At 43.6% G+C, this 57,671-nt stretch carries 42 protein-coding genes (1 of these 42 running past the window's edge); 35 read left to right on the top strand and 7 right to left on the bottom strand.

Annotation, left to right across the window (positions count from 1 at the left end; genetic code table 11):
• The first annotated feature begins 377 nt into the window (after positions 1–377).
• The 8 genes from dapB (at position 378) to CWC03_RS09055 (ending at position 11,500) form a co-directional block, all read left to right on the top strand.
• Positions 378–1,181, top strand: a complete 804-nt coding sequence (gene dapB, locus CWC03_RS09020) for a 4-hydroxy-tetrahydrodipicolinate reductase (protein ID WP_138581569.1) — start codon at positions 378–380, stop codon at positions 1,179–1,181.
• A 206-nt stretch (positions 1,182–1,387) separates the two neighbouring features.
• Entirely contained in the window at positions 1,388–2,524 is a 1,137-nt protein-coding gene (gene carA, locus CWC03_RS09025; protein ID WP_010377970.1) for a glutamine-hydrolyzing carbamoyl-phosphate synthase small subunit, read from the top strand.
• A gap of 16 nt (positions 2,525–2,540) precedes the next feature.
• Positions 2,541–5,759: a carbamoyl-phosphate synthase large subunit gene (carB, locus tag CWC03_RS09030; protein ID WP_138581571.1), complete on the top strand. Its 3,219-nt coding sequence runs from the start codon at positions 2,541–2,543 to the stop codon at positions 5,757–5,759.
• A gap of 46 nt (positions 5,760–5,805) precedes the next feature.
• The gene (greA, locus tag CWC03_RS09035; protein WP_010377973.1) at positions 5,806–6,282 is read left to right on the top strand and encodes a transcription elongation factor GreA; all 477 of its coding nucleotides are present in this window, start codon (positions 5,806–5,808) and stop codon (positions 6,280–6,282) included.
• A gap of 156 nt (positions 6,283–6,438) precedes the next feature.
• Positions 6,439–7,044: a hypothetical protein gene (locus tag CWC03_RS09040; RefSeq protein ID WP_138581573.1), complete on the top strand. Its 606-nt coding sequence runs from the start codon at positions 6,439–6,441 to the stop codon at positions 7,042–7,044.
• A gap of 150 nt (positions 7,045–7,194) precedes the next feature.
• Positions 7,195–7,470, top strand: coding sequence for a hypothetical protein (locus tag CWC03_RS09045; protein ID WP_138581575.1), 276 nt, complete (start codon positions 7,195–7,197; stop codon positions 7,468–7,470).
• Positions 7,471–7,723: 253 nt separating this feature from the next.
• Positions 7,724–10,522, top strand: coding sequence for a collagenase (locus CWC03_RS09050; RefSeq protein ID WP_138581577.1), 2,799 nt, complete (start codon positions 7,724–7,726; stop codon positions 10,520–10,522).
• A 225-nt stretch (positions 10,523–10,747) separates the two neighbouring features.
• Entirely contained in the window at positions 10,748–11,500 is a 753-nt protein-coding gene (locus CWC03_RS09055; RefSeq protein WP_138581579.1) for a transporter substrate-binding domain-containing protein, read from the top strand.
• Positions 11,501–11,569: 69 nt separating this feature from the next.
• Here the strand turns inward: CWC03_RS09055 and CWC03_RS09060 are convergent, their stop codons facing one another.
• The gene (locus CWC03_RS09060) at positions 11,570–12,010 is read right to left on the bottom strand and encodes a VOC family protein (RefSeq protein ID WP_138581581.1); all 441 of its coding nucleotides are present in this window, start codon (positions 12,008–12,010) and stop codon (positions 11,570–11,572) included.
• A 275-nt stretch (positions 12,011–12,285) separates the two neighbouring features.
• On the opposite strand from CWC03_RS09060, the gene CWC03_RS09065 reads away from it, so the two are divergent.
• The 6 genes from CWC03_RS09065 to CWC03_RS09090 all read left to right on the top strand — a co-directional run bounded on the left by CWC03_RS09065 (position 12,286) and on the right by CWC03_RS09090 (position 19,541).
• Entirely contained in the window at positions 12,286–13,347 is a 1,062-nt protein-coding gene (locus tag CWC03_RS09065; protein WP_138581583.1) for a DUF2066 domain-containing protein, read from the top strand.
• A 1-nt stretch (position 13,348) separates the two neighbouring features.
• Positions 13,349–14,053, top strand: coding sequence for a DnaA inactivator Hda (gene hda / locus CWC03_RS09070; protein WP_026001083.1), 705 nt, complete (start codon positions 13,349–13,351; stop codon positions 14,051–14,053).
• 83 nt (positions 14,054–14,136) lie between these two features.
• Complete coding sequence (pheS, locus tag CWC03_RS09075) at positions 14,137–15,117, top strand: phenylalanine--tRNA ligase subunit alpha (RefSeq protein ID WP_010604038.1); 981 nt, start codon at positions 14,137–14,139, stop codon at positions 15,115–15,117.
• Positions 15,118–15,130: 13 nt separating this feature from the next.
• Positions 15,131–17,518 (top strand): phenylalanine--tRNA ligase subunit beta, encoded by a 2,388-nt coding sequence (pheT, locus tag CWC03_RS09080; RefSeq protein ID WP_138581585.1) that lies wholly within the window; start codon positions 15,131–15,133, stop codon positions 17,516–17,518.
• A 2-nt stretch (positions 17,519–17,520) separates the two neighbouring features.
• Positions 17,521–17,820 (top strand): integration host factor subunit alpha, encoded by a 300-nt coding sequence (gene ihfA / locus CWC03_RS09085; RefSeq protein WP_010377997.1) that lies wholly within the window; start codon positions 17,521–17,523, stop codon positions 17,818–17,820.
• 110 nt (positions 17,821–17,930) lie between these two features.
• Complete coding sequence (locus CWC03_RS09090; protein ID WP_138581586.1) at positions 17,931–19,541, top strand: EAL domain-containing protein; 1,611 nt, start codon at positions 17,931–17,933, stop codon at positions 19,539–19,541.
• A gap of 30 nt (positions 19,542–19,571) precedes the next feature.
• Here the strand turns inward: CWC03_RS09090 and CWC03_RS09095 are convergent, their stop codons facing one another.
• A complete protein-coding gene (locus CWC03_RS09095) occupies positions 19,572–21,191 on the bottom strand; it encodes an alpha-glucosidase family protein (protein WP_138581588.1) in 1,620 nt (539 codons plus the stop codon).
• A 635-nt stretch (positions 21,192–21,826) separates the two neighbouring features.
• On the opposite strand from CWC03_RS09095, the gene CWC03_RS09100 reads away from it, so the two are divergent.
• The 5 genes from CWC03_RS09100 (at position 21,827) to CWC03_RS09120 (ending at position 32,262) form a co-directional block, all read left to right on the top strand.
• Complete coding sequence (locus CWC03_RS09100; protein WP_138581590.1) at positions 21,827–24,685, top strand: TonB-dependent receptor; 2,859 nt, start codon at positions 21,827–21,829, stop codon at positions 24,683–24,685.
• 158 nt (positions 24,686–24,843) lie between these two features.
• Positions 24,844–26,358: a tryptophan halogenase family protein gene (locus CWC03_RS09105; RefSeq protein ID WP_138581592.1), complete on the top strand. Its 1,515-nt coding sequence runs from the start codon at positions 24,844–24,846 to the stop codon at positions 26,356–26,358.
• 119 nt (positions 26,359–26,477) lie between these two features.
• Positions 26,478–28,352, top strand: a complete 1,875-nt coding sequence (locus tag CWC03_RS09110) for an alpha-amylase family glycosyl hydrolase (protein WP_138581594.1) — start codon at positions 26,478–26,480, stop codon at positions 28,350–28,352.
• Positions 28,353–28,355: 3 nt separating this feature from the next.
• On the top strand, positions 28,356–29,855 hold the full coding sequence (locus tag CWC03_RS09115; protein ID WP_138581596.1) for an MFS transporter: 1,500 nt from the start codon (positions 28,356–28,358) through the stop codon (positions 29,853–29,855).
• Positions 29,856–29,865: 10 nt separating this feature from the next.
• On the top strand, positions 29,866–32,262 hold the full coding sequence (locus CWC03_RS09120; RefSeq protein WP_138581598.1) for a glycoside hydrolase family 15 protein: 2,397 nt from the start codon (positions 29,866–29,868) through the stop codon (positions 32,260–32,262).
• 62 nt (positions 32,263–32,324) lie between these two features.
• Here CWC03_RS09120 and CWC03_RS09125 read toward each other — a convergent pair whose 3' ends face one another.
• A complete protein-coding gene (locus tag CWC03_RS09125; protein WP_138581717.1) occupies positions 32,325–33,344 on the bottom strand; it encodes a LacI family DNA-binding transcriptional regulator in 1,020 nt (339 codons plus the stop codon).
• Positions 33,345–33,662: 318 nt separating this feature from the next.
• Here CWC03_RS09125 and glk point away from each other — a divergent pair, with 318 nt between their 5' ends.
• The 6 genes from glk (at position 33,663) to adk (ending at position 40,581) form a co-directional block, all read left to right on the top strand.
• Positions 33,663–34,664: a glucokinase gene (glk, locus tag CWC03_RS09130; RefSeq protein ID WP_128728334.1), complete on the top strand. Its 1,002-nt coding sequence runs from the start codon at positions 33,663–33,665 to the stop codon at positions 34,662–34,664.
• A 10-nt stretch (positions 34,665–34,674) separates the two neighbouring features.
• Positions 34,675–35,694 (top strand): LacI family DNA-binding transcriptional regulator, encoded by a 1,020-nt coding sequence (locus CWC03_RS09135; protein WP_138581599.1) that lies wholly within the window; start codon positions 34,675–34,677, stop codon positions 35,692–35,694.
• A gap of 554 nt (positions 35,695–36,248) precedes the next feature.
• Positions 36,249–38,102 carry a phosphogluconate dehydratase gene (edd, locus tag CWC03_RS09140; protein WP_138581601.1) on the top strand — a complete coding sequence of 618 codons (1,854 nt, stop codon included), beginning with the start codon at positions 36,249–36,251 and terminating at the stop codon, positions 38,100–38,102.
• Between the two features lie 23 nt (positions 38,103–38,125).
• Positions 38,126–38,746, top strand: coding sequence for a bifunctional 4-hydroxy-2-oxoglutarate aldolase/2-dehydro-3-deoxy-phosphogluconate aldolase (locus tag CWC03_RS09145; RefSeq protein ID WP_010378022.1), 621 nt, complete (start codon positions 38,126–38,128; stop codon positions 38,744–38,746).
• Between the two features lie 17 nt (positions 38,747–38,763).
• Positions 38,764–39,768, top strand: coding sequence for a type I glyceraldehyde-3-phosphate dehydrogenase (gene gap, locus CWC03_RS09150; protein WP_138581603.1), 1,005 nt, complete (start codon positions 38,764–38,766; stop codon positions 39,766–39,768).
• A gap of 168 nt (positions 39,769–39,936) precedes the next feature.
• On the top strand, positions 39,937–40,581 hold the full coding sequence (gene adk / locus CWC03_RS09155; RefSeq protein ID WP_010378026.1) for an adenylate kinase: 645 nt from the start codon (positions 39,937–39,939) through the stop codon (positions 40,579–40,581).
• 149 nt (positions 40,582–40,730) lie between these two features.
• On the opposite strand, the gene CWC03_RS09160 is transcribed toward adk, so the two are convergent.
• The 3 genes from CWC03_RS09160 to cmoA all read right to left on the bottom strand — a co-directional run bounded on the left by CWC03_RS09160 (position 40,731) and on the right by cmoA (position 43,212).
• Positions 40,731–41,144, bottom strand: coding sequence for a hypothetical protein (locus CWC03_RS09160; RefSeq protein ID WP_138581605.1), 414 nt, complete (start codon positions 41,142–41,144; stop codon positions 40,731–40,733).
• Positions 41,145–41,509: 365 nt separating this feature from the next.
• The gene (gene cmoB / locus CWC03_RS09165) at positions 41,510–42,478 is read right to left on the bottom strand and encodes a tRNA 5-methoxyuridine(34)/uridine 5-oxyacetic acid(34) synthase CmoB (RefSeq protein ID WP_138581607.1); all 969 of its coding nucleotides are present in this window, start codon (positions 42,476–42,478) and stop codon (positions 41,510–41,512) included.
• Positions 42,479–42,486: 8 nt separating this feature from the next.
• On the bottom strand, positions 42,487–43,212 hold the full coding sequence (gene cmoA, locus CWC03_RS09170) for a carboxy-S-adenosyl-L-methionine synthase CmoA (protein WP_138581609.1): 726 nt from the start codon (positions 43,210–43,212) through the stop codon (positions 42,487–42,489).
• Positions 43,213–43,327: 115 nt separating this feature from the next.
• On the opposite strand from cmoA, the gene CWC03_RS09175 reads away from it, so the two are divergent.
• Positions 43,328–44,002, top strand: a complete 675-nt coding sequence (locus CWC03_RS09175; RefSeq protein WP_010378035.1) for a DUF3334 family protein — start codon at positions 43,328–43,330, stop codon at positions 44,000–44,002.
• A 112-nt stretch (positions 44,003–44,114) separates the two neighbouring features.
• Here CWC03_RS09175 and CWC03_RS09180 read toward each other — a convergent pair whose 3' ends face one another.
• Positions 44,115–47,846: a PAS domain-containing hybrid sensor histidine kinase/response regulator gene (locus tag CWC03_RS09180; RefSeq protein WP_138581611.1), complete on the bottom strand. Its 3,732-nt coding sequence runs from the start codon at positions 47,844–47,846 to the stop codon at positions 44,115–44,117.
• A 109-nt stretch (positions 47,847–47,955) separates the two neighbouring features.
• On the opposite strand from CWC03_RS09180, the gene CWC03_RS09185 reads away from it, so the two are divergent.
• From CWC03_RS09185 to CWC03_RS09225, 9 genes are all read left to right on the top strand, one after another.
• On the top strand, positions 47,956–49,077 hold the full coding sequence (locus CWC03_RS09185; RefSeq protein ID WP_138581612.1) for an ATP-binding response regulator: 1,122 nt from the start codon (positions 47,956–47,958) through the stop codon (positions 49,075–49,077).
• 385 nt (positions 49,078–49,462) lie between these two features.
• Complete coding sequence (locus CWC03_RS09190) at positions 49,463–50,305, top strand: isopenicillin N synthase family dioxygenase (protein WP_138581614.1); 843 nt, start codon at positions 49,463–49,465, stop codon at positions 50,303–50,305.
• Positions 50,306–50,615: 310 nt separating this feature from the next.
• Positions 50,616–51,527, top strand: coding sequence for an N-acetylglucosamine kinase (gene nagK, locus CWC03_RS09195; protein ID WP_138581616.1), 912 nt, complete (start codon positions 50,616–50,618; stop codon positions 51,525–51,527).
• Positions 51,527–52,651, top strand: coding sequence for an N-acetylglucosamine-6-phosphate deacetylase (gene nagA, locus CWC03_RS09200; RefSeq protein ID WP_138581618.1), 1,125 nt, complete (start codon positions 51,527–51,529; stop codon positions 52,649–52,651). Before nagK ends, nagA begins: the two co-directional genes overlap by 1 nt.
• 258 nt (positions 52,652–52,909) lie before the next feature.
• Positions 52,910–54,043: a transmembrane glucosamine N-acetyltransferase NagX gene (gene nagX, locus CWC03_RS09205; RefSeq protein ID WP_138581620.1), complete on the top strand. Its 1,134-nt coding sequence runs from the start codon at positions 52,910–52,912 to the stop codon at positions 54,041–54,043.
• Positions 54,044–54,305: 262 nt separating this feature from the next.
• The gene (gene nagB, locus CWC03_RS09210; RefSeq protein WP_045988699.1) at positions 54,306–55,100 is read left to right on the top strand and encodes a glucosamine-6-phosphate deaminase; all 795 of its coding nucleotides are present in this window, start codon (positions 54,306–54,308) and stop codon (positions 55,098–55,100) included.
• Between the two features lie 147 nt (positions 55,101–55,247).
• Complete coding sequence (gene nudC, locus CWC03_RS09215) at positions 55,248–56,150, top strand: NAD(+) diphosphatase (RefSeq protein ID WP_138581719.1); 903 nt, start codon at positions 55,248–55,250, stop codon at positions 56,148–56,150.
• A gap of 2 nt (positions 56,151–56,152) precedes the next feature.
• Complete coding sequence (locus tag CWC03_RS09220; RefSeq protein ID WP_138581622.1) at positions 56,153–57,331, top strand: cystathionine beta-lyase; 1,179 nt, start codon at positions 56,153–56,155, stop codon at positions 57,329–57,331.
• 236 nt (positions 57,332–57,567) lie between these two features.
• Positions 57,568–57,671 carry the beginning of a hypothetical protein gene (locus tag CWC03_RS09225; RefSeq protein WP_010378049.1) on the top strand. The gene runs 124 nt beyond the window's last position, so the window shows 104 of its 228 coding nt (coding positions 1–104); it begins with the start codon at positions 57,568–57,570; its stop codon lies beyond the right edge, outside the window.

Below are 57,671 nucleotides of genomic sequence, written 5' to 3' on the forward strand. Positions count from 1 at the left end.
TTATACCAATTGTATTAATTCTCCAATCAATTTGAAGGGGGAAGTAGCATATTAGCGTCGTTAAAAATTTTTCATTTAGAACAACTAAATAGCAAAATTTTTGCCTAGCTACTAAAGCTATTTCTCCGCTTCAAAATAGCCCATTTACTTAATGCAATTGGTATAAGATGAAAATCTCTCAACTTCAATAGGTGAGCGAGCGCGGCAGTTTATATGTTTAGACGTCTAAAGTCTAATGTTTTATTATTTTCAACTTAACTGACTATGACACACAGATACGGTAAACTCTACTCCCGCAAAAACACATTTCTATTATCCGGTTAGCCATCGTTGCTGCCTTTTGGATAATCAACATCGCAAATAAAAAAGGGTAACGTATGACAAGAATAGGTATTTACGGTGCGAATGGCAGAATGGGGTTAGCATTGATAGAAGCCTGCTATTTGTCGCAACAAGTAGAGCTGGCCAATGCTTTTGTACGTGATAGTTCACAATATCTTGATAAAGCAGTTAATCAATTGCAGCCTCAAGCAGACGCAAATATCTGTTTTAGTTCCGAGCAAAGTAAGCTTGAAAATGTTGATGTATTAATAGACTTTACTTTGCCAGAGGGTATGAAGCAGCATTTATCAGCTGCAATTGCCGCTAAAAAACCAATGGTGATCGGTACTACTGGACTGACAGCAAGTGAAATGGCGCAGTTGGCGGAGGCCGCAAAAGATATCCCAATTGTGTTTTCTCGAAACTATAGCGTTGGCATCAACCTGCTGCTTAACTTAGTACAAACAGCCGCACAAAAGCTGGCTGACGACATGGATATTGAAATTTTCGAAGCGCACCATCGCAACAAAATCGACGCGCCCTCAGGAACTGCGCTCGCTATCGGAGAGGCGATTGCAGAAGCAAAAGGCTGGCAACATGATGAGGTCGCGGTTTACGACCGAAGTCAGAGCCATGAAGCGAAATCCCAACAAGAAATCGGTTATTCGGTCCTCAGAGCCGGAGATATAGTAGGTGAACATACGGCTTACTTCTCGACAATGGGGGAAAGGCTTGAATTAACACATAAAGCAGCGTCGAGATTGACCTTTGCATCAGGTGCTGTAAGGGCTGCACAGTGGCTAAAAGATAAACCAGCAGGCCTTTATGATATGCAAGATGTGCTAGATTTAAAGAAGTAAGTATAACATTTTGAGGCTTTAAAGCAAAAAAAGAGTTTAATGGCTTATTTTTATAATTTTTGTGATTTGTATTAGACGAAAAGGCATTCATACTGTAGACTATAACGAATTTGCCAAAATTTTAATAACTGCGTGTTACCAAGCGCTTTGTAGACGGGATGTTGAGCGTTTTGCTTTCGCCCGTTTTTTACTATTAGGAGGTTAACTTGACTAAATCCGCTCTGTTAGTCCTTGAAGACGGCACGGTGTTTCGCGGTACTGCTATCGGTGCTGACGGTATGTCAGTCGGTGAGGTGGTATTCAATACGTCAATGACGGGGTATCAAGAGATCTTAACTGATCCATCATACGCGGAACAAATCGTTACGCTTACTTACCCACATATCGGCAACACCGGTACTAACAGCGAAGATGAGGAAGCGGACAAGATCTGGGCAAAAGGCCTAGTGATCCGTGACTTACCACTGCTTGCGAGTAATTTCCGTAACGAACAATCATTGAGTGATTACTTGAAAGAACGCAATATCTTAGGGATTGCAGATATTGATACTCGTAAACTAACTCGCATTTTACGTGATAAAGGCGCTCAAAACGGCTGTATTATCGCAGGTGACGAAGTAGACGAGCAAAAAGCGCTAGAAGCGGCGCAAGCATTCCCTGGCTTGAAAGGGATGGATTTAGCAAAAGTAGTAACAACAGAATCTCAGTTTGAATGGCGTGAATCAAGCTGGACTCTAGGCGAGGGCTTTAAAACGCTTTCTGCTGAAGAAGAAAAATTCCATGTTGTTGCGTACGATTTTGGTGTGAAAAAGAACATTCTTAGAATGTTAGTTGATAGAGGCTGTAAGTTAACCGTTGTTCCAGCAGAAACCTCCGCTGCTGACGTACTTGCATTAAACCCTGATGGTATCTTCCTATCAAATGGCCCTGGCGACCCTGAGCCGTGTACTTATGCCATTGAAGCAATCAAAGCATTTTTAGAGACAGATACACCTATTTTTGGTATTTGTTTAGGCCATCAGTTATTAGCACTCGCTTCTGGTGCGAAAACAGTAAAAATGAAGTTTGGTCACCATGGTGGTAACCACCCGGTTAAAGACTTAGACCGTGATGTCGTGATGATCACAGCACAAAACCACGGTTTTGCTGCTGACGAAGCAACGCTTCCTGATACGCTACGTGCAACGCACAAGTCACTGTTCGATGGCACACTGCAAGGTATTCACCGTACTGATAAGCCAGCGTTTAGCTTCCAAGGTCACCCTGAAGCAAGTCCTGGTCCACATGATGCGGCACCGCTATTCGACCATTTCATTGAATTAATGCAATCTCGCAACGCTTAATTAGACCGGAGTAATAATGCCAAAACGTACCGACATAAAAAGCATTCTGATTTTGGGCGCAGGCCCAATCGTTATCGGCCAAGCATGTGAATTCGATTACTCTGGTGCTCAGGCCTGTAAAGCGCTTAGAGAAGAAGGCTATAGAGTTATTCTTGTTAACTCTAACCCTGCGACTATTATGACTGACCCTGAAATGGCGGATGCAACTTACATCGAGCCTATTCACTGGGAAGTGGTAGAAAAGATCATCGAAAAAGAAAAGCCTGATGCGGTGCTGCCTACTATGGGTGGCCAAACAGCTCTTAACTGTGCGCTAGACCTAGATAAGCACGGTGTGCTTGCTAAACATGGCGTTGAGCTAATTGGTGCGACTGCAGATGCAATAGATAAAGCGGAAAACCGTGAGCGTTTTGACGCGGCGATGAAAAATATTGGCTTAGAATGTCCTCGCGCTGAAATTGCACACTCAATGGATGAAGCACACGATACCTTAACTCGCATCGGGTTCCCATGTATCATTCGTCCTTCATTCACAATGGGCGGCACCGGTGGTGGTGTTGCGTATAACATGGAAGAGTTTGACGAGATCTGTACTCGTGGTCTTGACCTGTCACCAACCAATGAGCTGCTTATCGATGAAAGCCTATTAGGCTGGAAAGAATATGAGATGGAAGTGGTTCGTGACAAAAACGACAACTGCATCATCGTATGTTCAATCGAAAACTTCGACCCAATGGGTGTACATACTGGTGATTCAATCACAGTTGCGCCAGCACAAACGCTAACTGATAAAGAATATCAAATCATGCGTAACGCCTCGATGGCGGTACTTCGTGAAATTGGTGTTGAAACGGGTGGTTCAAACGTTCAGTTTGGTGTAAACCCAGTTGATGGCCGTATGGTTATCATCGAGATGAACCCACGTGTATCACGCTCTTCTGCACTTGCGTCGAAGGCTACGGGCTTCCCGATCGCTAAAATCGCAGCCAAGCTTGCCGTAGGTTACACGCTTGATGAGCTTCAAAACGACATCACAGGTGGTGCAACTCCAGCATCATTTGAGCCGTCAATCGACTACGTAGTGACTAAGATCCCTCGTTTTAACTTCGAAAAATTCGCAGGTTCAAACGACCGTCTAACTACGCAAATGAAGTCGGTTGGTGAGGTAATGGCAATTGGTCGCAATCAACAAGAGTCATTACAAAAAGCACTACGAGGTCTAGAAGTGGGTGCAACGGGTCTGAACCCGATCGTCGCATTAGACGCGCCAAACGCAAAAGAAACGATCATTCGCGAATTGCGCGAGCCAGGTGCCGAGCGTATTTGGTATATTGCCGATGCGATGCGTCATGGCATGTCTGTCGAAGAAGTATTTGAATTAACTAAGATTGACCCTTGGTACCTAGTTCAAATCGAAGACATTTTAAAAGATGAGGCGACAATCGCTGAAGTGGGCATGGCAGGTCTAAACAAAGACTTCCTGCGCCGCTTGAAGCGTAAAGGTTTCTCAGATGCTCGCATTGCCGAAATCGCGGGTGTATCAGAAAAAGAAATTCGCAAGAAGCGTCACCAGCTTGAAATCCTACCGGTTTACAAGCGTGTAGACACATGTGCTGCAGAATTTAGCTCAGACACCGCTTACATGTATTCAACGTATGATGAAGAATGTGAAGCGAACCCTTCTGACAAAGACAAAATTATGGTTATCGGTGGTGGTCCTAACCGCATCGGTCAAGGCATCGAATTCGATTACTGCTGTGTACACGCAGCCCTTGCAATGCGTGAAGATGGCTATGAAACTATCATGGTTAACTGTAACCCAGAGACGGTTTCAACAGACTACGATACGTCTGACCGCCTATTCTTCGAGCCAATTACACTTGAAGACGTGCTAGAAATTGTCCGTGTTGAAAAGCCAAAAGGCGTGATCGTTCAGTACGGTGGTCAAACGCCACTGAAATTGGCACGAGATCTTGAAGCGAATGGTGTGCCAGTGATTGGTACTTCTCCTGACGCTATCGACCGCGCAGAAGACCGTGAGCGCTTCCAACAGCTTGTAGAGCGTCTAAACCTACTACAACCAGAAAATGCAACGGTAACCTCACTAGAAGAAGCGGTTGCTAAATCACAAGAAATTGGCTTCCCACTGGTTGTTCGTCCATCATACGTACTTGGTGGTCGTGCAATGGAAATCGTGTACGATGAAGACGACTTACGTCGTTACATGACAGAAGCTGTGTCTGTTTCTAATGAAGCACCAGTGCTACTTGACCGTTTCTTGGATGATGCAATTGAAGTAGACGTAGATGCTATCTGTGACGGTGAGAACGTTATCATCGGCGGTATTATGGAGCACATCGAGCAAGCAGGTGTTCACTCGGGTGACTCGGCCTGTTCATTGCCTGCACACACGCTGCCGCAAGATATTCAAGACGTGATGCGTAAGCAAGTCCGTGACATGGCGCTGGAGCTAGGTGTTGTTGGCCTGATGAATACCCAGTTCGCGGTGAAAGACGGTCAAGTTTACCTGATCGAAGTTAACCCGCGTGCTGCTCGTACAGTACCATTTGTTTCAAAAGCGACAGGCGTTGCACTTGCAAAGGTTGCTGCACGTTGTATGGTTGGCCAGTCTCTTGAAAGCCAAGGTATAACGAAGGAAGTTATCCCTCCTTATTACAGTGTAAAAGAGGTGGTATTGCCATTCGCTAAGTTCCCAGGCGTTGACCCAATGCGTGGTCCAGAGATGCGCTCGACGGGTGAAGTGATGGGGGTTGGTGAAAACTTCGCCGAAGCATTCGCAAAAGCCCAATTAGGTGCATCAAACACTTTACCACGTGGCGGCCGCGCGCTACTATCTGTGCGCAATGGTGATAAGGCACGCGTAGTTGAACTAGCTAAGACAATGAAAGCAATTGGCTTTGAGTTAGATGCAACGAATGGTACGGCGAAAGCGCTTGAAGAAGCGGGTATTGAAGTACGTCGCGTAAACAAAGTATTCGAAGGCCGTCCTCACATTCTTGACCGTATCAAGAATGGTGAGTATAGCTATATCGTTAATACTACCGAAGGTCGCCAAGCTATTGAGGACTCGAAGGTGTTACGTCGTGGTGCACTTCAGCATAAGACTAACTACACCACTACGCTAAATGCAGCGTTTGCAAACTGTACAGCGAATGAAGCTGACGACAGAAGTTCTGTAAACTCTGTTCAAGAACTACACCAGCGTTTGAACTAAAAAGAACAAGGCCAGAGCGTCAGCTCTGGCAATGAGTGAGATACTTATGCAATCAATTCCGATGACAGTACGAGGCGAAGAATTGCTTCGTGATGAACTGAATCATTTAAAAAAAGTTGTTCGCCCGAAAATCGTTGCAGATATTGCAGAAGCGCGTGAACACGGTGATTTGAAAGAAAATGCTGAATACCATGCTGCACGTGAGCAGCAAGGTTTTTGTGAAGGCCGAATTCAAGAAATTGAAGCTAAGCTTTCAACAGCGCAGATTATCGACGTGACTAAAATGCAGAACAACGGCAAGGTTATTTTTGGTAGTACTGTGACTATTGTAAATGTAGATACGGACAAAGAAGTAACTTATCGTATCGTTGGTGACGACGAGGCCGATCTTAAGAACAACTTGATTTCTGTTAATTCACCGATTGCGCGTGGATTAATCGGTAAAGAACTGGATGATACAGTGAATATTCAAACGCCGAATGGCGCCGTTGAATATGAAATCATCGAAGTTGAATACAAGTAGCCCCTTCTTCTAAAGCCCGCATCCGCGGGCTTTTTACTTTAACAATCATTTCTACTTTTGCTGCTGTAATGCCGTGTAATTGCCATTTCTCTATATTCTTATAGTTTTGTGTAATGCCTGTATATTTTTTGGTACAAACAATTTTAGGAGAAAAGGATGTCATTTGAAGTAGAACAATTCAAAACACAAGGGTTTGAGTTGTTTATATCGAGTTGGAGATCTAGGTTGGCAGGCGCTGGCGCGTGGGATCTTTCTCAGAATCCACATTATTTTTGGCGTACAATGCGTAGTCAATGTGCGATTGACCTTAGTAAGCAGAGTGAGCTTTTGCAAGGTGTAAGTTTAGCAAGGTACGATACCTATCTTATTCTCACTGCTTTGTTATATACCAATAGTTTATATGCAAGCTCTGATTTAATCATTGGTTATAATCTACCAAATCACTTCTTTAGCAGTAATAGTTCAGAAGCTCGACAAAGCTTTTCTCGTGAGTTACTTGATTCGCTTAAGCTCACTCAGCCCTTGCTCTTGGTTGATGAATATTTTGAAAATTTTGAGTTTAATACGGTTGCTTATGACAAGCTCAATGAGGCTAATCCCGTTTGGCACGATATCAGTAGCGAGTTAGGCACTCTACCCAGCTTAGTAAATACCACCCGTTCAGAGCACCAGCTTTCCTTAAACCTATTACACTTTGTACCGAAGCTTTTCTCTGGTAAGCAACTTGCCGAGCAAATAAAGTATTTAGCTGAGATAGAGTAGGAGCCATACACATTTGACATAGTTTGAAACGAATTTGCTTTAGACTTCTGGTGCGAGCTTGTTACACTCAAATTGTTCCCAAAACCAATCAGGCATCGGTTCATAAATGATATGTTAGGATAAGTCGGTATCTTTATCAGGAGAATAACCATGAGTTTATTAAAAAGCGCATTGTTTAAGACGTTGAAAAATAAGTCTACTCAGCAAGTCGCTTCAGTGGTATTGGATAAGGCACTGAAGCAGGGAAAAGAATACCTAGATTCAAGAAACACTAGCAGTGGCAACGATACAGATGAATTGCTGTTAGGGCTACAGCATTTATTAGCACAAAAACCGAATGACGGTGTTTATTCAATCTCGCTATCCACTTATCGAGTGAGAGTAAAAATCACTTCTGGGGCTATTTCCCATATTGATAAGATTTAATTTATTCCACTCACTGTAAATTTTTATTCCTTTTTTTTCGTCAATTGGTTGGACTTTTTATCATAAAGATCAACCAATTGGGTGAATTTATAACCAACGACCTTCCCCCTTGGATACCCGCTTTTAAAATTATGGTGGCTTTTCCGTCGAGCCACTATTCCATAAAGTTATATAAAATATATTGTATACATTGTAATTTTAGTGTTAAAAACCTATAACCCAATCGGGTTTGGATACACAACAGGAAAGGTAAATGATGAAAATTACAAAACTCACTTTGGCGTTATCTGCGCTTACAGCGATAAATTCTGCCAACGCACACCAAGAATCACAGCGACTCTTTAAGCCGCTCGATGCATCGGTTCAAGTGGAAACGAACATTTCCCATGGTCATGAGCACCAAGCTTTGAATGATAGAGCACCCGTTGCACACACTCCAACACGAAGTATGCCGCTGTTATCTGCTAAACACACGCCATTATTGCAAGCTATGGCAGTAACCCAAAGTAAAGCGATTGCTGCATGTGATTTAAATAGTTTAGCGAGTGCGAGCAGTAGCCAAATTGTTACTGAAATAAAGCAACAGGGTACGAGCTGCATCAATGCTTTGTTCTCCGCTGACAGCAGCATCCAAACACAAGTGTTCACGTCAGATAAAATGTATGCTGCGGCGCAAAATGCCAAGTCGCTTTCGCAAAGCTATACAGGCAACGGCAGTGCCGATCTCGAAGCGCTTTATTTGTTTATTCGCGCTGGCTTTTATGTTGAGTTTTACAATGATCAGGTAACTTTCGCCACTTGGGTTAAGCCTGCGGTGAAAGATGCGTTGGATGCTTTTGTTAGCAATAGCCATTTCTACGACGACAATGATGCCCATGGTAAAGTACTTGGTGAGGTTATTACTACAATGGACTCATCGGAACTACAAGGGCACTATCTGCCTGTCGTAAAAGCATGGTTATCTAAATGGAATGAAAGCTACGCTCAAAAGTGGAATATGCGCAGTGCGGTAAACGGCATTTTCACTATCTTATATCGTGGTCAGTGGAATGATAACTTTGTCGCTTTGGTTAAAAACGATCAACAATTGGTGAGTTTACTAGGGAGCTTTACCGCACAAACTTGGATGATAAATTCAGACTCTGAATATCTAATCATCAATGCAGCAAGCGAATTGGCTCGACTTAAACTATACAATGGTGCAGCTATTCAAGAGTCAGTCGACACGCAATTAACCGCTTTATTCTCGCGTTACAACAGTTATGGTTTTGGCGATGGTGTCTGGTTAGCTGCGGCCGATGTCGCGACCTATTATGCTGATTGTGGTCAGTTTGGTATTTGTAATTTTGATAAAGAACTTGAGACAAAAGTGCTTTCTCAACAACATAGCTGTAGCGATACAATAAAGATTAGAGCACAAGCGCTTACTACTCAGCAATTGACTTCAGCGTGTCAAACCATGGAAGCGGAAGAAGTGCGATTCCACACCATGCTGGAAACAGGCCGCTTACCGGTTGCCGATGACAACAATGACTTTCTGCAAGTGAATATCTTTAATAGCAGTGCGGACTATAAAAAATATGCCAAAGCCATTTTTAAGATCAGCACCGACAACGGTGGCATGTATTTAGAAGGTAACCCTAGTGATGTGAATAATGTTGCTAATTTCATTGCATACGAGGCCAGTTATGCAAAGCCGGATCATTACATCTGGAATTTAGAGCATGAATACGTACATTATCTTGATGGGCGTTTTGATCTTTATGGTGACTTTAATGCTCCGACTAAGCCTATCGTCTGGTGGAGTGAAGGAGTGGCTGAGTACATTGCAAACCTCAATGATAATCAAGCCGCAATAGACACAATCAAAGATGGCTCAGTATATACGCTGGCCGAAATCTTCAGCACGACGTATGACGGCTTTGATCAAGATAGAATTTATCGTTGGGGTTATTTAGGGGTGAGATTCTTGTATGAAAAACACTTTGATGAAGTGCTCGCAATGCGACAGGAAACGCGACAAGCAAATTGGAATGCGTACCAAGCTCGTATGGACCGACTCGCATCACAGTATCAATCAGAGTTTGTTCAATGGTGCAACGAGCTTGCCGCTGGTGGTCAGAATAACGCACCAACTTCAGTGATTAATGGCCCATACTCTGGTGACGTTAATCAAGCGATACTATTTTCAAGCCAAGGTAGTATCGATCCTGATGGTGACGCGCTCACCTATTTGTGGCGTTTTGGTGATGGCAGCCAAAGTAATGAAGCCAACCCTACGCACAGCTATGTGCAAGCTGGCGAGTATCAAATTAGCTTAACAGTGAGTGACCCTAGCGGTTTGGATCACACTAGTAATACAGTGACTACCGTAAGCGCAACGACTTCAAACAAACTACAGCCTGGCATACCTGTCATGGTTGCGGGTGAGCAAGATGAACAAGTTGCATTTTCAATTGATGTTGCTGCTGGCACTGATAAATTAGTTATCAGCACGTCTGGAGGTACAGGTGATGCCGATCTTTACGTAAAGTTAGGCTCGTCGCCAACGTTCAGCGAGTATGACTGCAGACCATACCAATCCGGCAACGAAGAGGTATGTGAAATCACCACACCTGCCGCTGGCACCTATTACGTTATGTTGCATGGCTATAATCGCTTTGAAAATGTGCAGTTGTTAGGAGAAACCGTAACAAATTCAACAATAGAGGACGTATGTCAGTCGCAGGGTAGTGTCTCTAATGGTAGATTGGCAGCGGATGAAACAATTTGTCTTGGAAGCCAAGAGCCGATGTGGTTTAGCCTTGAGAATGTAAGTGGCCAGCAATCGGTAGTGATCAAGACCGCGCATGGTAGTGGTGATTTAGGGCTTGAATACAGTAATGCAGGATGGCCAAATGGCACTAATGTGGATGCAAGTTCGTTCAATCAAGGTAACCAAGAGTGTATTGAGATAAGTGCGCAATCTGAATATTGGGGGTACTTGAAAGTGTCAGGCGCACCAACGGGGGCTGCGCTGAAAGTGTCTTATAATAAAGATGGCTGTCAGTAATTGCCTAATACTAAGGCAGACATAATGAAAGTAGTTAAACGGGTAATACAGATCATAGTTATTACTTGTTAATAATTTGTATTTGTTATATTTTTGTAAAACAAGGGGCCTTAGGTCCCTTTTCTCATTTAAAAACATGGAAAAGGAATTAACTGATGTGCCGAGAAGGAGCTAGGCTGTATTTTTAGACTGTATTAAAAGTTTAGGTTAGACACGAGGCACTCAGTGTTAAAAAAGTACTTTATAGTCATTTCCACTTGGTTAATGGTGGTATTTTCAGTGGCAGCTGCTGAAACCAAAATTCTCTACGTATATCATCATAAGCCGCCCTATATTATTGATCTAGAGGCGCAAAAGGGCCTTTATTTTGATTTAGCAAAGCTCATTAATGACGTGCAAAAAGAGTTGCAGGTAGAAGTACGTTTTGTGCCACGTAAACGCTTAGATAAGCAGCTCGAACAGCAAACGCTCAAAGGTTTTATTTTAGGCGTAAACCCAGCTTGGTTTGATGACCGGAAGAAACAAAAGTATTTGTGGAGCAGCCCGTTAATGTTTGATACGGACGAATTCGTCTCGCATGTTGAGCAGCCGTTTGAATATTATCACCCGAGCTCATTGTACGGTAACCAAGTTGGCGCTATTGCAGGGTACTACTATCGCCACTTGGATCACGGGGTGGAGCAAGCCAATATCCAGCGAGTGAACGTAAATTCCGAAGAAGCACTATTGGAGATGATCCTTAAAAAGCGGGTGAGTATTGCGATCGTCAGTCGGTCTACGACAGAATATCTTATTGCTAAAAATGGTTGGAAGCGAGTGTTTCACTTTTCTCAAAATCCCCATGAAACCTATTTTAGAGCAATATTGGCGCCTAAAAATTCGGCATCGGATTTTGAGGCGCTACAACAGGTATTAGATTCTAAGTCTTTCAAAAAGCAACTGGTGAAATTACTTAAAAGCTACCATCTCGCTTATTGAAGTAAGGGAGAAAGAAGCGGTAGCTATTCTGACTTTAGGTTTAGATACATCGCTGCGGTGCTCTAATTATTACCAGCTACCCGTGTTTTCCATTGATTGCCAAGGTTCGGCAGGAGGCAACGCATCACCTTGTTGGAGTAACTCGATAGAAATGCCATCTGGAGATTTAACGAATGCCATGTGGCCGCAGCGCGGTGGTCGGTTGATCACCACACCGGCATCTTGCAGCTTTTGGCAAAGTGCATAAATGCTTTCTACGGCAAAAGCCAAGTGGCCAAAATTACGACCAGCAGTGTATTCTTCCGGATCCCAGTTATAGGTAAGTTCGATAGTAGGAGAAAAGCTTTGCTGCGCCTGCTCAACTTGATCAGGGGCGGCGAGATAAATTAAACTAAAACGGCCTTGTTCACTGTCATAACGCTTCACTTCAACGAGACCTAAGAGGTCGCAATAAAACTTCATTGATTCATCAAGATCACGTACTCGTACCATTGTATGTAAGTATTTCATTATGTATTCCGTTTAGACTCCAGTCAGCAAATTTTAAAATGTTATACATCAGATTGAAAGGCCCACAGACTTTGACACCTAAAAGTGGCAATCAAAGTGCTTTGTGAGTCGAAAAGAAGAGCAAGAACCTGTCCCTATATAGCTTCAAACAATACTGAATATTAGATTAATATTTTGTTATTTATCATGTTTTTATAAATTTTCATGATATTTTTCGTTGCCCTTTGCTTTAAGCAGATGATTGATTTAGGATCAGGCTTTATAGTCAAAAAAACATGGACATTATGATCATCAGGCTGATCCTTATTGCACTGTTTTGTTTTGCTATGACGGCAAAAGCAGTAGAAGTTCAAAATTTATATGAAGCCTCGCTGAGTGTTAGCGACAAATCTCGCGCAACACGAGCGCAAGCGAGTCAACAGGCATTATTAAAAGTGTTGCAAAAGCTCACAGGTAAAGCCGATGATTTTTCTCACCCTTCTATCCAAGCGAGCCTTAAGCGAATCTCAGATTACATGCTGAGGTATGAATATTATGATAGACAAGGTGTAACTAAAATAAAGGTGGAGTTTGAGCCTGGTAAGGTCGAAGATCTAGTCAGAGAAGCTGGTCTACCGCTTTGGGGTAACCGCCGTCCTATGGTCGCGATTTGGATGGTGATTGAAGATAATTTCCGCCGAGAGTTTGTTACGCAAGAAAGCTACCCTCAACTCGAACGCCTGATTTATGACACCGCAGACGAATGGGGCGTGCCAGTGGTTGTTCCTTTGATGGATCTTGAAGATCGCAGCAATGTGAGTATCGCAGAGGTTTGGGGTAACTTTTCTAACGAAGTAGAGGAAGCGTCATTGCGTTATGAAGCGGAGCGCGTTATCACCGCACGTTTGTTTCAGCCCCCCCATACAAACTCCTGGCAGTTAGACTGGCGCTACACTGATGCTGAATATTTTGAGCCTGAGCAATATGTCGGTGACAAGCAGCAAGTTATTATTGATATGGTGAACCAGCTATCTAGCACCTTAGCTCAGAAATATGTTATCGATCCTAATCTCACTTTAGAAGCGCATCGAACTGAAATTGTCGTTGAGCAATTACAGTCATTTACGGATGTAGAAATGGCGAAGCGTCGTTTGCTATCTATGAGTACCGTGGTGGATGTTGATGTGATCTATCGTGCGAAAACAGCGGTGAAGTTTGCGATTGAACATACCTCAAGCGCATCAGATTTGCGTAAAACGATTGCATTGGAGCAAAGCTTTAAGGCTTACGAAGACCCTAGGGCCTATTATCAAATCGCAGACGACAACAACCTTAAATACAATTGGGTGGGCAAATAGAATGGAGTCGCCACGTCAAATGGCGTTGCCAGTGACGCTGCCTGATGACGAAACCTTTGCCTCGTATTTTGGTGGCGAAGCGTCATTGGAAGTAAGTCACTTAAAAAATGGTCTTTCCCGTCGTTTAACTGGTTTTCAGTACACTTACCTTTGTGGACTGGCAGATTCTGGCAAGTCGCACTTGCTTTATGCCACGTGCATTGAAGCGCAGGAGCTTGGGCTTTCAACTATCTTATTGTCGATGCGAGAAGTGTTGGATTTTGGTCCGTTAGTGTTAGATGGGCTCGATGCATTGGATGTAGTTTGTATAGACGATGTGCATTTGGTTGCAGGAGATGAAGCGTGGGAAAAAGCCTTATTTAACTTTTTCAATCGTTTTAATGAAAAAGGAAAATGCCTAGTGGTCACAGCCGATCTGTTACCCAACATGCTGAATTTGTCACTGCCAGACTTAGAATCGCGCCTAACCTGGGGAACGACCTTTCAGATCCGCTCGATGAGTGATGATGATAAAGCCGAAGCCTTAGTAAAGAGAGCGCATATGCGTGGCCTTGAGCTCTCCGATGAATGTGCGCGATTTTTGCTCACGAGATTGAGTCGTGATATGCGCGCTTTACTTGATGTATTGGATAAACTCGATCACGCATCCATGGCTGCGCAAAGAAAGTTAACAATTCCTTTTATAAAAGCCACTTTAAAGCTGTAACAGGGCTAGAATATCGCCTTGCAATTCAGTTATCATAAGAGATTAAATAACAGCAAATTACCTCAGCAAAGATCAGGTAGACAATGAATTTAGAAAATATTTTAGCGCAAGCGCTTGAAGCCGTTGAGCAGGCAAGCGAAATTGCGCACCTTGAGGAAGTTAGAGTTAACTACCTTGGTAAAAAAGGTGAGATCACAGGTCTTCTTAAAACGCTAGGCAAACTAGCACCAGAAGAGCGTAAAGATGCAGGTCAAGTGATTAACCAAGCTAAGACCCAAGTACAAGATGCGATTACGGTAAAACGTGAAGCGTTAGCCAATGCAGCACTTGAGCAGAAGCTAGCAGCTGAGACGATTGATGTGACGTTGCCGGGTCGTACAATGCCAGCTGGTGGCCTTCACCCAGTTACTCGCACCATTGAGCGTATTGAGCAGTTTTTTGGTGAGCTAGGATTTGCTGTTAAATCTGGCCCAGAGGTTGAAGATGACTTTCATAACTTTGACGCGCTAAATATTCCAGAGCACCACCCAGCGCGTGCCGATCATGATACTTTCTATTTCAATCCTAAATTGGTACTACGTACACAAACCAGTGGCGTTCAGATCCGTACTATGGAAGCTGAGCAGCCGCCTTTGCGAATTATCTCGCCAGGTCGTGTATACCGTAACGATTACGATCAAACACATACGCCAATGTTCCACCAAGTTGAAGGCTTGATGGTCGACACTAACGTGAGCTTTACAGAACTTAAAGGAATTTTGCACGATTTCCTACGTAACTTCTTTGAAGAAGATATGGAGATTCGCTTCCGTCCTTCATACTTCCCATTTACAGAACCTTCAGCTGAGGTGGACGTAAAAGGTAAAAATGGTAAATGGCTTGAAGTACTAGGCTGCGGCATGGTGCACCCGAACGTACTGCGCTCGGTAGGCATTGACCCTGAAAAATACACTGGTTTCGCCTTTGGTATGGGCGTTGAGCGTTTGACGATGTTACGTTATGGCGTAACTGACTTAAGAGCTTTCTTCGAAAATGACTTAAAATTCCTAAACCAATTCAGATAAGAGCGACAAAAGTATGAAATTCAGTGAAAAGTGGTTACGCGAGTGGGTCAATCCAGCAATTGATACTGATGCGCTATCTGAGCAATTATCAATGGCGGGTTTAGAAGTTGATGGTGTAGACCCAGTTGCCGGTGACTTCCAAGGTGTGGTTATCGGTGAAGTGGTTGAATGTGGCCAACACCCAGATGCTGACAAACTTAGAGTAACAAAAGTAAACGTAGGCGAAGACGAACTACTAGATATTGTCTGTGGAGCCGCTAACTGCCGTGCTGGTTTAAAAGTAGCGGTTGCTAAAGTGGGCGCAACGCTTCCTGGCGATTTCAAAATTAAGAAAGCTAAACTTCGTGGTCAGCCGTCTCACGGTATGCTGTGTGCGTTTGAAGAGCTTGGCATGGCGGAAAGCTCAGACGGTATTTTAGAACTCCCTATGGATGCGCCAATCGGTCAAGATATTCGTGAATACTTTGGCTTGAACGATGTAACGATTGATGTCGATTTAACGGCTAACCGTAGCGACTGTTTAGGGATTAAAGGTCTTGCTCGTGAAGTTGGGGTACTAAACAGCATCGACGTAACGGAAGTTGCTATCACGCCTGTTGCGCCAACAATTGATGATAAAATCTCTATTGAACTGGTAAACAGCGAAGCATGTCCACGCTACTTAGGTCGTGTGATTAAGGGCGTTAATGTCAAAGCAGAGACACCGTTCTGGATGGTAGAGAAACTTCGCCGTTGTGGTGTTCGCTCGATTGATCCAGTTGTTGACGTAACGAACTACGTGTTGCTTGAGCTAGGTCACCCGATGCACGCGTTCGATTTAAGCCAAATCGAAGGTGGAATTAAAGTACGTAATGCCTTTGAGAATGAAGAGCTAGTATTGTTAGACGGCAACACGGCGAAGCTTAATCCATCAACACTAATGATTGCTGATGATAATAAAGCACTTGCGATGGCAGGTATTTTCGGTGGTGAACAGTCAGGTGTTAGTGACGAGACAAATGATATCTTGCTAGAAAGCGCGTTCTTTGCACCGCTTGCGATTGCAGGTCAGGCACGTAGCTACGGTTTGCATACCGATGCATCGCACCGTTACGAGCGTGGTGTAGACCCAGTACTTCAGCGTGATGCGATGGAAAGAGCGACAGGCTTGTTACTTGAAATCGTTGGCGGTGAAGCAGGCCCGATTGTTGAAGCTGTGTCAGAAGCAGATTTACCAAAAGAGCGTCAAGTAACTTTACGCCGTGAGCGTTTAGACCGCGTGATCGGTTATCATATCGAAGATGCTAAAGTGTCAGACATCTTAACGCGTCTCGGCTTAGCTGTAACATTTTCAGGCGGCCAGTGGCAAGCAACAGTGCCAAGCTATCGCTTCGACATTAGTATCGAAGAAGACTTAATTGAAGAAGTTGCTCGCGTATTTGGTTACAACAATATCCCAAATGTGGCGCCAACCGCTGCGTTAAAGATGACAGATCATCAAGAAGCACGTTTGCCTGTAGCGCGTTTTAGAGATGAGTTAGTAAGCCGTGGTTATCAAGAAGCCATCACATACAGTTTCGTTGATCCAAAAGCACAGCAGCAGCTACATCCTGAAGCTGATGCATTAATTCTTCCGCACCCAATTTCGATTGAAATGTCAGCAATGCGTGTAAGCTTGATGACAGGCTTGATCAATGCGGTTTCTTATAACCAAAACCGTCAACAGTCACGTATTCGCTTATTCGAAACGGGCCTTAAGTTCATCAAAGACGACAGCGCGGAAAACGGCGTGCGTCAAACTGCTGTGATCGGTGGTATCGCGTATGGTAATACGCACAATGAACACTGGTCTGTGCCTTCACGTAAAGTGGATTTCTTTGATGTGAAAGGCGATGTAGAAGCATTACTTGCGCTTTGTAACGATAAAGCACGCTTTAGTTTTAAAGCAGAAGCGAGCGATGGTTTGCACCCAGGTCAATCAGCTGCAATTTATGCAGACGGTAAAAAGGTTGGTTTCATCGGTGCAGTTCACCCTCAGCTATTAAAGCCGTTAGAGCTTAAAGATACGCCATATGTATTTGAAATCGACATGGCTGCTTTAGAAAATCGCCTGCTTCCAGAAGCAGTTAGTATCTCGAAATTCCCATCAAATAGAAGAGATATTGCTATTTTAGTTGCAGATGACGTAAAAATAGGCGATATTTTAGAGTGCATTGAGAAAGTTGGCGGAAATCAATTAGTTGACCTAAACTTATTCGATGTGTACAAAGGGCAAGGGGTTGAACCTGATCATAAGAGTTTAGCCATTGCTCTAACATTACAAGCGGTTGATAGAACGCTCGAAGAGAAAGACATCAACGCGGTTGTAGAAAACGTGGTGGCCGAACTGGCCAAACAATTCAATGCATCGTTGAGGGACTAGATATGGCGCTTACTAAAGCCGACATAGCTGAACACCTATTTGAAAAACTGGGGATCAATAAGAAAGATGCCAAAGACTTAGTTGAAGCGTTTTTTGAAGAAATCCGCTCAGCGCTAGAAAACGGCGAGCAAGTAAAGCTCTCTGGGTTTGGTAACTTTGACCTTCGCGACAAGAAGGAACGCCCAGGTAGGAACCCAAAAACTGGGGAAGATATTCCTATCTCTGCGCGACGCGTGGTAACTTTTAGGCCTGGCCAAAAGTTAAAAACCCGTGTTGAGGTCGGCACAAGCAAAAACTTGTAATATAAGAAAGCCTTGGTGGTGATACCAAGGCTTTTTTTATATTGAAATAGTTTTGTCATATATTCAAGCTACACTCTGCGCCTGTTTGCGTTCCGTGGAGTGAGGAGCTTATGCGAGGAGCACACTGCTTAAGCAAGTTGTTTAAGAATGTCTTTATTGCTTGGTTGTCTTGCACCTTTGTATTTTCAATTGTGGCTGCCCTCACTTATGTGCATCAAAAAGAGACTGCTAAATCCAACCTTACTACCGTAGCGAGTCGGATTGTATCTGACATCAACAAAGAGTTTGCTGTAGTAGACGATACCTTAAAACATGCTATCCACCTTTCTTCGAATTGTGACCCTGAGGGTCTACAGTACATGCGTAGATTGGTTTTTGAAAATCCAGGTATGAGCGAAATAGGTATAGTAGATAGTAAAGGGAAATTGGTTTGCAACTCTTTTGGGCAGCTCACTCCACCTGTTAATACCAGTGCCCCCATAAAAAAGCCCGGGCTAAGATACTACGGTCCAGTTATTACTGACTACCTGGAGCTTCCAGCCTTTGTTCTAGCACGTACAAGAGACGATGGCTATGAAGTGAATGTGTTGATCCCTGCTCATTGGCTGAAGAGTATGCTTGATATTTCGGCTCATCATAATACCGATTTTGCTGCCTTGGTCGACAATAGCACGGGTGTGCCGATTTTTTTAAATGGTAAATACGCTTTGCCAATCCGTCAAAAACTATTTCCGTCCGCTAATAGCCGTGCAGTAGAAGCACTTTTTGATGATGGAAAAGTAAAATTTGCTTACGTTGCTGCTATTCCAAGTTTACCGCAGATGAGTTTGATTATTGCAAAAAATGACGAGCAACTAGTGAGTCTAGGTTGGTTATGGTTAATACTCTGGAGTGTTTTTTATGGCGTCTCTTGGGTTGGCCTCACTTTGTTATTAATCAGTTATGACAAGCGCCAGCTAAGCAGTAAAACACAAATATTAAGAGCATTGGCAAATGATGAGCTGTTTAACGTGTATCAGCCTCTCGTTAATTCCGAAATAAAGTCGATAGTGGGCGTAGAGGTGCTTATTCGCTGGCATCATCCACTTGAAGGTGTGCTCGGTCCTGCTTACTTTGTTCCAGAGGCTGAGCGAGATGGTACTATTTTAGATATCTCGATAGCGCAAGTCGAAAACGCTGTGCGTGATTTGACGGACATCTTGGAAGCTCAGCCAGGCTTTAAGGTTTCTTTTAACGTTAATGGTTTACTTCTGGGTTCTAAGCGCTATATAGACGCCTTACTCGCTGCAAAATGTCAAATATCATCGTTGACTATTGAATTAACTGAGCGCGATGTGCTGACACAAGCTCAAACAAAAACGGTACTAACTGAGCTCAAACGTGCCGGAATAGAAATCGCGATTGATGATTTTGGCACGGGATATAGTGGTCTGCAGTACCTGCAAAGTTTTCCGATTGACCTACTGAAAATAGATCAGAGCTTTGTCGCATCGATTGGCCTAGATACTTTGCAATCCCCGGTTTTATCGGCGGTGATTGATATGGCGGAAAAGCTGGATAAAAAACTGATTGCCGAAGGGGTAGAAACTCAGGCTCAAGCAAGTTACCTAAAAAGTCGAGGAGTGAATATTCACCAAGGCTGGCTTTACTTTAAAGCATTGGAGCTGCCGCAATTGCAATGTGAGGTAGGTAAAGCGCTGGGTGATAACAGAGTAGCTTAACCACTCTGTTACTTTTAATAGACCCTAAAATCAAATAACCTTAGCGAAGTAGCAACCAAATGCATCAAGAGTGAGTACATTTGCGCTTGCCGTGCCACTTAGGTGCTTCAGGTCGCACTGCATTAATGCAACTTCAGGAAGTGTCACGCTTTGCTGAGTAGCGGCTAAGTTGAATGCGCACAGCAGTGTCTGGGTTTGTGTTTTACGGTAAAAAGCTAATACTGGCTCTGGAGTATCAATAAACTCAATATCGCCTGTTTTTAGTGCAGGTTGCGCATTTCGCCACTGTAAAAAAGCTTGATAGTAGCTGAGCGTTGAATTGTCATCTACTGCCTGTTCGTCTACTGCTCGTAGCGCATGCGCTTCAGAAACTGGTAACCAAGGCTTAGATTCTGAGAATCCAGCATTGGTTTTTTCTTTTGTCCACGGAAGCGGCGTTCTACAGCCATCACGGCCTTTAAAGTTTGGCCAGAAGGTAATGCCATATGGGTCCTGCAGCTCCTCGAAAGCAACGGTGGCTTCGCCAAGTCCAAGTTCTTCGCCTTGATACATACAGACGCTACCGCGCAATGAACCGAGAAGGGCGGTGAGCATTTTGACCTGCGTATCGTTCACCTTGCCATCTACACTCCAGCGACTTGCTACCCGTTCTACATCGTGATTTGCAAACGCCCAACATGGCCAACCTTCGGTCATGACTGACTCTAGGCGAGAAACCGTTTCTCTGATGTACTTTGCACTATAATCGCTAGTTAGGAGCTCAAAGCTATAACCCATGTGTAGCTTGTTACCATCGGCTGTGTACTCTGCCATTGTTTGCAAAGAGTCTTCTGAGCTTATCTCACCCAAGCTAACTGTGCCTGGGTATCTATCTAATAAGGCACGGATCTCTTCCATGAACAGTAAGTTTTCAGGTTGTGTATTGTTGTAATAATGGTACTGAAAAGCATAAGGGTTGTCTTCGCTAAAGCCACGACCTTGACGAAGCTCAATAGGCTTAGCTGGATTATCCCTAAGCTGCTTGTCGTGAAAACAGAAGTTGATGGCATCTAGTCTAAATCCATCAACGCCTTTTTTAAGCCAAAATTCGACGTTGTCTAGTACGGCTTTACGCACTTCAGGGTGATGAAAGTTAAGATCCGGCTGCTCAGTTAAGAAGTTATGCAGGTAATATTGGCAACGTCTAGGCTCCCACTGCCAGGCAACACCGCCAAAAATGGATAGCCAATTGTTTGGTGGACTGCCGTCTGGATTGGCATCGGCCCATACATACCAGTCTGCTTTGTCGTTTGTTTTGTTTTCACGACTTTCGACAAACCAAGGGTGTTGATTTGAGGTATGACTAAGTACCTGATCAATGATGATCTTAATATCACGGTTATGTGCTTCACTGATAAGCGTGTCAAAATCTTCGATAGTGCCGAACATAGGATCGATATCGCGATAATCGCTAATATCATAGCCAAAGTCTTTCATTGGTGATTTAAAAAATGGTGAAATCCATACTGCATCAACACCAAGCGACTTAATGTAGTCTAGTCGCTGAATAATACCTTGTAAGTCGCCAATACCATCTGCGTTACTGTCCTGAAAGCTACGTGGATATATTTGATAGATAACCGCGCCTTTCCACCATTCATTATTTGCCATGCACTTTCTCCAGGCTATGTGCGTGTTTATTCTGTGGTCGTGCTGAGTATCAAGTAAATACGATACTAGGCACTTTCACCACTAATTTTGCCAAAGAATACGTCATGCTCATGGGGCTGTAAAAAACCTGCATACGTATGCAGGTTTTGTTGGGGAAATTTATGATAAGTCATTTACATAATTTTATTTTATAAAATAAATTTACCAATATTGGCCTACAAAAGGGAATAACCAGATAAATAAGGCTTTACAAGACTAAATTTTTGGTAAGACCAATTTAACTTGAGTAAGTCGTTAGATAACACAGAAGATGTGGTTTGATGTTCAGTCAACAATAATAGTCCGTGAAAGTTAAGATTTAGTGAAATTAAAGCAGGTAAATAAATGTTGTCGGTCTTATGACCTTAATAAGTAAAACTATATATTTATCATTAGGTTGAGCTTTATTTCTGTAAAAAGCCTGTAAATTTCGTTGAAATGCACTAGCTTTGAATACGTATGCATAAAGTTGTTTACAAATTTAATCAGCCGCTAGTATTTGACTGACAACAACTGTGCTCGTTTGTTTTTTCATCAGTTTGCACGCCAGATGAACAAATCGCACAATATAATATGGTTAATTGGGATAAAACATTATGTCTAAGTTCAAACCGAGTATGCTAACGCTTGCGCTGATTGCTGCAGGTGTGAGCCATGCTGCTCCTGTTGAAGATAACACTGCTAATAATGAAGAAAATAACGTTGAGGTGATCGAAGTCCGAGGTATCTCGCGCAGCATCATCGCCTCAATAGATAAAAAAAGATTTAGCGACACCATTGCAGAAGTAGTTGATGCTGGAGACTTAGCTTCCTTACCTGACGTGTCAATTGCTGACTCGTTAAGCCGATTGCCTGGGATCACAGCGGTAAGAGCAAGCGGACAATCTTCGCAACTTAATATTCGCGGGATGAACGGCGACTTTATTCAAACCACATTAAACGGACGTGAGCAGGCGAGTACCAGTGGGTATACCGCAGGTAGTCGCTGGATTTCATTCGACCAATATCCGTCAGAATTAATTAATCAAGCCGCTGTGTATAAATCACCAAAAGCGTCGCTGATTGAAGGCGGTGTTGCGGCTACGGTTGAACTTAAAACGGCAAACCCTCTCGATGCTGAAAAAGAACATAATTTTAATTCTTCGGTAAGATATTCCTACAATGATGCAGCGTCAGATGTGGGGGCGGATTCAACAGGCGAACGTATTAGTTTTTCATACCGAGGTAAATTCCTAAATGAGACACTTGGTTTTGCCATTGGTGGGGCGTATCTAAACCAACCAAATAATGCAATTGATATCTCAGCGCATGCTCCTACACGCTCTCAAGATTTTGATGGTGATGGTACTGAAGAGCGCTCAGTTAATGGCTTTCAATATCGCTCAGCCAAAGGCAGTGATGAAAGACTTGGCCTGTTAAGCACCTTGGTGTATCAGCCAACAGACGCATTCAAAGTCCAATTTGATTATTTCCATTCTAAGTTTGAATCGGAAGATAAAAAGAGCGGCTTAAATATTGAAGGGTTTTCAAAAGATATTAACTCGTTGTATACGGTTGACAATGCAGTTGTTAAAGACGGCTTTCTAGTTGCTGGGGATGTCACTATTACAGATCCAAATGGTCCATGGGTTGAGATGCGCTCTGAAGACCAATCAACGGACTCAACCACCGACAGCTTTGGCTTAAACTTGCAATACACGACAGATTCGTGGGAAGTAAACTTCGACTGGGCTCATAGTGAAGGGGAAAAAACGCGTAGAGATATGATTGCTTCAATGCATGCATATGAATACGGTACTTCCACACTGGAAGATGGAACGTTAGTTAACACTTGGCAAGAATTAAGAAATCAAACGTTTTCTTTTGAACAAAGAGAGAAAGACTCACCACTGTTAACACTTGGCAACGGGTATACTGACCTATCTAATATGCGACTGGGTGATTGGGAACAATTCCCTCACAAGTACACAGACGAGTTAGATAGCGTTAAAGTTGATTTTAAATATTTTATTGAGAACAGCTTTATTTCTTCAATTGAGGTCGGTGCACGCTGGTCCGAACGAGAATTTACTGATCAGCGCTCGACATTTAGATGGGGTGCACGTGAAGGTCAAAATGGTTATCAGTTACCGGATGGCACTATCGTCACGAACAAAGGCTGTGAGTTTAATGATCAGAACCACCCGTGTATTCCTCACGATTTGACGGGGTATGTCTCGGTTAGAGATACACGGGGCTTTCAATACTTGGAATTAGATCTTGAAGGTATCGCTGATGAGGTATTTGGTCCAGGTAACTATGACGCGCAACAAACTTGGGGTCATAACTGGACACTTATTGAAAGTGGAGCTGTTCGAGAAGAAGTGTTAGCTGGTTATATTATGGCTAACATTGATACCGAAATTGCTGACATACCAGTGACGGGTAATTTTGGTGTTAGAGTTGTAAGAACTGATACGAAATCAATAGGCATTCAACAGATCCAAGGCGATGAAGTTGGCGACTCAATCATTGATGACAATGGCGTTGAAAGAACCGATTATCGCCATGTTAATTATGGTCCTGAGTATACAGATACATTGCCTTCATTAAACCTCAATTTCAGAGTGAGTGACACTGACCAAATTAGGTTTGCAGCTGCGGAAGTTATTGGCCGCCCACCTGTCTACCAGCTTAGAGGTGGTGCAGGTTCTTGGGCTGACACCGCAAATGATGGTACTAGTCCTCGTTATAATGTGTGGTCAAAAGGTAACCCAAATTTAGACCCGTTTAGAGCGACTCAAATTGATTTATCTTATGAGCGTTACTTTGAAGATGGTGGTGCTTTTGTTGCCGCTATATTCTGGAAAGATATTGAATCTTTGATTGAAAGCATCACTTATCAGGAAGGTGAAGTTGACTGGGCTGATATTGGCTTAGAGGTACCAGATGGGTTCGTTGCGGGTCAATACCAAACGACTCAGAACAATGATCAAGGTGGATACATAAGAGGTATTGAGCTTGCTTATACCACGATGTTTGATAATTTACCGGGCATCTTTTCGGGCTTAGGTTTTAACGCTAACTATTCATATACTGAGAGCGAAACAACGGTGGATGGCGGTGGTAACTTCCCTGATCAGCAATTGCCGCTCCCAGGTCTATCAAAAAATGTTTGGAGTGCGACGGTATTTTGGAACATAGACTCGTTCACAACACACCTGAATATCCGTTACCGTGATGAGTATGTGTATGAAGGGGCTTCACCTGGTGGCTCTTCTCTAGCTTGGGCTGATGAATATACTGTGGTTGATTGGCAGGCATCGTACAACTTTGAGAATGGTTTGGAAGCCGTCTTACAGGTTAATAACCTAACTGATGAGCCAAATACCACTAACTATGGTACTGCACTTGCCACTGGTGAGTACAAAGAGTTTGGTCGCCAGTATTATTTAGGGTTTAACTATAGCTTCTAATTAGTTGCAAGCATCCATGGCCACCAAAGTAACACCTGCTTTGGTGGCTTTTTTATAATCGCTCATAGCGCAATGAGTGGTTATCATCAATTATCTAAATTGATATGTTTGTTTCACTTTCAATACATGGTTTTTAATAGGTTTAAGGTGCGAAGGCGATGAAAAATCAGAAAATAGTGATTTTAGGTGGTGGAACTGCAGGTTGGATGGCCGCGAATATGATGGCAAAAAGCTGGGCAGATAAAGCGATAGAAATCACTGTGGTTGAATCTTCTAGCATCGGAACTATTGGTGTTGGTGAAGGGTCTACTCCGCAGTTCAAAGGATTTATGGACTATTTAGGTATCTCGGAAGCCGAGTGGATGCCGGCTTGTAATGCGACCTATAAAAATGGCATTCGGTTTATAGATTGGTCGACAAAACCTGGGTTTTCTAGCTATTTTCACCCATTTCCTGCACAACCTGACGACTACAGTGCACCGGCTTTTTTTCATAACAGCTTTGTTCGGCGTAAGGCGATTGACGTAGAGGGCCACCCAGACCACTTTTTTTTAGCGACTCACTTGGCTGATTTAAATAAATCCCCAATTGCTGCAGAAAGCTTCCCATTCGAAATTAATTATGGTTATCACTTTGACTCTGCTTTGCTAGGCCAGTTGTTGGCTCGCAAAGCGGCTGAGTTTAATGTAAAACACATTGATGCCACAATTACCGACGTTCGAAAACACCTTGATGGTGATATTGCGGCACTGATAACGTCTGATGGTACAGAAATCGCTGGTGATATCTTTATTGACTGCTCGGGCTTCAAAAGTTTACTGCTACAACACACTTTAGGTGTGGGTTTTGAGTCATTTGAGTCCAATTTATTTAACGATGCTGCGGTCGTTATACCTACCAAGCAACTTGACACTATTCGCTCCGAAACACAATCTGTTGCGCGTCAATTTGGGTGGTCTTGGCACATTCCACTAACGAACCGTATCGGTAATGGTTATGTTTATAGTCAGCGTTACTGCGATGCGGATCAAGCAGAAACTGAGCTAAGGGCTGCTTTGGGTTTGTTGGACTCAGAAGTAGAAGCTCGGCATATAAAAATGAAAGTCGGGCAAGTTAAAGCGCACTGGAGTAAAAACTGCATAGCGATTGGTTTATCTCAGGGCTTCATAGAGCCATTAGAAGCAACCGCTTTGCATATAGTCCAAGAAACCGTTCAAAGTTTCATTGAATGCTACCAAGATGCGGATTTTACCGATGGTAACAGAGATAAACACAACCGCGCTTTGAGCGAACGGTATCAGGCTATTCGAGACTATATCGTCGCTCATTATCGTGTGAATAGTCGTACTGACACCAACTACTGGCTTGATAATGCCAACAATAACCACTTATCGCGGTCACTCTATCAAATTTTACAGGCTTGGGTTTCTGGTAACAACTTATCGGATGAATTAGTTCGCCAAAACGTTGATCAATATTACCCTTCAGTCAGCTGGCATTGTTTATTGGCAGGTTATGGTATCTACCCAGAACAATCTCAGCTTAAGTCAGGCAATGCCCTAGCAAACCAACATAGCATCGAAAAAGTGAATGATTTCATCAGACGATGTGGATTGAATTTTAAAGATCACCGAATGGAGCTAGAAAGCTTTGTGGCAAATGTTCACAAGTAACTTGGTATTAATCGTTATAAATAAAATCTAATAAAGGGTCTGTCTGAATACATATGTGATGGGTTCAGTACGTTCGTTTACGCAAGTAGACTCTTTTAAAACAGCATTATGACAACACTATGAAAAATAAATCTCTACTATTGGCTGTGTCAGCGCTTTTGGGTGGTGCAGTAGGTTTAAGCGGCTGTGGCCCTAAGCCAGTTGACAATAAAACTGAACAAATGACATTGCAATCGGAAGTGGTGCCAGTGAGCAAACCCGTTGTTTATCAAGTCTTCACAAGGCTCTTTGGCAATACCAAAACGGTGAACAAACCTTGGGGAACAATTGAGGAAAACGGTGTAGGCAAGTTTTCTGATTTTACTCCTACGGCACTACAACAAATCAAGGCGATGGGCGTGACCCATGTTTGGTATACCGGTGTCCTTCATCACGCAGTAGTGACGGATTATAGCAAGTATGGGATCAGCCAAGATGATCCTGACGTTGTAAAAGGCAGAGCAGGATCACCCTATGCGATAAAAGATTACTACAATGTTAACCCTGATCTTGCGAACGATCCTTCCGCACGACTGGCTGAATTTGAAGCCTTAATCAAACGCACACATGACGCGGGCTTAAAAGTGATCATCGATATTGTGCCAAACCATGTCGCTCGTAACTATGAGTCACTCGGTGCGCCTAAAGGAGCAGTCGATTTTGGCGCGAATGACGACACGCAAGTTGCATATGCTAGGGACAATAACTTTTATTACGTGGTTGGTGAGGAGTTTACCGTACCAACGAGTGAAAACTATCAGGTGTTAGGTGGTGGATCTCATCCATTGGCGGATGGCAAATTTGCAGAAAATCCAGCAAAGTGGACCGGTAATGGGGCTCGTGCGGCAAAGCCTGATATTAATGATTGGTATGAAACCGTCAAAGTGAATTATGGGGTGAAGCCTGATGGTAGCTACGATTTCGATCGCTTGCCAGATGAGTATGCGCAGCAAGATTACCGTGCGCACTTTGAATTTTGGCAACACAAGCAATTGCCCGATAGTTGGTACAAATTTCAAGCCATTACCCACTTTTGGTTAGAAAAGGGCGTAGACGGTTTTCGCTACGATATGGCGGAAATGGTGCCAGTAGAGTTTTGGAGCTTCTTAAACTCGTCGATTAAAACAAAAAATCCTGAAGCTTTCTTGCTTGCAGAAGTCTATAACCCCACTTTATATCGCCCGTATATCAAGCAAGGGAAAATGGATTACCTTTACGACAAAGTGGGTTTCTACGACACCTTGAAGGCGTTAATGCAAGGCAAAGGTAGTGCCCAAGCGGTGTTGGATATGCATCAATCGGTAGCCGATATTGCCCCCCATATGTTGCACTTTTTAGAAAACCATGATGAGCAGCGTATCGCAAGCTCTGAATTTGTAGGCGATCCGCTAAAAGGTAAACCCGCTATGGTGGTTAGTCACCTGATAAGCACAGCGCCATCGATGATCTATTTTGGACAAACATTAGGGGAAGACGGCTCTGAGCAGGCGGGGTTCGGCAGTCCAAGCAGAACCAGTATCTTTGACTATATTGGTGTACCCGAACATCAAAAATGGATGAATAACGGGGAATTTGATGGCGCGCTACTTTCAAATGAGCAAAAGGCACTTCGTAATTACTACGTCAAATTACTCAATCTTGCAAAGCAGCCGGCGATTGCAGCTGGTGAGTACCAGCAAGTCGCTCTGAGCGCTGAGATGTCAAGCAATGCTGAAACAGTCATGGCATTTGGCCGTAAATTAGGTCAACAAAAGCTGTTGGTCGTGAGCAACTTTAATGCAGAACAAGAACAAATAGTCACCATCAATCTGCCTAAAGAGTGGCATGGTGTTTATAACGATATTTTAGAGTCACACCCGACTTTACAATTACAACCAACGACTGATGGCGAGCACGCCAACGCAACGATTACGCTAGCACCGCTTGCCAGCGTGGTTTATCAATTAGAGAAGTAACCTATGCAACAAGAACAACAAAAACCACAACTCAGTTTTTGGCAGATATGGAATATGTGCTTTGGGTTTCTTGGGATCCAATTTGGTTTTGCACTGCAAAATGGCAATGTGAGTCGTATTTTTCAAACCCTCGGTGCTAAGGTCGATGACATCCCTATTTTGTGGGTTGCAGCGCCCTTAACGGGTTTAATCGTGCAACCAATTATCGGCTACTGGAGTGATAGAACATGGGGAAAACTTGGCCGTAGAAGACCATTTTTCTTGTGGGGGGCTATTCTCACCACGCTATCGCTTTTTATCATGCCCAATTCTCCAACGCTTTGGATTGCGGCGGGTATGCTGTGGATCATGGATGCGTCAATCAACGTCACTATGGAGCCGTTTAGAGCATTAGTAGGTGATAATCTGAATGAAAAGCAACGTGCTACAGGTTATGCGATGCAGAGCTTTTTCATTGGTGTTGGTGCCGTGGTCGCGTCTGCGCTGCCTTGGATGATGACCAATTGGTTTGAGGTGAGTAACACAGCACCTGCTGGAGAAATCCCTGACTCGGTAAAATACGCATTTTACTGGGGGGGAGCTGTCTTGTTCATCTCCGTATTGTGGACGATTCTAAAAACGAAAGAATATAGCCCTGAGCAACTCGCAGCCTTTGAACAAGCGCAAACGAATACGCAAAGCGCAACACTGTCAGACTTACCTGTGAACTTTATAAAAGGCAGTGCGGTGAGTGGTTTCATTGGCGTTATTGTGTTGCTTGCCGTTGCACTTCTTGGCCTTGAAAAAGAGCTTTATTTGCTTAGCGGGCTGCTCATCGCTTTTGCAATTGTATTTGTTATTGCACATGTGATGCAGCAAAAACAGCGTGTAAGTAATGGTTTTTATCATGTTATTTTTGACTTATTTACGATGCCAAAGACCATGCAGCAGCTTGCTGTGGTGCAGTTTTTTAGCTGGTTTTCGCTATTCGCCATGTGGATCTACACTACCTCAGCGGTGACGAGCCATCACTATGGTACGTCAAATGTAACGAGCAAAATTTATAACGATGGTGCTGACTGGGTTGGGGTGTTATTTGCAGCTTACAATGGCTTTGCTGCCATTGCTGCGATGGTGATCCCATTCATGGTTAAGCACATTGGTCTCAAAGGGGCACATGCAGCTAACTTGTTTTTTGGTGCTGTGTCTTTAATTAGCTTCAAATTTATTGGTGACCCCACATTACTTTGGTTGCCAATGGTGGGCATTGGCTTTGCTTGGGCATCTATTTTGTCATTACCTTACGCGATGTTAAGTAACGCTTTGCCAAGCAACAAAATGGGTGTATTTATGGGGATCTTTAACTTTTTTATCGTGATCCCACAATTACTCGCCGCCAGTATTCTAGGTCTAATTCTACGTCATGGTTTTGATAACCAACCGATATTTGCACTCGTCATCGGAGGCGTGTCATTTTTACTCGCTGCATTAGCTGTTTCAAGAGTCACGATAAAGGCTCAATAAGGAGAACGAGATGATTAAACTATCAACAATTGCACTTGCTCTGGTAAGTGCTGGCCTCATGGGTTGCGGATCACAGCAATCTGGCAATGAAACCCTGACGGCACCAGGTGCACCTGGCGTTAAACCTTATTGGTCATACTCTGGAAAAACGGGGATTGGCACGTCGTACGAAGTGTACGAAGACGGCAAGTACAGCGATTCTACGGCTACTAAAGCAGTTTCAAAGGTATGGTTTTCTGTTGCAAAAGGGATGATCACAGAGACCATGTTTGGACTTATTCACCAAGCGCAGATCAAAGACATGCAATTTATCATCGTGGGTGACGGCTTTGCAGTGAAAGAATCTGACATCGAGGCTTTAGATGTCACGATTGACTATCTTTATAAAGATGCCAGTGGGCGACCATTATCGCTTGCTTACAAAATTTTAAGCAAGGATAAACAAGGTCGCTTTACCCTTGAAAAGCATATTTTTACCGATCCTGATGGACAAACCTTGTTTGTTAGAGCAAAAGTAGACAGTGATCTCAAAGGTGTACAAGCTTTTGTGAACGTTAACCCATACGTGAATAACAATGGCTTAAACGATTTTGCAGAAGTGACAGAGCAAGGTTTGTTAGCATGGGAAGGTAAGAATTATCTCTCTTTGCAGAGCAAAACTGGCTTTGTTGAAGCATCTGTTGGTTTTACTGGCACCAGCGATAATTTAGCGGCACTTGAGACTACAGGACATATAGCCCAAGCTTATGCGTCTACAGGTAAAGAGAGTGGCAACGTTAACTGGTTGGCAAACTTAGGGCAAGTAAAGGGCAGCAGCACCTTTGACCTTACCTTGAGTTTTGGTCATTCTCAGCAGCAGAGCTTTGCTGAGGGGGCGACTACATTAGCCAAAGGTTACGATAAGGTACTGGCTGATTATAATGGTCAAGGCGAAGCGACGGGCTGGCAAGATTATCTCGAAAGTTTAGCGCCACTTAAGTCCATGACGACAAATACCGCAGACAACGGCAAGCTACTTTACACCAGTGCACTAGTGCTTAAGGCGCAAGAAGATAAAACCCATGCCGGTGCGCTGATAGCATCGTTGTCAAATCCGTGGGGTGACACAGTGCCAGCAGAGCAAGGTCATACCGGTTATAAAGCAGTATGGGTGCGTGATTTTTATCAAGTAGCGATGGCATTTTTGGCGATGGGAGATACACAAACAGCACTCACTGCTTTCGAGTATCTAGAAAAAGTGCAAGTTACGGATAAAACACCGGGTAACCATGGAGATACTGGCTGGTTCTTACAAAAAACGCATGTAGATGGCGAGCTTGAGTGGGTTGGTGTACAGCTTGACCAAACGGCAATGCCAATCATGCTGGCATGGAAACTGTGGCAATCGGGTGTGCTAAGCGATGAAAGACTGGTTTATTGGTACAATAAGATGTTAAAGCCTGCGGCTAACTTCTTAGTTGAAGGGGGACTGGCTAAAATATTATGGAATGACACGCAAATCACACCGCCTGCGACACAGCAAGAGCGTTGGGAAGAGCAAAATGGCTATTCGCCATCGACTACCGCGGCAATCATTGCTGGCCTTGTGACGGCGAGCGATATTGCTAAATTGGCTGGTGATAAAGCGGGACAAGAGAAATTCCTTGCGACGGCGCAGCAATACAATCGTGATGTTGAGTCATTCATGTTCACAACCAAAGGTAGTCTGCAAAGCAAACACAGTGACGGTCAGTATTTCTTCCGTATTGGACAAGACGAAGATCCTAATTCCAGTACGACCTTAAATGCCAACAATGGCCGCAGCGGAATAGATAAGAAGCAGATCATCGACGGTGGCTTTTTAGAACTTGTGCGTTACGGGGTTAGAGGGGCTGACGCCCCGAGCATCGTGGCCACCATGCCTGAATACGATGATGAATCGATAGCTGACAACTTAAGAGTAAAATATAGCTTTAAATTTGATGGTGATGTTAATAGTTATCCGGGGTACCGTCGTTACGGTAATGACGGTTATGGTGAAGATGAGAAGCGCGGTATCAATTATGCCGAAAATGGCCAGAATACTGATGGTCAACGCGGTCGAGTGTGGCCTTTCTTTACCGGAGAGCGTGGTCACTATGATATTGCGCTGGCGCTGCTTGATGGTGAATTAAGTGCGGATGAACAGAGCAAAATACAAAATACTTATGTGAAGGGCATGGAGCACTTTGCTAATGAAGGCATGATGTTACCTGAGCAAGTATGGGATGGTGTGGGTAAAAATACCTTTGGCTATCAACTTGGTGAAGGAACGAACTCAGCGACGCCTTTGGCTTGGACACATGCTGAATACGTAAAGTTAGTGCGCTCTCTTAATGAAAAGCAAGTATGGGATCACTACCCAATCGTAGAAAGTAAACTGAAATAACAAACTGTAAGTAAACACATAAAAAATGCCGAACATGAGTTCGGCATTTTTTATCGCTATTGCTACCGTGAAGACTGCCTAATAATCAATTTCGGCGGCAAGAGGGTAGAGGTTACCGCTTCACCTCGGATAAGCGTAAGTAGGTTATCGACCAGCATTTGCCCCGCCAATGTGGTGTTTTGCTGCACAGTAGTCAAAGAGGGAGAAACATAACCCGCCGCGGCAATGTTATCAAAGCCAACGACATGCACATCATGCGGCACGCGAACGCCCGCTTCTTGAAGCGCCTTAATCGCGCCAATAGCAATGAGATCGCTAGCAGCGAAAAGCGCATTAAATTTAACATTGTTGGCGATTAAAGAGCGAGTCGCATGATACCCTGAGTCTTCTGTGGAAATCGCATTTGCCATTTTACGGTCACTCACCTCAATACCTTTTGCTTTAAGGGTGTCTCTAAAACCTTTAAAACGCGCAAAAAATTCCGGGCTGTGATCCGAGGCATCGCCAATAAACGCACAATCTGTTCTGACCATGTCGATTAAATGCTTTGCAGCTAATACACCACCACCGTAATTATCGCAGCTCACAGTGAGGTCTGGACGGTTATCAACCGTTGCCCCCCAGCAAACAAACTTTGTGTGGTTGTCGAGTAGAGTTTGTAACTTTGACTGGTAATCGATGTAATCACCATAGCCGAGTAAAATTAACCCGTCAGCACGATGACTATCCTCGTAATCGGCATGCCAATCACTGCTCGTCGATTGAAACGACACTAAAAGGTCATAGCCTTCTTTCGCGCATGCTCGGGTAATACTGCCAAGCATACTTAAAAAGAAAGGATTAATTTGTGACTCGTCTTCTGTGGGATCTTCAAATAACAGCAAAGCCAATGTACTGCTTTGCTGCGTGCGTAGATTACTCGCGTTTTTATCGACCTTATAGTTAAGCTTTTTAGCAATCTCATGAACGCGACGACGAGTTTCTTCGTTAACCAAAGGGCTATTTCTTAGGGCGCGCGACACCGTAGATTGCGAAACACCAGCATAATGGGCGATATCAAATGAAGTTGCTTTACCTTTCATGTTCTTCTCAACGCTTAAGACAGTGACATTGTCAGTCATTCAATTTTTTTTTCAACCAATTTCACCGAATTTGCAAATTTTTATTGATACAGTCTGACACCGGTGTCATAATGTCGATGTTTTATCATTTTGTTGTCAAAACGTATTTGGCTGCCCTATGCCAAGGGCAGCATTTTTTTACCAAATTAACAGAATAACAGGTAAGAGCAAAAGCCAAGGCGTGCAAATTTTGGCGAGTTGAGACAGTAAATTGCAGGACGTGTGCTGGCAGCCCTGATGTTAGCCCAAGCATAATCGCAGTGATAAAGAGATAATAATATGAGCCAGACAACAAGCCATTCATCCGTGCCGTTTGAGCCGATTGTCGTTGCCGACATCGGGGGAACAAACGCCAGATTTGCAATCGTGTCAGATTTTGATGCGCGAACTAACCATTTTTCAATTACGCATCAAGTCACTTTTCCTAGTGCTGAATTCCAGTCTTTTGAATCCGCTATCCAAAAATATTTAACTGAGCTACCTGTTGCGCAACCAAGCAGAGCCTGCCTCGCGGTTGCTGGTCCTATTAAATCTCAGCAAGTTCATTTAACTAATTTAGGTTGGCACTTTAGTTCAGAAGATATCAAAGCTCAGTTCGACTTTACCGAGCTTGCCGTGATCAACGATTTTGCCGCTTTTGCCTACGCGGCACCTTATTTGGCACTAGAGAAAAATCTAGTAATTAAGCAAGGTCAACCTGAGCTAGGTGCAAATATCGGCGTGATGGGTCCGGGCACTGGATTTGGTGCGGCTTGTCTTGCTAGAGATATCAATGGCAGCGCAGTGATGAGCTGTGAAGCAGGGCATATATCGCTTGCGCCGGTTACTGCTCTAGACAAAGAGTTATTAAAGGTGCTGCGCGCGAGTATTCAACATGTTTCAGTCGAAACGGTATTTTCAGGTCCGGGTATTGCGAGACTCTATAAAGCCATGGCTGAAGTGCGTGGTGAGCAAGCTAAAGATCTTAATGCTGCGCAGATCAGTGCGCTTGCGAAAGAATGCAAGGTTTGTGACGCAACATTGAGTCACTTCTGTGACTGGATGGGGAGCGTAGCTGGCGATTTAGCGCTGACTTTTGGAGCCTTAGGTGGTGTTTATATTGGTGGTGGGATCTTGCCGCGGATGAAAGCGCGATTACAAGCAAGTAGCTTTGTTGAGCGCTTTACCGAAAAAGGCATGATGTCACAGTACACGAGCCAAATTCCAGTGACTTTGGTGGTACAAGATAATATCCCACTGATTGGTGCAGCGGCATGTATTCATGAGCGACGCCGAGCTTAAGGGAAAATCGATGAAAAAAGTAACTATTAATAGCGTTGCCGAATATGCCGGAGTATCTAAAAAGACTGTATCTCGAGTATTAAATAACGAGCCAAATGTTAGTCCAGCAACGCGGGAAAAAGTCCTGAAAGTCTTTGAAGAGCTGAATTATAAGCCAAATCCTATTGCACGCGGTTTGGCACAAAACCGTAGCTTTATCATTGGCTGTTTATACGACAATCCATCAAAAAGCTATATCACGCGAGTGCAAAGTGGTGCGCTGGAAGCGTGTCAGAAGCATAGTTACAATTTATTGATACATCCTTGTGAACTGCGCGGCCAAGACCTCATCGACAATGTTGAGCAGCTGCTGACCACATCGAGACTTGATGGTATTGTGCTTACTCCACCGTTTTCAGACTCCAACGAGCTTATTGCTTTTTTAAAGCAACGTAATATTCCCTATGCACGCGTTGCTTCAGCCATTGAAGGTGATGATTCGATTTCAATTCGCAGTAATGACGAGCAGGGGGCTTTTGAGTTAACTGAGCATCTGATCAATTTAGGTCATACCGAAATTGCCTTTATTAAAGGTCACCCTGATCACAGTGCTACAGAAAATCGTTTCTCTGGCTACCAAAAAGCGCTAGCAAAACATGGCATTGAATATCGCGAACGATTAGTTGCAGAAGGTAACTTTAGTTATCACTCAGGTGCAGATAGTGCAAAAGCCATATTGGACTTAGAGCCAAGGCCAACGGCTGTATTTGCATCAAACGACTACATGGCTGCGGCCGTGTTAAAACTTGCGACCCAGAGAGAGATCAAAGTGCCCGAGCAGTTATCTATTGCTGGGTTTGATAACGCACCTATCGCAAGGCATATTTGGCCGGGTCTGACGACGATAGCGCAGCCTGTGGAAGAAATGACTCGAATAGCGGTAGAAGAGCTGATTAAGCATATAGCTCAGCCGCAAGAAGCACCATTTCAGCAAGTTTTAGAAGCTAAACTCATCACTCGAGAATCGACGAAAGCGCGTTCGAACTCATAACATTTTCAATTTTTATACTTGCCCCAAAGCCCAACGCTTAGTCGTTGGGCTTTTTATTTTAGCTGTTACAAGGGAAATCGTTGCAATTCTTTTGTAAGTTATTCTATGCAAAGCTCGGACTAGAGAATGCACTGATTGATGTCACGATAATCAGGTCCGCTGACCCATACATTAGGGGTCATGCTGTCAAGTTAAAACTCATTGATAACTTCGCTATCAAATGATGATTTCGCTCAATCATTAATATTATTCTTTTTGTCATAATAATTACTAATAAAATCAGTTGGGTAATGATTTTTATACTGCAGATAGCAGCAAAGTTTTAAGTGGTTATAATTTGGTCATTTTAAAAAGTTAGACTAAATTTATAAGAAGGGTTGACACCGGTGTCAGCTTTATGCGTAAATATAGTGACACCGGTGTCAGGTTGGGGTGAGAGACAACCTGATAACGTACCTTTGAACGGGTAAATCAAAGCAGCTCTGTACAAGGATTATCACGAATGCTGATAATCGTGCAGAGCCTTTTTCCTCTAACACTAGAGAGTCAGTAATATGTTGCATCCACGAATTCAGGAAGTCACCGAACGCGTCATTGAGCGAAGCAAAGCAACACGTCAAGCCTATTTAGCTCGAATCCAACAAGCAAAAAAACAAACGCGCGTACGAGCAGGACTGGGCTGTGGAAACCTAGCACACGTAATGGCTGCTTGCTCAAGCAGTGATAAGGCTCGCCTAAAAGAAGACGAGCAACCGAACCTAGCAATTATCAATTCGTACAATGACATGCTGTCGGCGCACGAGCCATATAAAGAATATCCAGATTTAATTAAAGCAGTGGCAAACAAGTTTGACGCGACTGCACAAGTTGCAGGCGGTGTACCTGCAATGTGTGACGGGGTGACCCAAGGCCGCGATGGCATGGAACTATCTTTGTTTTCTCGAGATGTCATTGCCATGTCAACAGCGGTGGCGTTGTCACATGATGTCTTCGATGGGGTTTTCTGTCTTGGTGTCTGTGACAAAATCGTCCCAGGACTATTAATCGGTGCTTTGTCTTTTGGTCATTTGCCCATTTTCTTTTTACCCGCAGGTCCAATGCAATCAGGGATCCCGAACAAAGAAAAGGCGCGCATTCGTCAAAAGTTTGCACAGGGCTTAGTCAGCCGCGAAGAGTTACTGGAAGCTGAGAGTGCTTCATACCACAGTGCAGGTACTTGTACTTTCTACGGTACGGCGAACTCGAACCAGATGCTAATGGAGATCATGGGTCTTCATTTACCAGGTAGCTCGTTTATCAATCCATACACAGAATTAAGAGATGGCTTAACGGCGAGTGCGGTTGAGACCATGCTAACTCAGCTACTTGACGGTAAAAGCGGCAATGCACTTGCGGATATCGTGAGTGAAAAAACCGTTATTAATGGCTTAGTTGGTCTGTTGTCTACTGGTGGTTCTACCAATCATGCTATTCACTTAGTCGCAATGGCAAAAGCGGCGGGTGTTCAAATCACTTGGAAAGACATGGCGGATTTGTCTGAAGTGGTGCCGCTGTTAACGCGTATTTATCCAAATGGCCATGCCGATGTAAACCACTTTCAAGCGGCTGGTGGCATGGGTTTCTTAATGCGTGAATTAAGAGATGGCGGCTTCTTACACAATGACGTAAAAACGATTGTGGGTGAAGGACTTGATGCTTACACCATGGAACCACTACTGGATATCAACAGCAATGTGATTATCAGCGACAATCAAGGCCCTGCCAAAGTGAAGTGGGTACCAGTACCTGAGAACTCACTGGATGAAGACGTACTTCGTCCAGTGGCAAATCCATTTAACAAGCAAGGCGGCTTGCAACTACTTAATGGTAATTTGGGTAAAGCGGTGATTAAAGTGTCTGCGGTACAAGAGCAGCATCAAACTGTGACTGCACCGGCGAAGGTATTCAGTTCTCAAGGTGAATTACAAGAAGCCTTTGCTGCTGGCAAGCTTAACCAAGATTTTATTGCCGTGATTAAAGAACAAGGCCCTAAAGCGAAAGGTATGCCTGAGCTTCATAAACTGACACCAGTGATGGCTACACTACAAGACCAAGGCTTTAAAGTGGCAATTGTCACGGATGGTCGTATGTCTGGTGCTTCGGGTAAAGTGCCAGCAGCAATACACCTTGCGCCGGAAGCGGTTGAAGGTGGTGCAATTGCAAAAGTACACGAAGGTGATTTGATCACCTTAAATGCACCAAAAGGCGAATTAGTGCTACACGTTTCTGATGAAGAAATGGCACAGCGCGAATTACAGCTTTCACCGCAATCGCAAACATTTGGTACGGGTCGAGAGCTATTCTCAGGATTTAGACACGTAGTGAGCAGTGCAGATCAAGGCGCATGCTCATTTGGCATCGAAGAATAATAACAGTGGGAATGAGGGTGAGCATGAGTATTAAAGAGATATTGTCAGCAGCACCAGTGGTTCCGGTTATCGTTATTGATAACCTCGAAGACGCGGTGCCGCTTGCTACGGCATTGTTTAATGGTGGCTTAAAAGCACTCGAAGTGACACTTCGTACACCGGTGGCAGCGCAAGCGGTAAAAGACATTAAAGCGGCTTTACCAGACGCCTATGTCGGTACTGGTACGGTAGTGGATAAGGCAACCTTTAATGCCTCTGTAGAAGCCGGCGCTGACTTCATGGTAAGTCCAGGTGTTAATGACGAATTATTGGAACTGGCTAAGTCGTCAAGTATTCCATTTCTTCCAGGTGCTGCAACGCCAAGCGAAGTGATGAAGCTTGCAAGTCATGGTTTTGAATTCTTAAAGTTTTTCCCAGCAGAAGCAGCAGGCGGTGCACCAATGCTTAAATCCATTGGCGGACCAATTCCACAAGTAAAATTCTGTCCAACGGGTGGTATTTCGTTGGCAACTGCACCTAAGTATCTTGCACTCGACAATGTGGTATGTGTGGGCGGTACTTGGATGCTTGATAAAGCACTTATCGCAAACAAAGACTGGCAAGCCATTGAAGCGCTTGCGAAACAAGCAAGTGAAGTAAAATAGATTAGGGGACAGTTATCATGATTAATATCGCAATTAATGGCTATGGACGTATCGGTCGTAACGTACTTCGTGCACTGTATGAGTCAGGTCAGAATAAAGACATCAAAGTCGTTGCCATCAACGATCTCGCACCTGCAAACGTAAACGCGCATTTGACTCAATTTGACTCTGTACATGGCCGCTTTCAAGAGCAGGTTGTTCTTAACGACAACACACTCGTTATCGGTGGTGACGAAATCACGCTAACGCAAGAGCGTGACCCTGCAAATCTTCCTTGGAAAGCGCTAAACGTTGATATCGTACTCGAATGTACAGGGTTGTTCACTTCTCGCGAAGCTGCGGCTAAACACATTGAAGCCGGTGCGAAAAAAGTGATTGTATCTGCGCCGGGCACAGATATGGATGCAACGGTTGTTCATGGCGTTAACAGTGAAGTACTGAATGCTGAATCAACTATTATCTCTAACGCATCTTGTACCACAAACTGTCTTGCGCCTATTGCAAAAGTTTTGAATGACACTATTGGTATTGAGCAAGGTAGCATGACAACTATTCATGCCTACACCAACGATCAGAATCTATCAGACGTTTACCACCCTGATTTATATCGCGCGCGTAGTGCTACTCAGTCAATGATCCCGACGAAAACGGGTGCGGCAAAAGCGGTTGGCTTAGTGCTTCCTGAACTTGCTGGCAAACTAGACGGTATGGCGGTTCGTGTGCCAACCATCAACGTATCACTGGTTGATTTAACGTTTGTTGCCAAGCGTGACACTTCAAAAGAAGAAGTGAATGCAGCAATCAAAGCAGCTGCTGAGGGCGCGATGAGTACAATCCTTGAGTACAATGAATTGCCTCTGGTTTCTATCGATTTCAACCATAACCCGGCTTCCTCAGTGTTTGACTCTACACAAACCAAAGTAGATGGAAAGCTGGTAAAAGTGATGGCTTGGTATGATAACGAATGGGGCTTCTCTTGCCGCATGCTAGACCAAGTTAAAGCACTAGGTGCATTTTTATAATCAGGATTAATTTCTGACCAAAAGCTCTGCAGATCGCGGAGCTTTTTTGTTTTTGACGGAAAAATTGCCATTCTTCCTTATCAATTAGTATAAGTTCCTTGAGGATCGGCACCGTATATGGAAAAATTCACCACACAAACACCAATAACTCCAAACGAGGATTCAATTATGCGCATCATTTTGCTAGGCGCGCCGGGTGCAGGTAAAGGTACTCAAGCTCAATTTCTAATGGACAAATATGGGATCCCTCAGATCTCGACAGGCGACATGTTACGTGCAGCTATCAAAGAAGGGACTCCGCTGGGTCTTGAAGCGAAAAAAGTCATGGATGCAGGTCAACTAGTATCTGATGAAATCATTATCGGCTTGGTAAAAGAGCGCATCGCAAAAGAAGATTGTGCAAATGGCTTCTTGCTTGATGGCTTCCCACGTACAATTCCACAAGCAGATGCAATGAAAGAAAATGGCATCAAAGTTGACCATGTTATCGAATTTGACGTGGCAGATGAGATCATCGTTGAGCGTATGAGCGGTCGTCGTGTACACCCAGGTTCTGGTCGTGTTTACCACATCGTTTACAATCCGCCTAAAGTTGAAGGCAAAGATGACGTAACGGGTGAAGACTTAATCATTCGTGATGACGATACTGAAGAGACAGTACGTAAACGTCTAGCGATTTACCATGAGCAAACTAAACCACTAGTAGACTACTACAGTGCGGAAGCGGATGCTGGTAACACGCAATATCACAAACTAGATGGTACACAAGCTGTTGATGCGGTAAGCAAGCAGTTAGGTGAACTATTAGGCTAATGCCCCATTAGCTGTACATACTAAAAAGGAGTATATCGTTGCTCCTTTTTTAGTATTGTGAAAAAGCTCAGGTATTACATGCCATTGCTGTTTGATTTGTATAATAGAAGCCAAAAATTGAAGTTCTGGTTTGCCATTCGACTTTTTACTTACCAAAATAACGCTTTAAACTGGTCCCATAACCCCAGTGATTCATTGGAAAAAATATCTATACCGAGCCAAGATTTAAGTAAATAGAGCAGCACAAAAAGAGTACCAAGTAGAATTAGCCCACAAATTAGCAAAGCAATTATAAACATTATTGCGGCGCTGACTCTTTCTGTTGAGCTCAACGTACGCCTATTTAATCCTCCGAGAAAAACAAAGTAAAAACTCCAAGGTAAAAACGGTAGTGCTAGTGTCGGCCTAAAGTCTATCTTATGATTATTCCATCCTCGAGTGTTTATCGCTTTTTGTAGTGCTTTGCGTTGTTTATAGCTAAAGCTAGCGGCTACTTCAGGTTCCATTTTACGAAGTAATTGTTTTACATGTGTATAGTTCGGTTCTGATTTTTTTACCGTCATCGAGTCTCCTTAGCTACCGAAAAACTGCTGTAGAGAAACAGCTTAGTTTACCCAGCAGGTTGCCTTAATAGAGTGGAATGCGGCACGATGCCGAAATTAACAAGCTGTAGCGTTTACAGTGGCCAAAACAATAATAACTATAGATGAGTATCAGCTTCAAATAAGGATGTTAAGCTAAGTTTAGCCCAATCTTCGCAGTGTTCAATCTGATTGGTTTTTCAAAAAAATAACCCTATGCTTAGGTTACGCAGAGACTAACAGGCCCTAGATGGTGGAGGTGCATTTTAAAAGACTTTAGTTTAAAGCTGGATGGTTAATTGAGGGCATATTAAGGAGCCATCTATGACTCCTTTATTTTGATAGCATTACGCTTTTGCGATAAATATAGCACGTAGCGGAGCTGGGTAGCCTTCAATGGTCTTGCTGGTGTCATTGGGATCTAAGAAATCAGCAAGCGACTCTGTTTCCATCCACGGAGTTTGGCGCTGCTCGTCTAACGACGTGACATCTTTGTTTACTACCTTGATATCCTTAAAGCCCACGCGTTCAAGCCACAATGTTAATGCATCACAGCTTGGAATAAACCATACGTTGCGCATTTTTGCGTAGCGATCGGTCGGCACTAATACTGTATTTACATCGCCTTCTACCACGAGCGTTTCTAGCACTAATTCGCCACCTTTTCTTAGTTGAGACTTGAGCTGTGCTAAGAAGTCGATTGGTGAACGACGGTGATATAGCACACCCATTGAAAACACAGTATCAAATGCTTTTAGCTCAGGCAGTTGCTCTACACCTAGCGGTAGCAAATGCACGTTTGGATCGGGGTTAAAGTGTTTAATAGTTTGGAATTGGCACAAAAACAGATCGGAAGGATCAATACCAACTACAAGCTCTGCGCCTTCACCGCGCATACGCCACAAGTGATAACCAGAACCACAGCCGATATCCAATACATTACGGCCATGAAGGTCACTAATATGAGGAAGCAATCTGTCCCATTTCCAGTCACTGCGCCACTCAGTATCAATATGGACGCCATGTAAATGAAATGGTCCCTTACGCCATGGCATCATGCGTTTTAGTAAATGTGTTAACTGCTTTTGATGGCCTTCATTAACGTCTGTGCCAGTACCTATCTCAACCTTGGTTTTTATATCAACATGGGTGGTTGAGATCTCAGGTAGATTTTTAATGACTTTTTCCCATTTCGGCCAGTCGCCATGTTGGGCTTCTTTTTGCCAATGGCTAAGTTGTGCAGGCAACGTTTCTAGCCAATGGCTTAATGGTGTTTTCGCAATGGTTGCATAAAAGTCGGTAAACCAATGATTCATAATTGCCTCTATTTTATTGCTACCATTGAGCAGAAGTTAAAACATTGATACCACACTTGAGTTTGATTAAAGCCGATATCCTCTAATCTTGTCATATGGGTACTTAACGAGTCTGTGCGCATCACGTTTTCGATTGCGGTGCGTTTTTGGCTGATCTCTAATTCTGAATAGCCATTGTGACGTTTAAAGTCGTGGTGAAGGTCGATAAGTAAGTTGTCTTTAGTGTCGTTTTCACCGCGGAACTTTTCACTTAATAGCAATACACCACCGGGTTTCAAGCCTTGGTATATTTTTTTGAGAACTGCTTTACGGTTTTCTTGTGGGATAAACTGTAGGGTGAAGTTCATTGCAACGACAGATGCGTTGCTAATCTCTATTTCATTGATATCACCTAAAGTGACCGAGACTGGGACGTCGGACTTAAAGCCTTTTAAATGCAATTGGCAGCGCTCTACCATGGGCTGTGAATTATCCACGGCAATGATATGGCAGTTTTCTTTATCTATATTTCTACGCATGCTTAGCGTGACCGCGCCTAAAGAGCAGCCTAAGTCATATAGGTTAGAGTTACTTTGCGCGTAAGTACCCGCAAGTTTGCCCATTGTGCTTACTATTGTCGCATAGCCCGGAACTGAGCGCTGGATCATATCTGGAAACACTTCGACGACATTGGCGTCGAAAGTGAAATCTTTTACTGCTTGCTCAGTGGCATAAATACTGTCTTTGCCCGTCACATTTAATCTCTCTTTGAAAATAATCTCGCTATTTTAGCATTTTATGCTGGATAGTCAGTGATAAATTCAGTAGCTTGGCTACTATTAATAATAAGAAGTAAATATGAGATCAAAAATGGCGAAAAGCAAAGTGATTAGCACAGAAGACATCCTTTCAACGCTATGCCACTCAGTAACAGAAGTTCTGTCGTCGGCAAGCGGCAACCAAATTAACTATTCTGCGATGGTACAAAAGATCACTCGTACCTGTATGAGGCCAGACATCGGCTGTTTCGTATTGTTCGATGGTGGCTTTACCGGTTTAGTCGTAACTAATTTTACCGCGCAAGCAGCAATGGAGGTGTATACCGATTACATGCGCAACATGGGTATGCCAGAAGAAGAAATTGCGCATAGTCATTTATCTGATGATGTTGCTAACGTATTGGGTGAGTTAATGAACCAAATTGTTGGTGATTTCACCAACAAAGTGCGTGAGCAGCTACATACCTCTATCACGCAAAACCAACCTAAGATGATGGCCATCAACAAACAGGTGCAGATCTCGGTAGACACAACGATGGATCGCCCGCAGGCAAGACGCGTTACCTTTACCACTCAAGGCCAGAATATTTTCTATCTTGAATTGGCAATGGATAAAACAGAATTTATTAAGCTACATGACTTTGATATTGCTGAGTCGGTAGATCCAGATGACATTATTGCAAGTCAGGCTGAAAAGAAAAAGCCAGCGAAGCCGCAGGAAGAAGATGTTGTAGATGACGACTTTATGGATCAGTTGGGACTGTAATAACCGTTTTTAAGTAAACATCTTGGAGCATATAAAGAAAGGCCATATCAGTGGCCTTTTTATTACGTCAAAATCTTCATTTCGCCTTCGGATAAAATATATAGCAATAGCCCTAATGCAGTGCGCCTTTTTCTACATTAAGCTCGGGGGCTTCTTCTACGTGTTTAATTGATGTCAGCATCATAAAGGCTTCATTGAACTCAAAGCGGGCAATGGCGGTTTTTAATTTCTGCAGCTCTGGTTCAGTCAAATAGCTACTAACTGAAATTGAGTCTACGAGCTCTGTGGCTTGAGTATCATAATCTCTTAACGCACACGCGAGCTGAATGAGCTCCTCTAGTTGACTGTTCCCGCCTGTCGCTTCACTGTTTTTCGTTACACTTTCTACTTGTTGATACGTTTCTCTTTTACGGCGCTTTTGGCATTGTTCCTGTGCATATTTAACGTATTTAATCAGCTCGTCAATTTCACTCGCATTAGGTGGACGGACGTTTAGAGAGGCTTCAATGTGCTTAAACTCCTCGGTCAGCTTAACAATCGAAAGGTTAGCACTAGCACCTTTTAATGCATGTAACATGCTATGTGCCAGTTCAAAATTCTCAATGGCTAAAGCCTGTTTTAAATTGATCAGCTCCTCAACCTGCTGGGATAGAAACTTTTCTAATATATCGAAGTAAACCTTTTGGTTGCCTGCGGCTCGAGCAATGCCCTCAGCAATATCAATGCCTTCAAACTCAATGACTTCATTAACTTCCTCTACTTCTGCAGTGACTTCTGGTGAGTTTGCTACTGGCGTTGCTAAAATTCTACTGCTCTCTGCGCTTGCATATTTCAAAATACTGTTAACGAGTTGCTCAACGTCGATGGGTTTGGTGACGTGGTCATTCATACCAGCATCGATGCAAGTCTGGATGTCTTCTTCCATGGCATTGGCGGTCATCGCGAGAATAGGAAGTGTATTTTTATCGAACTCTACACGAAGGTTTTGCGTCGCGGTAATGCCATCCATTACTGGCATTTGCATATCCATTAAAACAATATCTATATGTTTGCTATGAACTCGCTCAATGGCTTCTTGCCCATTATCAGCGACCGCCACTTGCGCTCCGAAGCTAGACAATATCTCTACAGCGATCTCCTGGTTGACTGGTTGATCCTCCGCAACCAAAATCGATATGCCATTTAGTGCTTGTTTACTGATTGTTTGCTCTTTTTTGGTGATAGTGGTTCTTACTTCTGGTGAGTCAAACACGGCATTTTGAATAACATCCACAAGATTTGACGGATTAATCGGTTTTAAAAGTACACCATCGACTAAACTGGCTTGGCTATCGTTGAGGTTTAACTCCCGACCATAAGCTGTGACTAAAATAAACTTACTTTGCGATACATCGACTTGCGATTGCAGCTTGGTGATCAGCTCGATGCCATCTAGTTTTGGCATATGCCAATCGACGAAAATAAGATCTGGTAAATCTTGTGTCAGGACGAACTGATTTAATGCCTTATGAGGGTCTAAATAAGCACAAACCTGCATACCAAAGTTTGTTAGCATGCCACTTAGTACGTCCAGAGCATGCTGGTTGTCATCAATGATTGTTGCTGATAGTCCTGATAAGTGAGTTGAGGCCATTTTCGCCTGACTTAGTTCGTCACTGACTTCCATCTCTAATGTGAAATAAAACTCCGAACCGACGTTTTCTTCACTCTCTACGTATATCTCTCCCCCCATAAGTTTTACCAGTTGCTGCGAAATCGTGAGGCCGAGTCCTGTACCACCATATTTCCGTGTAATTGAGTTGTCCGCTTGAGAGAAAGATTGAAATAGATTTTTTTGCTGGCGCTTATTCATGCCAATACCAGAGTCTTTTACGCTAAACTTAATTTTTGCTAACCCTTTTTCGACATTGACAAGGGCAACACGAATAACAACCTCACCAGTTTCTGTGAATTTAACCGCGTTACCCGCTAAATTGATGAGGACTTGACTTATTCTAAATTGATCGCCAATCATGCAGTAGGGTACTTGTGAGTCGAGATCAAAGACCAACTCTAGTTGTTTTTCTTGGGCTTTTACACTGACGATGGTGGCGACACTGTCGAGTAGCTTTTCTGTTGAAAAAGCCTGATATTCTAACTCTATTTTGCCAGCTTCGATTTTTGAAAAATCGAGTATATCGTTGATCAATCTTAGTAATTGCTTTGCCGCTGTATCTATTTTTGATACATAGTCGTGCTGTTTAGCATTTAATTCGGTCGCGAGCGCGAGATGGGACATACCAATAATCGCGTTCATTGGGGTTCGAATTTCATGGCTCATGTTAGCGAGGAATTCGCTTTTTGCTTTTGCCGAGTTTTGAGCCAAGTCTTTTGCCTCTATGAGCTCACGTTGCAGTTGGTTCCTCTCGGAAACATCAAGGTACATGCCAACAATTCCAGCTACAGCGCCATTTTCATTAAAAAATGGCGCTTCATATACAATAAGTTCTCGGGCCTGATCTTGGCCATCGAGCAATAGCACTTCGTAGGTTTGCTCTTGGGTTGTGGTGATAATTTCGTGGGCTTTGGATTCAAATAGGCTGGCTATTCCTAAATCAAAAATCTCGTCTAGTTTGGCGCCAATTACATCTACTTCGAATTGATCTAACAGTGCCAAAAAGGACTTGTTTACCCCCATAAATACCCCGTCAGTAGAACGGTAGTATGTAGGGTTTGGGATAGCATTGATAATATGGTGGGTAAGTTCAAGTTGTTCGCTTAAGGCTGACTCTGTCTTTTGTTGTTTTTCGATATTTTCATTAATAGCAAGCGCGAGACTTAGGTCCTTACACAAGTACTCAAGCGCTTCAAATTGGCTGTCTATCAACGCCTGAGCACTACCAACTAGCAGTACATAAACTACATGATTACCGATGGCTAGTGGAAAGCAATAACGGCTTTGTAATTTTACTTCAACCTCTTGCTCTTTGAGCCACAACGGTTCTTGTTGTACCTGTGGTTCATTATTTGTTGCGCAAAGCGCTATCGTTGACGCAATAATTGAGTGGCTTGGTATCACCCCATGGCTTTTCACTAATGACAAGGTGTCGTCTTCTAAATTGGCATAGAGACAAACACTCGGTGCGTTGAACTCATTGGCAATAAATTCCAGTGCGTGGCGTACGATAGGCTCAGAACCGGTGATGGACTTTAGTTCGCGATTATAGTTTTCGATGATTGCGGCTGACGCCAACTTTTGGCTTTGAGAGGTGGTTGCTGCATGGATCGCTTGTGTGAGCCGTTTTACATCTGCATCACTGTTTGTTGGGGCAACTGAAAGCGGGGCGCCGTTTAACGCTTGTGCACGTAGCGTATTTACGATGCGATAGAGCGGGGAGAAATGTTTGGTGCGCATAAACCAAACATAAAAGCTTAAAAATAGTGTTAACACCGCGAAAGCAAGGCCAGTAATCAGCAATATTTTAAGTTGTTGATTGGTTCGAGTTTCGAGTTCAGCGTTGGCAATGAGAGGCAGTTGTGAGATAGCGTTTTGATAACGTTGAGGTAAATCGACCTGTTCAATCTTGTTTGCTAAAAATCGAGATTTTAATCTTGCTTGGGCTTCATAAATTTGTTGTAGCGGTAGTGGTAATGAGTGACTTGGTGCGGATTCAATGTCATCGAGCCATTGGGCGTTTTTATCTTTGCTATACATCTCAAGTGAGAGGTGGTTATGATAAGCGGTATTAACGTCGGTCGCGAGAGTGCTATGAGCGGTTGTTGAGTAGTAGATAAGCGTTGCGCTTCCCAGAGCTGCCATCAAGGCGAAAAGTGCGATCCAACTTAGTAATGCTTTTGAGGACATAAGTTATTATTTACGCGTGAAAATTTATATATATAAACATAGTCGCGATATACAAATTCTCAAGCTATGCTGTAAAAAGTGTCTATCGTAAGGACTTGAGTAACGTTACATGTCAGACATTTTAATTGTTGACGATATGCCTGAAAACCTCCAAGTATTGCAGCTCATACTAAGAAAGGAAGGATACAAAGTATTGGCGGCTCGAGGGGGGGACATTGCCTTAGGTATCGTTAAAAAGCATCAGCCTGAATTAATTATTACCGATATAAAAATGCCAAATATGTCGGGGATTGAACTATGTAAAGAGCTTAAGTCCGACAATTCGACGGCGGCCATTCCAGTTATTTTTGTAAGTGCTTATGAAGACAGCGAGAGCTTGGTACAGGCATTCGAGGTCGGTGGTGTTGATTACATCACTAAACCCTATAAACCCGCTGAAATCATAGCCAGAGTAAACACCCAATTTAAGTTAATTGAAGCGCAAAAGTTAGCGGTAAAACAGCAACTATCTAAAGCCATAAACCAAATGGTGATTGGGATTGCACACGAAATCAATACCCCACTTGGTACCAGTATTACATCCAACACCTTTTTAGAAGGCGTGATGCAAGAGCTACAAAGTGCACTTACCGCAGGTACGCTTACGCAGGATGGGTTGGTAGCGGGATTTGAGCAGATCAAAGATAGTAGTGCGCTTTGTAGTCGTAATCTAGAGAAAGTGGCTAAGTTTGTCAGCTTATTAAAATCGGTCTCTCAGTCTGAGCGAGATAGCAGCTGTGCCGACGTTAAATTACAAGAAATAGAAACAAGACTGAAAAAAGATTTTTCAAAGCAAGACGTACAGATCCAGTTTGTTGGTAACACGACAACAGAGGTTTACGTGGATGGACAAGCTCTGGTTGAGGTATTGAGCAACTTAGTTGAGAACTCCATTGCGCATGCTTGGATTGACCATGATCACCTTGCTACAATCACCTTTACGCACTCGGATAATAATTTACATGTTAATTATACTGACCATGGAGTAGGGCTTAGAGGAATTAGTACACAAGAGTTATTAAAACCATTTGTGACGACAAAAAGAGGTAATGCAGGTCATGTTGGGTTAAGCGCAAATTTAACTGCCAACTTGGTTTCAGGGGCACTCAATGGAGAGTTTAGCGTGAAAAATACACCGCAAGGATTGGAGTGGGATATCCAAATACCGATAGATGCGCCCGATAACACTTGATCTGCATCAAAAGTCTCAGGTCCTATATATAAAAGCGGACATAAGTCCTTATATGATTTGTCCTAATTCAATAAGCTCGCTCGCTGTTAAAACGTAATCTTTAAAAAGTACTCTGCTAAGCATGTAATTAGCTACACTTTTTGAAGAATTATCGACAACACGATCGTATAAGGGCTTTTTAGCCTTTGCTGTTGCTGTTTTGAGCGAGACTTGTTAGACACAAGTTTATCTTTTAAAACAACCCCCTAGGTTAACAGACCCGATAACATACGCCTTACCTTCTACTAGGTACGCAGTGTTGAGATGACACGGGAAGTGCGTTATTTACCCCAATGTGCAATTGAGTAAATAACCATGAATTACTAATAATTTTGGTGGAACCATTATGCAACAGTTACCTACCGTAGACTATCAATCGCCAAATGCTGCGAAAGAGTTTGTAGAATCTTTAAGAAACACAGGCTTCGGTGTACTAAAAAATCACCCAATCCCACAAGAGTTAGTTGAGTCAATCTACAAACATTGGCAAGAATTTTTTAATTCAGAAGAAAAACACGAGTTCCTTTTCAATAAAGAAACCCAAGATGGTTACTTCCCACCAGAAGTATCCGAGGTTGCGAAAGGTTTTACAGTAAAAGACATCAAAGAGTATTTTCATGTTTACCCAAAAGGGCGTGTACCGGCTCAATTAGACGAAGAAATTCGTGAATATTATCGTTTAGCGAGCGAGTTTGCTCAAGAATTGCTAAGCTGGGTTCAAGCTGAAGCGCCTGCAGATGTGAGAGCTAGATTCTCTATTGACCTTAAAGATATGATCAAAGAATCAGAGCAGACATTACTGCGTATTCTTCATTACCCACCAATGACAGGTGATGAAGAACCAGGTGCAATTCGCGCCGCAGCTCATGGTGATATCAATCTACTTACTGTATTGCCAGCGGCAAATGAGCCTGGCCTGCAAGTGCAAAGACAAGATGGTAGTTGGTTAGATGTACCATGCGACTTTGGTTCGTTGATTATTAACATTGGTGACATGCTACAAGAGGCGTCGGGTGGTTACTTCCCATCGACAATTCACCGTGTGATTAATCCTACAGGCAAAGCGTCGACGAAATCTCGTATTTCATTGCCGCTATTCTTACATCCAAGACCAGATGTTGTGTTGTCAGAGCGTTACACTGCAGATAGCTATTTGCAAGAGCGCTTGAGAGAACTTGGAGTTAAGTAGTCTGCGAATAACCTGAACAATAAGGTTAAATCCATAAAGCGACTTGATGTAAGATTGAGTCGCTTTTTTATTATGTGCCTAACAATCCCTGATCTCTGTTAGTCCTTGTAATTTGGAGATTATTGCAATTTTTCACTGACAATCCTCACAAACTGTGCAATATTAGTTTTTTTCAAAATGAAGAAATTTCTTGAAAAATTTAATGACAACGCTGTCATTTGTTGTGTAACATCAATTCAACATGAATGAAAAACCGTGTCTAACGAAAACAATAACGCGGTCTAATCCAGAACAAAGTAGGGGTCTTTACATGATGGCTAAACAGGTTAACCAAGACCAACTATACATCGGCGTCGATGGTGGTGGAACAAAATGCCGCGCTACAATTTATTCTCTTCAACATGGCGTTTTGGGTACGGGTCTAGGCGGTCCTGCGAACCCCTTACATGGCTTAGAGCGCACACTTGAATCCATTATGGTGTCGACACAAATGGCGTTACAAGACGCAGGTCTTCGTGTTGAGCAAGTACATGAGCTAAATGCAGGTCTTGGCCTTGCAGGTGTTAACCTACCCGCGCTCTATGACAAGATCATGCAGTGGGAGCATCCCTTTAAACAAATGTTCCTTACCACAGACTTACACACCGCGTGTATTGGTGCGCATGAAGGTAGCGATGGTGCAGTAATTATTACGGGTACCGGCTCCTGTGGTTTTGCGTTAGTTGACGGTAAAACAGTGAACTATGGTGGTCATGGCTTTGCTCAAGGCGATATGGGCAGTGGCGCATGGATGGGGTTAGAGGCGGTAAAAGCTGCGTTACTCGATCTTGATGGCCTTGGCGAAAAAACGTCATTGAGCCAAGTATTGCTAGAGCACTTCAGTGCGAAAGGGGCAATGGGTATTGCAGAGCAAATGGCGGGGCAGCCATCTAGTGGTTATGCGAAGCTGGCTCGTTATGTATTAGAACAAGCCAAGCTGAATGATGAAATGGCCCTTTCTATCGTAAAGTCGGGTGCGGAATATATTAGTCGTTTAGCAAAGCGTTTACTTGAATTAAACCCGCCTAGACTCTCTATGATCGGCGGATTATCAGAGCCGCTACAACCTTGGCTCGACCCAGAAGTTGCAAAGCAAGTCCAATTACCGAAACAACCTCCTGAAATGGGGGCAATTTACTTTGCAATTCAAAGTGCAGGTCAAGAATTAAAAAAGGCGAACTAATGACGACTCAATGTTATTTTGCTCCAGAATTTTTTGATGGTGAAAGTTTTAGAAAAGACGTTTATTTCGAAGTAAACAACGGCCAAATTGGTTATATTAATGAGTCGCAAGCGACCAATGTATCTAAGTTATCGGGACTAGTTGCATCAGGTTTTATTGACGTACAAGTTAATGGTGGTGGCGGTGCATTTTTTAACGCCGAGCAATCCACTGAATGCTTGGCGACTATGGTTAAAGCACATGGCCAATTTGGTTCCACGGGACTAATGCCAACCCTTATCACTGACAGAATTGAAGTAATGCAACAAGCGGCAGCCGCAACAGCAGCAGCTATAGCAGCTAATCAGTCAGGGGTGCTAGGGATCCACTTTGAGGGCCCACACTTATCTCACCCTAAAAAGGGTACGCATAGCGAAAAGTTCATCAGACCAATCTCAGAGCAAGAGTTTGCGGTATACGCGCGTCAAGACTTAGGTATCAAAATGGTGACTTTAGCACCTGAAACCGTGCCACTTAGCGATATAGAACGCTTGATTTCACTGGGTGTGAAAGTGTGTATCGGTCATTCAAACGCGGACTATGACACCGCTAACGCTGCACTCAATGTTGGCGTGGATGGCTTTACTCACCTATTTAATGCAATGTCTGCGTTTACTTCCCGTGAGCCGGGCGTTGTCGGTGCTGCGCTTTGGAATGACAATAGCTGGTGTGGTTTGATTGTTGATGGCCACCATGTTCATCCATTGTCGGCGCAACTTGCGATTCGTACTAAGCAGCGTGGCAAAATGATGCTAGTGACAGATGCCATGCCTCCGGTTGGGACAGATGATACGGAGTTTGACTTTTTTGACGGCAGAAAAGTTATTCGTACCGGTGATCGGTTAAATTCAACAACCGGTGAGCTTGCAGGTAGTGTATTGGATATGGCAAGTGCGGTGCGAAACACTGTCAATACGCTTAACGTGAGCTTAGCGGAAAGCTTGCGCATGGCCTCTCTTTACCCTGCGCAATATCTTGGCCTGTCTCAAAAGGGGCATCTAAGATCGGGTGCTGATGCTGATTTCGTGGTGCTCGACAGCGATTTGATTGTGACACAAACCTATATTGGTGGTCAGTTGCTGTAACTGATTTGCAATCGAGTAGTGGACGGAAACGGCCGCTTAAGTTTCCCTGATAAAACCCCGCAGCAGTACCGCGGGGCTTTGTTTTTTAAGCTTAGCCGGTATTTGGTTAAGCATGGGTGGATTGACGACTCAGGAAGTTATTGTCGTGTGCGTTATTATGCAGTCGCGATTGCAACGCGCATCAAAACTCACCTTGAGGCAAATGGATTTGCTTGTTCGAGCGATCCATAGTTAATGTTTTCACGCGGATAAATAGCAATGACAACGAATAATACGGCAAAGCGACTTGCATCTTTAGATGCCTTACGCGGCATGGATATGTTCTGGATCTTAGGTGGCCAATCTATTTTTGCGGCGCTGTTTGTACTAACTGGGTGGCAAGGGTGGAAGGCTTTTGAAGCGCACACGCTGCACAGCCCTTGGCATGGCTTCACTTTTTATGATCTTATCTTTCCACTTTTTATCTTTTTATCGGGTGTGGCGATGGGCTTGTCGCCTAAACGTATCGACCACCTGCCCTTTAATGAACGTAAACCGTTTTATCTCAAAGCACTGAAGCGCCTTTTGTTACTGTGTGCCTTTGGCGTGTTATACAACCATGGTTGGGGAACTGGGATCCCAATGGATCCTGACGGTGTTCGCTACGCCAGTGTATTAGGTCGCATTGCGTTTGCTTGGTTCTTTTGTGCTTTGCTGGTTTGGCATACGAGTTTGCGAACCTTGGCATGTGTGGGTGTAGGCATATTGATATTTTATTGGTTATTGCTTTGCTTTATCCCAGTTCCCGGAGGGCAAGCGGGGGACTTAAGTGCGAATGGTGTTGGTAGTTGGAATGCGTTCATTGATACGTATTTACTACCAGGGATCAGTTATCAAAACCGTCCTGTTGACCCAGAAGGTGTGCTGTCAAGCTTACCTGCCATTGTAAACGCTATCGCAGGTGTGTTTGCTGGTCGCGCGATTGCCAATGCCCAAACGCAAGGAGAGTGGAAAACCGTTGGTATTTTGGCAGGCACAGGTGTACTCGTCTTAGCACTAGGTTGGTTTTGGGACATGCAATTTCCAGTTAATAAAGAATTGTGGACAAGCTCATTTGTGCTAGTAACCGTCGGTTGGAGTGCAATTCTACTTGCGGTATTTTACGCGATAGTAGATGTACTCAGCTTTCAACGTTGGGCGTATCCATTTGTTATTATAGGAGCCAACTCCATTATTATTTATTTGGCGTCAAGCATAGTGAATTGGACCTTTATTAGTAAAAGTGTATTTGGTGGCGTGATTGCCGCCGTGCCAACAGCGTGGCAGCCGTTAATTGCTGTTTTTGCGCTATTGGCGGTACAGCTTTTAGTGCTGCATTGGATGTATAAACGTCGTATTTTTGTAAGTGTGTAATATTCACAAGCCTCCTTTCAAAAAGCCCACCGTTGTGGGCTTTTTAACACCTTTCGATTGCATAGAGTAAAAAATATCCATATTTTTTTTCACTTTTGCTTTACAAGCGAATTATTTCTGATAATAATGACAGCGTTGTCATAATGGTAATAACCTAATGTTGTGTATCCCAATTAGGTTCGATCTGACCTTGCTTTGATTGCACGCGAGGCAAGGCTCAGATCCCATTTTATTCTAATCATCTCAACATGTGGTTAATCGTATGCAAGTAGTCATTTTAAAAGACGCTGCCGAAGTGGCAGCATATGGTGCAGACATTTTTACAACGCAATTAAAGCGTAAAGCTAACTCTGTGTTGGGATTAGCGACGGGTTCAACACCGGTCGCTTTGTATCAAGAATTAATTAAGCGTAACCAAGCGAACGAAATCAGTTTTGCTGAAGTTACCAGCTTCAACCTAGATGAATATTTAGGCTTAGATGGCTCGCACCCACAAAGTTATCGTTACTTTATGCAGCAGCAGCTGTTTGACCATATCAACATTGATAAAAGTAACACGCACGTACCACCGGGGGATGCAAAAAATCCAATTACGGCGTGCGGCGAGTATGAAGCGCGTATTAAATCTGCTGGTGGTATTGATGTACAACTATTAGGCATTGGCAGAAATGGCCATATAGGCTTTAACGAGCCATCTTCTGGCTTAACGTCACGCACTCGGGTTAAAACCCTAACGAAAGCGACGATTGATGATAATGCTCGTTTTTTTAAAGCTGATGAGTACCAACCTCACTTGTCAATCACAATGGGTATTGGCACGATTTTAGACGCTAAAAAAGTCGTGTTATTAGCGACGGGTGAAAACAAAGCCGATGCTGTTGTTGCTATGGTGGAAGGCCCGTTAACTGCGGCGTGTCCTGCTTCGGCACTACAAATGCATCGTGATGCTGTAATCGTCATCGATGAAGCTGCGGCATCTAAGCTAAAAGATATTGAATTCTATAAGCATATTGAAAACGAAAATCAAAAGCTGTTGGACTATCTTGCCTCTCTGTAGTGTGAAATCACACTGTAGTTTTCAAAAGCCCATTTATGGGCTTTTTTTTTGCCTGTACCTTTGTGCTATGGTAGTTTTAAGGTCTCGCCGAGGTGGATAAAATGTTCCAGAACACGAAGGAATAGGGGCTTGCTGTATTACACTCAAATGACGTTGGACAGAGCATCTAACGAAAGAAAAGATCAAAACTGGTTATTATCTCAAATGGGTGACAATAGTCGCTGGTTATTAATTCAAGACGACGCTAATTTAGTGCGTGCCCGAGATGATGAATTACATTATCTTTCTCGAACAGAAGTCGCTGATTTAGCACTTCAAGATGCGATATTCTTAGGTCGTGACGAAGCGCACAGCTATTTTGCGCTTGACGTCTCTAAACAACGAGACAAGCTCTCTTTTATTGACTCCGAGTCAGAATTCATCGACATGCGCCAAGTGGGTCGTAACTTACCAAAGCAACAAGGCTCAATTGGTGTGCTTGCACGAGGCTTATGTTACTGGCATAAAACCCATTGTTTTTGTGGACGTTGTGGGCAACCCAATAAAATGGTTGAAGCAGGCCATGCAAGACGTTGTGTTAACCCTGAATGCCGCCATATGACGTTTCCACGCACCGATCCCGCCGTTATCATGCTTGTCACTCATGTTTTCCCTGATGGCGTTGAACGCTGCTTGTTGGGCCGTCAGGCAATTTGGCCAGAAGGTGTATTTTCGACGCTGGCTGGATTTGTTGACCCCGGCGAGTCGTTAGAGCAAGCCGTGATAAGGGAAGTGATGGAAGAGGCGGGTGTTGAAGCATACGACGCCACTTATATTGCCTCACAGCCTTGGCCGTTCCCGTCTTCACTTATGCTTGGATTTATCGCGAAGGCGAAAACCACAGAGATTTTTGTCGAGCAAGATGAGCTTGAGCAAGCTAAATGGTTTTCACGGGCGGAGCTTAATACATTTTCAGAGTGGGGCGATACAAAGCCCGGCTATAAACTCACCAGAGAAGACTCTATCTCCAGATATTTAGTTGAATACTGGCGTGCACAATCAGAAGAGTAATTATGAAAAAGCATACTAAAATCGTTGCTGCTGGAAGAAAAGCAGAATATACCAAAGGGGTAGTAAACCCAGTTGTTCAGCGCGCCTCTACCGTGGTTTTTGAGAGCGTTGCCGAAATGCAAGAAGCGATAAAAGGCCGTGGACATCGTACCCTGTTTTATGGCCGCCGTGGCACCAATACCCATTTCGCCTTGCAAGATGCCATTACTGAGCTTGAAAATGGTGCGGGTTGCGCCTTGTATCCGTCTGGTGCTGCTGCTATCGCACAGTCACTACTGTCATTTTTAAAAGCAGGCGATCACTTGCTGATGGTGGATACTGCCTATGAACCAACCAGAGATTTGTGCGATAAGCTGTTAAAAGGCTATGGTATCGAAACCACTTATTATGACCCTATGGTTGGCGCTGGTATTGACGCGTTAATTCAAGACAATACCAAAGTGTTGTTCTTAGAGTCCCCTGGTTCTATCACCATGGAAGTTCAAGATGTGCCAGCGATGGTTGAAGTTGCAAAGCGCCGTGGCGTTATCACTATGCTTGATAATACGTGGGGTAATGGCTGGCAGTTTCGTCCGCTCGATCATGGTGTTGATATCAGCGTTCAAGCCGCAACCAAGTATATTGTTGGGCATTCGGATGTCATGATGGGGGTTGCCGTTGCAAATGAGCGCTATTGGCCTGAGCTTAGAGAGCACTCGTATTTACTTGGTCAATGTACCTCTGCAGATGATGCCTATTTAGCACTACGTGGGTTACGTACTATGCCTGCGAGGTTAAAACAGCACGAGCAGTCGGCAATGACGGTGGCGAAATGGCTCGAAACGCATCCGCTCGTGGACCACGTTAGGCATCCCGCTTTTGAGACTTGCCCAGGCCATGAATTCTTCAAGCGAGACTTTGATGGCAGTAATGGTTTATTTTCAATCGTAATGAAAGAAGGTAGCCAAAAGGCGATTAACCGCTTCTTAGATGCTTTATCCCATTTTAAAATGGGTTTCTCATGGGGCGGCTATGAAAGTTTAGTTACAGCCAATAAAACCATGGAGCATTTGCGATCAACCACAGGTTGGGCATTGGGCCCCGTGATCCGCCTTCACATCGGTCTTGAAGACGTAGAAGACTTGATAGAAGATTTAGAACACGCACTTAAGGTTTACGAACAAAACCTCGGTAAATCTTAAAGCTTCGGTTCGACTTAGCGGAATTGGGTGCTTCATTTTAAGTGAGGTACCTCGGACTTATCTACACTGCTATCAAGGCCGCATGGTTTTCATCATCTTGACCCAAATAGTTTTGCAAAACTTGGAGGCACAAGTCATATAAAGCTAGTTTTATGGCGTTGAAAGGAGTAACTTTATTTACGTATTTTTGCCAGCTTTACATAAAATAATACATAGGAAGTTTCAAGGAGAATTATATGATGGAAGTAATGTGGAGTAGTATCAGCGTCATAAGTGCGCTTGTTTACATAGGTTTTATTTTTTTATGTATACCAATTCCCCTCTTTATTTACCTTATTTC

Origin of the sequence: Pseudoalteromonas sp. S2755 (assembly GCF_005886535.1) — a bacterium.
GTDB lineage: Bacteria > Pseudomonadota > Gammaproteobacteria > Enterobacterales > Alteromonadaceae > Pseudoalteromonas.

Bases quoted from the DNA above. Each gene is read 5' to 3' on its own strand.
- dapB (WP_138581569.1), top strand. From the start codon at position 378: ATGACAAGAATAGGTATTTACGGTGCGAATGGCAGAATGGGGTTAGCA.
- carB (WP_138581571.1), top strand. From the start codon at position 2,541: ATGCCAAAACGTACCGACATAAAAAGCATTCTGATTTTGGGCGCAGGC.
- greA (WP_010377973.1), top strand. From the start codon at position 5,806: ATGCAATCAATTCCGATGACAGTACGAGGCGAAGAATTGCTTCGTGAT.
- CWC03_RS09040 (WP_138581573.1), top strand. From the start codon at position 6,439: ATGTCATTTGAAGTAGAACAATTCAAAACACAAGGGTTTGAGTTGTTT.
- CWC03_RS09045 (WP_138581575.1), top strand. From the start codon at position 7,195: ATGAGTTTATTAAAAAGCGCATTGTTTAAGACGTTGAAAAATAAGTCT.
- CWC03_RS09050 (WP_138581577.1), top strand. From the start codon at position 7,724: ATGATGAAAATTACAAAACTCACTTTGGCGTTATCTGCGCTTACAGCG.
- CWC03_RS09060 (WP_138581581.1), bottom strand. From the start codon at position 12,010: ATGAAATACTTACATACAATGGTACGAGTACGTGATCTTGATGAATCA.
- CWC03_RS09065 (WP_138581583.1), top strand. From the start codon at position 12,286: ATGGACATTATGATCATCAGGCTGATCCTTATTGCACTGTTTTGTTTT.
- hda (WP_026001083.1), top strand. From the start codon at position 13,349: ATGGAGTCGCCACGTCAAATGGCGTTGCCAGTGACGCTGCCTGATGAC.
- pheS (WP_010604038.1), top strand. From the start codon at position 14,137: ATGAATTTAGAAAATATTTTAGCGCAAGCGCTTGAAGCCGTTGAGCAG.
- pheT (WP_138581585.1), top strand. From the start codon at position 15,131: ATGAAATTCAGTGAAAAGTGGTTACGCGAGTGGGTCAATCCAGCAATT.
- ihfA (WP_010377997.1), top strand. From the start codon at position 17,521: ATGGCGCTTACTAAAGCCGACATAGCTGAACACCTATTTGAAAAACTG.
- CWC03_RS09090 (WP_138581586.1), top strand. From the start codon at position 17,931: ATGCGAGGAGCACACTGCTTAAGCAAGTTGTTTAAGAATGTCTTTATT.
- CWC03_RS09095 (WP_138581588.1), bottom strand. From the start codon at position 21,191: ATGGCAAATAATGAATGGTGGAAAGGCGCGGTTATCTATCAAATATAT.
- CWC03_RS09100 (WP_138581590.1), top strand. From the start codon at position 21,827: ATGTCTAAGTTCAAACCGAGTATGCTAACGCTTGCGCTGATTGCTGCA.
- CWC03_RS09105 (WP_138581592.1), top strand. From the start codon at position 24,844: ATGAAAAATCAGAAAATAGTGATTTTAGGTGGTGGAACTGCAGGTTGG.
- CWC03_RS09110 (WP_138581594.1), top strand. From the start codon at position 26,478: ATGAAAAATAAATCTCTACTATTGGCTGTGTCAGCGCTTTTGGGTGGT.
- CWC03_RS09115 (WP_138581596.1), top strand. From the start codon at position 28,356: ATGCAACAAGAACAACAAAAACCACAACTCAGTTTTTGGCAGATATGG.
- CWC03_RS09120 (WP_138581598.1), top strand. From the start codon at position 29,866: ATGATTAAACTATCAACAATTGCACTTGCTCTGGTAAGTGCTGGCCTC.
- CWC03_RS09125 (WP_138581717.1), bottom strand. From the start codon at position 33,344: ATGAAAGGTAAAGCAACTTCATTTGATATCGCCCATTATGCTGGTGTT.
- glk (WP_128728334.1), top strand. From the start codon at position 33,663: ATGAGCCAGACAACAAGCCATTCATCCGTGCCGTTTGAGCCGATTGTC.
- CWC03_RS09135 (WP_138581599.1), top strand. From the start codon at position 34,675: ATGAAAAAAGTAACTATTAATAGCGTTGCCGAATATGCCGGAGTATCT.
- edd (WP_138581601.1), top strand. From the start codon at position 36,249: ATGTTGCATCCACGAATTCAGGAAGTCACCGAACGCGTCATTGAGCGA.
- CWC03_RS09145 (WP_010378022.1), top strand. From the start codon at position 38,126: ATGAGTATTAAAGAGATATTGTCAGCAGCACCAGTGGTTCCGGTTATC.
- gap (WP_138581603.1), top strand. From the start codon at position 38,764: ATGATTAATATCGCAATTAATGGCTATGGACGTATCGGTCGTAACGTA.
- adk (WP_010378026.1), top strand. From the start codon at position 39,937: ATGCGCATCATTTTGCTAGGCGCGCCGGGTGCAGGTAAAGGTACTCAA.
- CWC03_RS09160 (WP_138581605.1), bottom strand. From the start codon at position 41,144: ATGACGGTAAAAAAATCAGAACCGAACTATACACATGTAAAACAATTA.
- cmoB (WP_138581607.1), bottom strand. From the start codon at position 42,478: ATGAATCATTGGTTTACCGACTTTTATGCAACCATTGCGAAAACACCA.
- CWC03_RS09175 (WP_010378035.1), top strand. From the start codon at position 43,328: ATGGCGAAAAGCAAAGTGATTAGCACAGAAGACATCCTTTCAACGCTA.
- CWC03_RS09180 (WP_138581611.1), bottom strand. From the start codon at position 47,846: ATGTCCTCAAAAGCATTACTAAGTTGGATCGCACTTTTCGCCTTGATG.
- CWC03_RS09185 (WP_138581612.1), top strand. From the start codon at position 47,956: ATGTCAGACATTTTAATTGTTGACGATATGCCTGAAAACCTCCAAGTA.
- CWC03_RS09190 (WP_138581614.1), top strand. From the start codon at position 49,463: ATGCAACAGTTACCTACCGTAGACTATCAATCGCCAAATGCTGCGAAA.
- nagK (WP_138581616.1), top strand. From the start codon at position 50,616: ATGATGGCTAAACAGGTTAACCAAGACCAACTATACATCGGCGTCGAT.
- nagA (WP_138581618.1), top strand. From the start codon at position 51,527: ATGACGACTCAATGTTATTTTGCTCCAGAATTTTTTGATGGTGAAAGT.
- nagX (WP_138581620.1), top strand. From the start codon at position 52,910: ATGACAACGAATAATACGGCAAAGCGACTTGCATCTTTAGATGCCTTA.
- nagB (WP_045988699.1), top strand. From the start codon at position 54,306: ATGCAAGTAGTCATTTTAAAAGACGCTGCCGAAGTGGCAGCATATGGT.
- nudC (WP_138581719.1), top strand. From the start codon at position 55,248: ATGACGTTGGACAGAGCATCTAACGAAAGAAAAGATCAAAACTGGTTA.
- CWC03_RS09220 (WP_138581622.1), top strand. From the start codon at position 56,153: ATGAAAAAGCATACTAAAATCGTTGCTGCTGGAAGAAAAGCAGAATAT.